The 56,903-nt window shown below is 67.6% G+C and carries 48 protein-coding genes and 2 tRNA genes (1 of these 50 only partly in view); 23 read left to right on the top strand and 27 right to left on the bottom strand.

The genetic code is table 11. The features are described from left to right. The 4 genes from EES48_RS12195 to hslU form a co-directional block, all read left to right on the top strand. Positions 1–226: the 3' end of an iron-sulfur cluster assembly scaffold protein gene (locus tag EES48_RS12195; protein WP_122467336.1), read on the top strand. The gene continues 233 nt to the left of window position 1, outside the view; the window shows 226 of its 459 coding nt (coding positions 234–459); the start codon falls outside the window, past its left edge; it ends in the stop codon at positions 224–226. Between the two features lie 73 nt (positions 227–299). Beyond that, positions 300–536 carry a membrane protein insertion efficiency factor YidD gene (yidD, locus tag EES48_RS12190; protein ID WP_122467333.1) on the top strand — a complete coding sequence of 79 codons (237 nt, stop codon included), beginning with the start codon at positions 300–302 and terminating at the stop codon, positions 534–536. Beyond that, positions 533–2,470 carry a threonine--tRNA ligase gene (gene thrS / locus EES48_RS12185; protein ID WP_122467328.1) on the top strand — a complete coding sequence of 646 codons (1,938 nt, stop codon included), beginning with the start codon at positions 533–535 and terminating at the stop codon, positions 2,468–2,470. The genes yidD and thrS overlap by 4 nt, the downstream gene beginning before the upstream one ends. A 345-nt stretch (positions 2,471–2,815) precedes the next feature. Continuing rightward, positions 2,816–4,117, top strand: a complete 1,302-nt coding sequence (hslU, locus tag EES48_RS12180; protein WP_122467324.1) for an ATP-dependent protease ATPase subunit HslU — start codon at positions 2,816–2,818, stop codon at positions 4,115–4,117. Positions 4,118–4,138: 21 nt separating this feature from the next. Here hslU and EES48_RS12175 read toward each other — a convergent pair whose 3' ends face one another. The 12 genes from EES48_RS12175 to coxB form a co-directional block, all read right to left on the bottom strand. Beyond that, entirely contained in the window at positions 4,139–6,289 is a 2,151-nt protein-coding gene (locus tag EES48_RS12175) for a transglycosylase domain-containing protein (RefSeq protein WP_240623345.1), read from the bottom strand. A gap of 174 nt (positions 6,290–6,463) precedes the next feature. Next, entirely contained in the window at positions 6,464–8,137 is a 1,674-nt protein-coding gene (locus EES48_RS12170; protein ID WP_240623344.1) for a putative bifunctional diguanylate cyclase/phosphodiesterase, read from the bottom strand. A 34-nt stretch (positions 8,138–8,171) separates the two neighbouring features. Then, positions 8,172–8,753 carry a GNAT family N-acetyltransferase gene (locus tag EES48_RS12165; protein WP_122467320.1) on the bottom strand — a complete coding sequence of 194 codons (582 nt, stop codon included), beginning with the start codon at positions 8,751–8,753 and terminating at the stop codon, positions 8,172–8,174. A gap of 44 nt (positions 8,754–8,797) precedes the next feature. Then, complete coding sequence (locus EES48_RS12160; RefSeq protein ID WP_162998150.1) at positions 8,798–10,060, bottom strand: M16 family metallopeptidase; 1,263 nt, start codon at positions 10,058–10,060, stop codon at positions 8,798–8,800. Then, positions 10,057–10,773: an SURF1 family protein gene (locus EES48_RS12155; RefSeq protein ID WP_122467316.1), complete on the bottom strand. Its 717-nt coding sequence runs from the start codon at positions 10,771–10,773 to the stop codon at positions 10,057–10,059. Before EES48_RS12155 ends, EES48_RS12160 begins: the two co-directional genes overlap by 4 nt. Continuing rightward, positions 10,760–11,170 carry a DUF983 domain-containing protein gene (locus EES48_RS12150; RefSeq protein ID WP_338067385.1) on the bottom strand — a complete coding sequence of 137 codons (411 nt, stop codon included), beginning with the start codon at positions 11,168–11,170 and terminating at the stop codon, positions 10,760–10,762. Before EES48_RS12150 ends, EES48_RS12155 begins: the two co-directional genes overlap by 14 nt. Beyond that, positions 11,128–12,030: a cytochrome c oxidase subunit 3 gene (locus EES48_RS12145; protein ID WP_122467311.1), complete on the bottom strand. Its 903-nt coding sequence runs from the start codon at positions 12,028–12,030 to the stop codon at positions 11,128–11,130. The genes EES48_RS12150 and EES48_RS12145 overlap by 43 nt, the downstream gene beginning before the upstream one ends. 48 nt (positions 12,031–12,078) lie before the next feature. Then, positions 12,079–12,651: a cytochrome c oxidase assembly protein gene (locus EES48_RS12140; protein WP_122467306.1), complete on the bottom strand. Its 573-nt coding sequence runs from the start codon at positions 12,649–12,651 to the stop codon at positions 12,079–12,081. Next, a complete protein-coding gene (locus tag EES48_RS12135; RefSeq protein ID WP_122467303.1) occupies positions 12,648–12,845 on the bottom strand; it encodes a hypothetical protein in 198 nt (65 codons plus the stop codon). Before EES48_RS12135 ends, EES48_RS12140 begins: the two co-directional genes overlap by 4 nt. After that, entirely contained in the window at positions 12,836–13,816 is a 981-nt protein-coding gene (locus EES48_RS12130) for a heme o synthase (protein WP_122467299.1), read from the bottom strand. The genes EES48_RS12135 and EES48_RS12130 overlap by 10 nt, the downstream gene beginning before the upstream one ends. Positions 13,817–13,948: 132 nt before the next feature. After that, on the bottom strand, positions 13,949–15,616 hold the full coding sequence (gene ctaD, locus EES48_RS12125; protein WP_122467295.1) for a cytochrome c oxidase subunit I: 1,668 nt from the start codon (positions 15,614–15,616) through the stop codon (positions 13,949–13,951). Positions 15,617–15,639: 23 nt separating this feature from the next. After that, positions 15,640–16,626, bottom strand: a complete 987-nt coding sequence (gene coxB, locus EES48_RS12120) for a cytochrome c oxidase subunit II (protein ID WP_240623343.1) — start codon at positions 16,624–16,626, stop codon at positions 15,640–15,642. A 273-nt stretch (positions 16,627–16,899) separates the two neighbouring features. Here coxB and EES48_RS12115 point away from each other — a divergent pair, with 273 nt between their 5' ends. Genes EES48_RS12115 through EES48_RS12105 form a run of 3 tightly spaced genes read left to right on the top strand, consistent with a single transcriptional unit; the run spans position 16,900 to position 18,616 of the window. Further along, positions 16,900–17,283: a PadR family transcriptional regulator gene (locus EES48_RS12115; protein ID WP_122467287.1), complete on the top strand. Its 384-nt coding sequence runs from the start codon at positions 16,900–16,902 to the stop codon at positions 17,281–17,283. Continuing rightward, a complete protein-coding gene (locus EES48_RS12110; RefSeq protein WP_122467282.1) occupies positions 17,280–17,870 on the top strand; it encodes a DUF1700 domain-containing protein in 591 nt (196 codons plus the stop codon). Before EES48_RS12115 ends, EES48_RS12110 begins: the two co-directional genes overlap by 4 nt. After that, positions 17,867–18,616 (top strand): head GIN domain-containing protein, encoded by a 750-nt coding sequence (locus EES48_RS12105; protein ID WP_122467277.1) that lies wholly within the window; start codon positions 17,867–17,869, stop codon positions 18,614–18,616. Before EES48_RS12110 ends, EES48_RS12105 begins: the two co-directional genes overlap by 4 nt. A gap of 24 nt (positions 18,617–18,640) precedes the next feature. On the opposite strand, the gene EES48_RS12100 is transcribed toward EES48_RS12105, so the two are convergent. The 3 genes from EES48_RS12100 to EES48_RS12090 form a co-directional block, all read right to left on the bottom strand. Further along, on the bottom strand, positions 18,641–20,176 hold the full coding sequence (locus tag EES48_RS12100) for an MFS transporter (RefSeq protein WP_122467274.1): 1,536 nt from the start codon (positions 20,174–20,176) through the stop codon (positions 18,641–18,643). Beyond that, positions 20,173–21,696 carry a tryptophan halogenase family protein gene (locus EES48_RS12095; protein WP_122467271.1) on the bottom strand — a complete coding sequence of 508 codons (1,524 nt, stop codon included), beginning with the start codon at positions 21,694–21,696 and terminating at the stop codon, positions 20,173–20,175. The genes EES48_RS12100 and EES48_RS12095 overlap by 4 nt, the downstream gene beginning before the upstream one ends. 82 nt (positions 21,697–21,778) lie before the next feature. Continuing rightward, positions 21,779–24,637, bottom strand: coding sequence for a TonB-dependent receptor (locus EES48_RS12090; protein WP_122467267.1), 2,859 nt, complete (start codon positions 24,635–24,637; stop codon positions 21,779–21,781). Between the two features lie 301 nt (positions 24,638–24,938). Here EES48_RS12090 and EES48_RS12085 point away from each other — a divergent pair, with 301 nt between their 5' ends. Then, a complete protein-coding gene (locus EES48_RS12085; RefSeq protein ID WP_205679456.1) occupies positions 24,939–26,795 on the top strand; it encodes an alpha-amylase family glycosyl hydrolase in 1,857 nt (618 codons plus the stop codon). Further along, positions 26,792–28,423: an alpha-amylase family glycosyl hydrolase gene (locus EES48_RS12080; protein ID WP_240623342.1), complete on the top strand. Its 1,632-nt coding sequence runs from the start codon at positions 26,792–26,794 to the stop codon at positions 28,421–28,423. The genes EES48_RS12085 and EES48_RS12080 overlap by 4 nt, the downstream gene beginning before the upstream one ends. A gap of 3 nt (positions 28,424–28,426) precedes the next feature. On the opposite strand, the gene EES48_RS12075 is transcribed toward EES48_RS12080, so the two are convergent. Further along, a complete protein-coding gene (locus tag EES48_RS12075; RefSeq protein WP_122467259.1) occupies positions 28,427–29,830 on the bottom strand; it encodes an FAD-binding oxidoreductase in 1,404 nt (467 codons plus the stop codon). A 46-nt stretch (positions 29,831–29,876) separates the two neighbouring features. Between EES48_RS12075 and EES48_RS12070 the strand changes: the two genes are divergently transcribed. Both EES48_RS12070 and EES48_RS12065 read left to right on the top strand, forming a co-directional pair. After that, positions 29,877–30,314 carry an NUDIX hydrolase gene (locus EES48_RS12070; protein WP_122467255.1) on the top strand — a complete coding sequence of 146 codons (438 nt, stop codon included), beginning with the start codon at positions 29,877–29,879 and terminating at the stop codon, positions 30,312–30,314. A gap of 36 nt (positions 30,315–30,350) precedes the next feature. Beyond that, positions 30,351–31,622: a cation:proton antiporter domain-containing protein gene (locus EES48_RS12065; protein WP_122467251.1), complete on the top strand. Its 1,272-nt coding sequence runs from the start codon at positions 30,351–30,353 to the stop codon at positions 31,620–31,622. Positions 31,623–31,685: 63 nt separating this feature from the next. Here EES48_RS12065 and EES48_RS12060 read toward each other — a convergent pair whose 3' ends face one another. Beyond that, on the bottom strand, positions 31,686–32,453 hold the full coding sequence (locus EES48_RS12060) for a PhoH family protein (protein ID WP_122467248.1): 768 nt from the start codon (positions 32,451–32,453) through the stop codon (positions 31,686–31,688). 297 nt (positions 32,454–32,750) lie between these two features. Here EES48_RS12060 and EES48_RS12055 point away from each other — a divergent pair, with 297 nt between their 5' ends. The 3 genes from EES48_RS12055 to EES48_RS12045 all read left to right on the top strand — a co-directional run bounded on the left by EES48_RS12055 (position 32,751) and on the right by EES48_RS12045 (position 35,129). Continuing rightward, on the top strand, positions 32,751–33,290 hold the full coding sequence (locus EES48_RS12055; protein ID WP_122467242.1) for a gamma carbonic anhydrase family protein: 540 nt from the start codon (positions 32,751–32,753) through the stop codon (positions 33,288–33,290). A 15-nt stretch (positions 33,291–33,305) separates the two neighbouring features. Next, positions 33,306–34,136, top strand: coding sequence for an energy transducer TonB (locus EES48_RS12050; RefSeq protein WP_122467237.1), 831 nt, complete (start codon positions 33,306–33,308; stop codon positions 34,134–34,136). 186 nt (positions 34,137–34,322) lie between these two features. After that, positions 34,323–35,129: a hypothetical protein gene (locus EES48_RS12045; protein ID WP_162998142.1), complete on the top strand. Its 807-nt coding sequence runs from the start codon at positions 34,323–34,325 to the stop codon at positions 35,127–35,129. A gap of 7 nt (positions 35,130–35,136) precedes the next feature. Here the strand turns inward: EES48_RS12045 and EES48_RS12040 are convergent, their stop codons facing one another. After that, the gene (locus EES48_RS12040; protein ID WP_122467229.1) at positions 35,137–36,177 is read right to left on the bottom strand and encodes an LLM class flavin-dependent oxidoreductase; all 1,041 of its coding nucleotides are present in this window, start codon (positions 36,175–36,177) and stop codon (positions 35,137–35,139) included. Beyond that, a complete protein-coding gene (locus EES48_RS12035; protein ID WP_122467611.1) occupies positions 36,174–37,121 on the bottom strand; it encodes an ATP-grasp domain-containing protein in 948 nt (315 codons plus the stop codon). The genes EES48_RS12040 and EES48_RS12035 overlap by 4 nt, the downstream gene beginning before the upstream one ends. Positions 37,122–37,280: 159 nt before the next feature. On the opposite strand from EES48_RS12035, the gene EES48_RS12030 reads away from it, so the two are divergent. Continuing rightward, positions 37,281–37,365 (top strand) — tRNA-Leu (locus EES48_RS12030). A gap of 5 nt (positions 37,366–37,370) precedes the next feature. On the opposite strand, the gene EES48_RS12025 is transcribed toward EES48_RS12030, so the two are convergent. Beyond that, positions 37,371–37,811 (bottom strand): MarR family winged helix-turn-helix transcriptional regulator, encoded by a 441-nt coding sequence (locus EES48_RS12025; RefSeq protein ID WP_122467226.1) that lies wholly within the window; start codon positions 37,809–37,811, stop codon positions 37,371–37,373. A 120-nt stretch (positions 37,812–37,931) separates the two neighbouring features. Between EES48_RS12025 and EES48_RS15320 the strand changes: the two genes are divergently transcribed. The 3 genes from EES48_RS15320 to EES48_RS12010 all read left to right on the top strand — a co-directional run bounded on the left by EES48_RS15320 (position 37,932) and on the right by EES48_RS12010 (position 40,193). After that, on the top strand, positions 37,932–38,651 hold the full coding sequence (locus EES48_RS15320) for a DUF1428 domain-containing protein (protein ID WP_122467223.1): 720 nt from the start codon (positions 37,932–37,934) through the stop codon (positions 38,649–38,651). 12 nt (positions 38,652–38,663) lie between these two features. After that, the gene (locus EES48_RS12015; RefSeq protein ID WP_122467220.1) at positions 38,664–39,458 is read left to right on the top strand and encodes a VOC family protein; all 795 of its coding nucleotides are present in this window, start codon (positions 38,664–38,666) and stop codon (positions 39,456–39,458) included. Between the two features lie 63 nt (positions 39,459–39,521). Next, positions 39,522–40,193, top strand: a complete 672-nt coding sequence (locus tag EES48_RS12010) for a DUF6445 family protein (RefSeq protein ID WP_122467216.1) — start codon at positions 39,522–39,524, stop codon at positions 40,191–40,193. 7 nt (positions 40,194–40,200) lie between these two features. Here the strand turns inward: EES48_RS12010 and EES48_RS12005 are convergent. Continuing rightward, a tRNA-Met gene (locus tag EES48_RS12005) sits at positions 40,201–40,277 on the bottom strand. A 176-nt stretch (positions 40,278–40,453) separates the two neighbouring features. Between EES48_RS12005 and EES48_RS12000 the strand changes: the two genes are divergently transcribed. The 5 genes from EES48_RS12000 to EES48_RS11980 all read left to right on the top strand — a co-directional run bounded on the left by EES48_RS12000 (position 40,454) and on the right by EES48_RS11980 (position 48,775). Continuing rightward, positions 40,454–41,692, top strand: a complete 1,239-nt coding sequence (locus tag EES48_RS12000) for a PQQ-dependent sugar dehydrogenase (protein WP_122467211.1) — start codon at positions 40,454–40,456, stop codon at positions 41,690–41,692. Positions 41,693–41,696: 4 nt separating this feature from the next. Continuing rightward, positions 41,697–42,077, top strand: coding sequence for a VOC family protein (locus tag EES48_RS11995; RefSeq protein WP_122467208.1), 381 nt, complete (start codon positions 41,697–41,699; stop codon positions 42,075–42,077). A 56-nt stretch (positions 42,078–42,133) separates the two neighbouring features. Next, entirely contained in the window at positions 42,134–45,046 is a 2,913-nt protein-coding gene (gene polA, locus EES48_RS11990; RefSeq protein ID WP_122467204.1) for a DNA polymerase I, read from the top strand. A gap of 172 nt (positions 45,047–45,218) precedes the next feature. Beyond that, positions 45,219–46,424: an acetyl-CoA C-acetyltransferase gene (locus tag EES48_RS11985; protein WP_122467202.1), complete on the top strand. Its 1,206-nt coding sequence runs from the start codon at positions 45,219–45,221 to the stop codon at positions 46,422–46,424. Between the two features lie 176 nt (positions 46,425–46,600). Continuing rightward, positions 46,601–48,775, top strand: coding sequence for a 3-hydroxyacyl-CoA dehydrogenase NAD-binding domain-containing protein (locus tag EES48_RS11980; protein ID WP_122467608.1), 2,175 nt, complete (start codon positions 46,601–46,603; stop codon positions 48,773–48,775). A gap of 63 nt (positions 48,776–48,838) precedes the next feature. Here the strand turns inward: EES48_RS11980 and EES48_RS11975 are convergent, their stop codons facing one another. From EES48_RS11975 to EES48_RS11950, 6 genes are all read right to left on the bottom strand, one after another. Beyond that, positions 48,839–49,171, bottom strand: a complete 333-nt coding sequence (locus tag EES48_RS11975; RefSeq protein WP_122467199.1) for a hypothetical protein — start codon at positions 49,169–49,171, stop codon at positions 48,839–48,841. Positions 49,172–49,302: 131 nt separating this feature from the next. After that, positions 49,303–52,716 (bottom strand): error-prone DNA polymerase, encoded by a 3,414-nt coding sequence (locus tag EES48_RS11970; RefSeq protein WP_240623341.1) that lies wholly within the window; start codon positions 52,714–52,716, stop codon positions 49,303–49,305. Continuing rightward, entirely contained in the window at positions 52,713–54,290 is a 1,578-nt protein-coding gene (locus EES48_RS11965) for a Y-family DNA polymerase (RefSeq protein WP_240623340.1), read from the bottom strand. The genes EES48_RS11970 and EES48_RS11965 overlap by 4 nt, the downstream gene beginning before the upstream one ends. Beyond that, positions 54,175–54,996 carry an ImuA family protein gene (locus EES48_RS11960; protein WP_122467197.1) on the bottom strand — a complete coding sequence of 274 codons (822 nt, stop codon included), beginning with the start codon at positions 54,994–54,996 and terminating at the stop codon, positions 54,175–54,177. The genes EES48_RS11965 and EES48_RS11960 overlap by 116 nt, the downstream gene beginning before the upstream one ends. Before the next feature lie 99 nt (positions 54,997–55,095). Next, positions 55,096–55,644, bottom strand: a complete 549-nt coding sequence (locus EES48_RS11955) for a CHAP domain-containing protein (protein WP_122467194.1) — start codon at positions 55,642–55,644, stop codon at positions 55,096–55,098. A 70-nt stretch (positions 55,645–55,714) separates the two neighbouring features. Then, positions 55,715–56,821 carry an acyltransferase family protein gene (locus EES48_RS11950; RefSeq protein WP_122467191.1) on the bottom strand — a complete coding sequence of 369 codons (1,107 nt, stop codon included), beginning with the start codon at positions 56,819–56,821 and terminating at the stop codon, positions 55,715–55,717. Between the last annotated feature and the right edge of the window lie 82 nt (positions 56,822–56,903).

The following is a 56,903-nucleotide window of genomic DNA, read 5'->3' as shown; positions in this document are numbered from 1 at the left end:
GGCCACGGTCGATGAGCTGGAACAGGCCCGCGACGCCATGGTCGCCATGCTGAAATCGGGCGGCGACGGGCCCGTCGGCCGGTTCGAGGGCCTGCGCGCCCTGAAACAGGTCGCCGACTATCCGGCCCGCCACGCCTCCACCCTGGTGGCTGTCGAGGCGACCATGGACGCCGTGCGCGAGGCTCAGAGGAAGACCAGCCGAACTCCCATCGCCGGCGCGGCCTGAGCGTCGCGGTTGCCCGGTCCCCACGCATGGGGGATAAGCGCCGCGACCTCCTCCTCCAACCGCCCCGGCCGTCATGTCTGCCTATGAACGCGGCGTTCGCCTGGTCCACCGGACCTACAAGCTGACCCTGTCGCCGTTCTTCGGTCAGTCGTGCCGCTTCCAGCCGACCTGTTCGGACTATGGACGCGACGCCCTGATCCAGCACGGCCCCGTCCGGGGCGGCTGGCTGGCCGCCCGCCGCTTTTGCAAATGCCACCCCTGGGGCGCCTCCGGATACGACCCGGTCCCGCCCGTGAAGACGAACCCATGATCGAACTGAAATTCCCCGACGGCGCCGTCCGTGAATATCCCCAAGGCTCCACGGCCCGCGACGTGGCCGCCTCCATCTCGCCGTCCCTGGCCAAGAAGGCCTTGCTGGCCGAGCTGAACGGCCAGCAGCGCGACATGGGTCGCGAGCTGGAGACCGGCGGCGACTTCCGCCTGATCATGCGCGACGATCCCGAGGCGCTCTACACCATCCGCCACGACTGCGCCCACGTCCTGGCCGAGGCGGTGCAGAACCTGTTCCCCGGAACCCAGGTCACCATCGGCCCGGCGATCGAGGACGGATTCTATTATGATTTCTTCCGCGAGGAGCCCTTCTCGACCGACGACTTCGCCGCCATCGAAAAGGAGATGGGCCGGCTGATCGACCGCGACTCCAAGTTCGAACGCGAGGTCTGGGACCGCGACGAGGCCATCAAATTCTTCGAGGCCAAGGGCGAGAAGTTCAAGGCCGAGCTGATCCGCGATCTGCCCGAGACCGAGACCATCACCCTGTACAAACAGGGCGACTGGATCGACCTGTGCCGGGGACCGCACTTCCCCTCCACGCGCCACGTCGGCAAGGCCTTCAAACTGACCAAGCTCGCCGGCGCCTATTGGCGAGGCGATTCCAAACGCGAACAGCTCCAGCGCATGTACGGCACCGCCTGGGCCACCAAGGAGGACCTCGACGCCTATCTGACCCGCATCGAGGAGGCCGAGAAGCGCGACCACAGGAAGCTGGGTCGCCAGATGGAGCTCTTCCACATGCAGGAAGAGGGCCGAGGCATGGTCTTCTGGCACCCCAAGGGCTGGGTGCTGTGGCAGGTGATCGAGGCCTATATGCGCCGCCGCCTGGACAAGGCCGGCTATGTCGAGGTCAAGACGCCCCAGGTGCTGGATCGCAAGTTCTGGGAGGCGTCCGGCCACTGGGACAAATACCGCCCCAACATGTTCGTCTGCGAGACGGTCGAGGGCGAGACGCTCAGCCTCAAGCCGATGAACTGCCCGGGTCACGTGCAGATTTTCGACCAGGGTCAGCGGTCCTATCGCGAGCTGCCGCTGCGCATGGCCGAGTTCGGCGCCTGCCACCGCTATGAACCGTCGGGCGCCCTGCACGGTCTGATGCGGGTGCGCGGCTTCACCCAGGACGACGCCCACATCTTCTGCCGTGAGGACCAGATCGTTTCTGAGACGGCCGACTTCATCGAGCTGGCTCACAGCGTCCACGCCGATCTGGGCATGCAGACCGCCTACATCAGCCTGGGCACCCGCCCGGAGGTCCGCGCCGGCACGGACGAATTCTGGGACAAGGCCGAGGCCCAGATGGCCGAGGCGGCCCGCGCCGCCGGGACCGAGCCAGTGGTCACCGAGGGCGACGGCGCCTTCTATGCGCCCAAGCTGGATTTCGTGGTCAAGGACGCCATCGGCCGCGAATGGACCTGCGGCACCATCCAGCTGGACTATGTCCTGCCGGAACGGCTGAACGCGGAATATGTCGGCGAGGACGGCGCCAAGCACCGCCCCGTGATGCTGCACCGGGCCATCCTGGGCAGTTTCGAGCGGTTCATCGGCATCATGATCGAGAACTACGCCGGGGCCTTTCCCCTGTGGCTGGCGCCGACCCAGGCGGTGGTGGCGACCATCACCTCCGACGCCGATCCGTACGCGGAGGAGGTCGCGGCCCGGTTCAAGGCCGCCGGCCTGCGCGTCGAGACCGATCTCCGGAACGAGAAGGTCGGCTACAAGGTGCGCGAACACTCGGTCGGCAAGGTGCCGGTCATCGCTGTGGTGGGCCGGAACGAGGCCGAGGCCGGTACGGTCGCCATCCGCCGCCTGGGCAGCCAGGCTCAGACGGTGGTGACGCTGGACGAAGCCATCCGCCTCCTGACCGACGAAGCGACCCCGCCGGACATCAAGCGGGATCGCGCGGCCGGCTAAGGCGCTCGCCCTACAGCCGGTGGGCGCGGCCCCAGAGATTCATCACAACGGCCACGACGGAAGGCCACAACGAACACGACGCGTGCGAAGCGCCGACATGCTGACCGTCGATCCTGAATGCTTATCAGCGCGTCGAGGAAGCTAAAGGCGGCGAACGCCGCCATACCTCCAAGGATCGACTTTGGACGCGATAGACCGACACATGTGCGGTCCCGTCGTGTTCGTTGTGATGAACCCGTTTTGGCAGCGAAGTCAGCTCGGACTGCAGCGTTTGCCCCGCCGTCTGGACCCGCCCCCTCGCCCGCCCCATATGCCGCCTCTCCCAAAGCGACTGACTGAGGCCCCGTGACCGACCTGTCCCCCCGCGAGATCGTATCCGAACTGGACCGCTTCATCGTCGGCCAGGACGACGCCAAGCGCGCCGTGGCCGTGGCCCTGCGCAATCGCTGGCGCAGGAAGCGTGCGCCCGAGGACATCCGCGACGAGATCACGCCCAAGAACATTTTGCTGATCGGCCCCACGGGCGTCGGCAAGACCGAGATCGCGCGGCGGCTGGCCCGGCTGGCCGGGGCGCCCTTCCTCAAGGTCGAGGCCACCAAGTTCACCGAGGTCGGCTATGTCGGCCGCGACGTGGATCAGATCATGCGCGATCTGGTCGAGGCCGCCATGCTGATGGTCCGCGACCAGCGCCGCGCCGGCGTCCGCGCCCAGGCCGAGAAGGCCGCCGAGGACCGCATTCTGGACGCCTTGGTCGGCCCCGGCGCACAGCCGGCTACGCGCGATTCCTTCCGCAAGAAGCTGCGCGCCGGCGAACTTGACGACAAGGAGCTCGAGATCGCCCTGGCAGACACCGCGTCGCCTCTGCAAGGGCTCGACATGCCGGGCCAGGGCGGCGTCGGCATGATCAATATCGGCGAACTGCTGGGCAAGATGGGCGGCGGCCGCACCAAGACGGTCAAGACCACGGTCAAGGCGGCGGTCGATCCCCTGATCGCAGAGGAATCCGACAAGCTGCTGGATCAGGACAGCCTGACCCGCGAGGCCGTCACCCTGGCCGAACAGGAAGGCATCGTCTTCCTGGACGAGATCGACAAGGTCGCCGCCCGGTCAGAGGCGCGCGGCGCCGACGTGTCGCGCGAGGGGGTGCAACGTGACCTGCTGCCCCTGATCGAGGGCACCACCGTCTCGACCAAATACGGGCCGGTGAAGACCGACCATGTGCTGTTCATCGCCTCGGGCGCCTTCCATGTGGCCAAGCCGTCGGACCTGCTGCCCGAGCTTCAGGGCCGCCTGCCGATCCGGGTCGAGCTGAAGGCCCTGACCCGCGACGACTTCCGCCGCATCCTGACTGAGCCCGAGGCCAATCTGATCCGTCAGAACCAGGCCCTGCTGGCCGCCGAGGAGGTGACGCTGGAGTTCAGCCCTGAAGCGGTCGATGCGATGGCCGATGCCGCCGTGGCCGCCAACTCGGCCGTCGAGAACATCGGCGCCCGCCGGCTGCAGACGGTGATGGAGAAGGTGCTGGAGGACATCAGCTTCCGCGCCTCGGACCTGACCGGCCAGACCGTCCGCTTCGACGCCGATCAGGTGCGCGAAAAGGTCGGCGACCTAGCCAAAAACGCTGACCTCAGCCGCTACATTCTCTGATCGAGCAACCGCCCCGGACCGTCAGTAGAATGACGGGTCCATCGCCGGCTGGCGCGCCGGCCCGGGACCGCCCGGAGGCGGTTCGTCGCGGTAGAAGTCGTCGGGGATTTCCTCGCGACGTGGCGGCGGGCCCCGATCCAGCGGCTGGGTCGGCACCGGTCCGCGAACCGCGGGCGCCCGCGGATCGCGCGGGTCGATGGGCGGCTGACCGCCATCGTCGATGATCGGCGGCAGGGGATCGGAGCCGCTGTCGCCCCACAGACTGTTCAGACCCGTTAGTGCGTCGCCGATGACGTCACGCTGCATCCAGCCCTCCGGCGCGGGCGGGCCATTGGGAATGTCCTGAACGTTCAGACGCGGCAGGGCCGCTTCCATGAAGCCCCGCCAGATGGCGGCCGGCGCGGTGCCGCCGGTGACATCTCGCATCGCGGAGTTGTCGTCCTTGCCGACCCAGACGGCGGTGACGAAGCCGCCGGTGTAGCCGACGAACCAGGCGTCCCTGTAGTCCGAGGTGGTGCCGGTCTTGCCTGCGATGTCGCGGCCGCCGATGGCCGCGCCCCGTCCGGTGCCGGAAGTGATCACCCCCCTCAGCATCTGGTTCAGATAATACAGCGGCGGATTCTGAATCACCTGCAGCTGGTCCCGCGCGGCGCGCTGATAGATCACCCGGCCCGCCTCGGTACGGATACGGCTGATGCCGTGCGCCTCAACGCGCTTGCCGCCATTCGCCAGGGCGTCATAGGCCTGGGCCATCTCCAGCGGCGACACCTCGACGGCGCCCAGCGCCATGGACGGCTGCAGCCCGATCTGGGATTCGATGCCCAGGCGCCGCGCGGCGCGGGCCACGCTGTCGCGCCCGACCTGGTCGGCCAGGGCGGCGGCGGTGGTGTTCAGTGACTGCGCCACCGCGTTGGCCAGGGTGGTCGGGCCGGTGTAGCGGCCGTTGTAGTTGCGTGGGGTCCAGCCGCCGATGGTGATCGGCTCGTCCACCACTGGCGTATCCGGGGTGTAGCCGGCCTCCAGCGCCGCCAGATAAACGAAGGGCTTGAAGGCAGAGCCGGCCTGACGCCGCGCGTCGACGGCGCGGTTGAACTGGCTGTCGGCATAAGACGCGCCGCCGATCATGGCCCGCACCCGGCCCTCGCCGTCCAGCGCCACCAGGGCGGCCTCCTCGACCCCCTTGCCGCCGTCGCGTTCGAGGATGCGGTGCACCGACCGCTCCGCGGCGGTCTGCAGCGTCAGGTCCAACGTGGTCTCGACGATCAAGTCCTCGGTCGGTTCGCCGACCAGGCCGCGGATCTCCTTGTCCAGCCAGTCCACGAAATACTGGGCGTGCTGGGTCGCCAGGGTGCGCGACACGCGGACCGGCTCGGTGACGGCCTGATTGCGCTGCTCGGCGGTGATGACGCCCGCCTCTTCCATCTCGTTCAGAACCACCGTGGCGCGGCCGGCGGCGCGCTCGCTTTCGGACACGGGCGAATAGCGGCTGGGCGCCTTGAGCAGCCCCGCCAGCAACGCCGCCTCGCCGACCGTCAGACGGCGCGCCGACTTGTCGAAATAGCGCTGGGACGCCGCCTCGATGCCATAGGCGCCGGCGCCGAAATAGACCCGGTTCAGATACAGGGCGAGAATCTCCTGCTTGGAGAACTTCAGCTCCAGCCAGACCGCCAGCATGATCTCCTGCACCTTGCGGCGCATGGTCTGGTCCGGCGTCAGGAACAGGTTCTTGGCCAGCTGCTGCGAGATGGTCGAACCGCCCTGCACCACCCGTCCGGCGCGCAGGTTGGCGCTCATCGCTCGCGCCATGCCGATCGGGTCGAAGCCGGGATGATAGTAGAACCGGCGGTCCTCGATGGCGATGAAGGCGGCCGGCACATAGTCGGGCAGGCTGTCCAGGTCGGCCGGCGGCGCCTGCTGCGAGCCGCGCACCGAGATCAGGGCGCCGTTCCTGTCCAGATAGGTGATCGAGGGCTGGCGATCGACCTCGTACAGCGCCGAGGTGTCGGGCAAGCCGCGCGCGAACACCGCCAGGAAGACCACCAGGAAGATGGCCAGCCAGACGCCCAGCACGGTTGACCAATACAGAAAGCGGCCGAACGGCGTGCGACCCTTCTTGCCGCCGCCCGACGGCGGCGTCTCCGCCCCGCCTCGCCCCGTTCCCGATCTCGCCATCGACGTCCTCTAAGCCTCAGCCGTTCCTAGACGACCGCGCCCCCGTACGGAATGCCCCGTGATGCAGCGCCCTTGCGCCTGAATGCCGCGTGACTTCCGATCCTCAGCGCCTAACGCCCATCTGCGGCCAAGCCGTGGCGCGCGCCTGACCGATTGGTCATGGTCTGAGGAAGGTCAGCCGGACCGCGCCCGGATCGGCGCCGCGCCGTCCGACAGGCTCTCGTCCAGATAGACCTCCGCCTCCTGGGCCGGCAGGGCGGGCGCATAGCCGAAGCCCTGGCCATAGTGACAGCTGGCCTCCAGCAGCAGCCGCGCCAGATTGGCGTTCTCCACCCCCTCGGCCACCACCTCCAGCGACAGGTCGCGGCCCAGGTTAACCACCGACTTGACGATCTTGGCCGACCCTTCGTCCTCCGCCATGGTCAGCACGAAGTAGCGGTCGATCTTGAGCGTATCGAACGGTAGCTTGGCCAGATAGGCCAGGGACGAAAAGCCGGTGCCGAAGTCGTCCAGGGCCAGCGACGCTCCGGCCTTTCGCAAAGCCGTCAGCACCTGCAGCGCCTTGTCCGGATTGCGCATGATGTCGCTTTCGGTGACCTCCAGCTTCAGGGCGCCCGGCGGCAGGCCGGTCTCCTGGCGGATGCGGCGCACGTCCTCGATCAGGCCGTCGCGCTCCAGCTCGTTGGTCGACAGATTGACGCTGCAGAACAGGGGTCCCGCCGCGGGATGGCGCTTCAGCCATTCCGCCAGCTGGTGCGCCGCGCGCGTCATCATGATCAGGCCCAGCTGGTTCATCAGGCCCATCTCGTCGGCCAGCCGGAGGAACTCGTCGGGCGCCACCAGTCCGCGACGCGGGTGGCGCCAGCGGGCTAGGGCCTCGAAGCCCGCCACCGCGCCGGTGTCCAGATTGACGATGGGCTGGAAGAAGGGCTCGATCTCACCGCGCACGAAGGCGTTTCTTAGGTCCGACTCCAGCGCCAGCCGCGACAGGCTGTCGGTTTCCAGCGCCTGACCATAGCTGGCCACCCCGCCGCGCCCCAGGCTCTTGGCCGAATCCAGCGCCAGCGCGGCGCGGCGCAGCAGTTCCGACGGATCGGGCGCGTCCGGCCCGCCCTCGGCCCGCACCGCGCCGATCGAGACGGTGGGATAGATGTCGAAGCCCGCCACCCTCAGCGGCTGTTCCAGCGCTTCGCGCAGCCGCTCGGCCACTGACAGACCCTCGGCCGCCGGCGCGAACACCGCGAACTCGTCCTCGCCGATGCGGGCCGGCGCGGCGTCGCCGGCGAAGGCGGCGGCCAGGCGCGATCCCAGGGCCGCCAGAACCAGATCGGCCCGTTCCAGCCCCAGGGCCTCGTTCAGCCGACGCAGCCGGTCCAGGTCGGCGACCACCAGATCCCAGTCGCCCGATGTCTCCAAGGCCTCGCCCAGCCGCGCCACAAAGGCTTTGCGGTGATACAGGCCGGTTAACCGGTCGCGGTCGGACGGCGCGAACTTTGCCTCCAGCGCCACCAGGCCCGCCGCCCGCGCCCCGTCCTCCAGCCACACGCCCCGCCACAGACAAGTCTCGGACCCGCGCATCCGCAGGCGCAGGGCGATCTCGGTCCCCTCCTCCTGCGGCTTCAGTATCTTTTCGGCCAGCGCCCGGTCCTGCGGCAGGGTCAGGGCGGTGAAGGCGGCGGCGGAACAGGCGGGGGCCAACGGGGCCAGCCCCAGAGGCTTGGTCGCGCCGGTAAACTGCATCTGATCCTCGGCCGGGCTCCACACCCACAGGGCCGCGTCCGACGCCGCCAGGGCTTCGATCGCAGTGGTCGCATCCCACGCCAGGCTTCTGGACGATCGCCCGTTCACAGCCTGACTGGACCTCCCGACGCGGCCGACGCCGTCAGCGCCGGGAGACCTCCTCCGCGAGAAGGCCGAACAGCAGATGGTCTGCCCAAACGCCGTTAATTTTGAGATAAGCCTTGGCCTCGCCCTCGCGACGAAACCCCGCCTTCTCCAGCACCCGCCGCGATCCGATATTGGCTGGGAGGCAGGCCGCCTCCAGCCGATGCAGTTTCAAGCCGCCGAACGAATGCTCGGCCAGCGCGCGGACCGCCGCCGTCGCATATCCCCGGCCGGTGTGGGTCTGGCCGATCCAGTAGCCGACGGTCCCGGTCTCGGCCACGCCGCGCCGGATGTTGGACAGGGTCACCCCGCCCACCAGACGACCGCCGGCGAAGATGAAGAAGGGATAGGCGTGGCCCAGTTCAATCTCGCGCTGGTAGGCGGTCAGGCGGCGGCGGAAGGCGGTCCGGGTCAGGTCGTCATGGGGCCACAGCGGCTCCCACGGCTGCAGATGGTCACGCGACGCCGCTCTCAGTTGGGACCATTCAGCGAAGTCCCCGGCGCGCGGATGGCGCAGACTGACGCCGGGCCCCTCAAGGACCGTCGTCGCCGTCTCGCCGATCCAGTCCATCAGAGCCATGACAGGAGGATAGCGCGACCGGCTCTGGCGCGCGACATCGAACGCTAGCCGAACAGCGCCTCATGGAATTTCCTCCCCGCTTTGCCCGCCGCGCGCGGGCCCAGCACGGCCGTGGCCGACCGCCCAGGAGCCAGGATGCGGCGGCCGACCGCGCGCACCTCGGACACCGTGACCGCCTCCAGCGCCGCGACCTGATCCTCGGTCGATCGCGGCGCGCCGTGGACTAGAACCTGGGCCGCCAGCCGCCCGGAGCGGGAGGTCAGGCTCTCGTCGGCCATCCACAGCGAGGCCTTTAGCACCGCCTTGGCGCGAGACAGTTCGGCCTCGCTCGGCCCCTTCTCGGCCAGGTCAGCGACCTCTCGCGCCGCCACCTCGGCGAGCCGCTCGGCGCGATCGGCGGCCGACCCGGCGTAGATACCCACCACCCCCGCGTCCTCGCCGGGCTCGGACCAGGCATCAATGGCGTAGGCGAGGCCCAGTCGCTCGCGCGCGCTCTGGAACAGCCGCGAGGCCATGCCGCCGCCCAGGATCTCGCCGAAAATCCTCAATGCCGGCTGATCGGCGTCGGTCCAGGCCACGCCGGGCAGCTGAAACACCAGATTGGCCTGTTCGATGCGGCGGCTCTCGACCGCGTGGCCACCGGTGAAGGTCATGGCCTCGGGCGCGTCGTCGGCGCCGGCCGGCTCGACCCCGAAGGCCGCCTCGCCTCGCTTCATCAGGTCGTCGGCATCGACGGCGCCGGAGACGACCACCACCATTCGCGACGGCTCGTAAAGCCGGCGACGCCATTCCGACAACGCTTCGGCGGCGATCGGCGCCAAGCTGGCTGTCGACCCCAGGATCGGCCGGCCGGCCGGCTGCCCGGCCCAGGCCATGGCCCCCGCCATGTCGAACACGTGGTCGTCGGGCGTGTCGAACGCCTCGGCGATCTCTTGGGCGATGACGTCCTTCTCGCGGGCGATCTCGACCGGGTCCATCATCGGCCGGAACATCAGGTCCGATACGACCTCCAGCGCCGTCGGCAGCGATCCCGCCAGGCCGCGCACCTCGAAGCTTGTGCGTTCGTGGCCGGTGGCGGCGTTGATCGAGCCGCCTTCGGCCTCGATGGCCTCGACGATGGCCTGGGCGTCGCGATCGCCCGCGCCCTTGAACACCATGTGCTCGAGGAAGTGCGACCAACCGGAGCGCGCCTCGTCCTCCCAGCGCGCGCCGCCGCGCACCGCCACGGTCAGGGCGAAGGTCCGCGCGCCGGGTGTCGGATCGGCGACGACGCGGACGCCGTTCGGCAGGGTTGCGATATGGGTCAGGAACCGCTCCGGCTCAGTCGACGGCGAAGCAGGGCGATGTAGAAGCCGAACAGGGCGATCGCTAGTCCGAACCACGTCAGGGCATAGCCGAGGTGATTGTTCGAATAGGCCGCCGGCGGAGCCGAGGGCCGCAGAGCCTGCCAGTCCGGATTGCTGGACGTGGTGGCGAACAGGATCGGCATATCCACCGGCAGCGCGGCCCCCAGCACCTCGGCCATGGCCAGGCGATCGCGGCCATAAAAGCGGTTTCCGCTGGGCGCCGGCGTGAACGGGCTGTTTCCGGGCGGAATCCGCATCTCGACCTCGACGCGCGTGATCTCGTTGGAGGGGCGCACCGGCGGCCGCGCCGAAATCGTATCCGCCACGAAGCCGCGATCGACCAGATAGAGGAACTCAAACCCGGGCGGCTGGCACAGCGAGATCAGCCGCACGCCTGCCTGACCATCCTGGATCGACTGCAATTCGACATAGGGCGCCGTGGCCAGGCCCGGGCAGTCGACGACCGCCTTGCGGAAATCGACCGGCCGCTGATGAAACACCTCGGCAAATGGGCGGGCCGGTTCGGCGGCGCGCGCCTCCGCCTGGGCGATCAGGGCGGTCTTCCAGCCCAGACGCTGCACCTGCCAGATCCCGAGCCCCAACAAGAGCGCCAGCGACAGTCCGCAGGCGGCCGTCAGGCCCAAGGGGAAGCGCCGCCGTTCAGAAGTCGTCATTGCGCACCTCTCGGGCGCGGTTACGGACCTCCAGCCCGATCATCAAACCCTTCGATGGACGCATCAGACCCAGGCAGACGGCGCCCGCCAGCGGAACCCACAGCGTCAGGTGCAGCCAAATTGGCGGCCGCCAGGCGATTTCGGCGAACAGGGCGAGGAAAGCGACCAGCCCCCCGCCGATCAGCATGATGAAGGTGGCCGCGCCGTCGCCGGTGTTGGCCGAGGCCAAATCGTAGCCGCATGTCTCGCAGCGGTCGCGGGGCTTCAGGAACCCCGCGAACAGAGCCCCCCGACCGCAGGCGGGGCAGCGCCCCCTCAGCCCCGCGATCAGGGGCGAGAGGTCAGACGCCTCGGTCAGCCGAAGACCACATAGACGAAGGCGAACAGGAACAGCCAAACCACATCCACGAAATGCCAGTACCAGGCCGCCGCCTCGAAGCCGAAGTGCTTCTGGGGGGTGAAGCCGCCGCGCAGCAGGCGGATCAGACAGACAGTCAGGAAGATGGTCCCGACCAGCACGTGGAAGCCATGGAAACCCGTCGCCATGAAGAAGATCGAGCCGTAGAGGCCCGAATTAATCGCGGCGTCGTTGAAGAACAGGTTTTCGTGCAGAATATGATAATATTCATAGGCTTGGATCGCCGTAAAGAAGGCGCCCAACGCGATGGTCAGGCCCAGGGCGATCTTGGCTTCCTTGCGGTTGCCGATCTGCAGGGCGTGGTGGGCCCAGGTCACGGTGCAGCCCGAAAGCAGCAGGGTGACGGTGTTCAGCAGCGGCAGCGACCACGGATCCAGCACCTCGATCCCCTGCGGCGGCCAGGTCGACCAGGCCGCGGCGGTGTCGGCCCAGGCGCTGACCTGAGGGATGGCCTCGCGCGCATGGTCGAAGATCGCCATCTCGAAGAAGATCCAGAAGAAGGCCGCGAAGAACATGATCTCAGAGGCGATGAACAGGATCATGCCGTAGCGCAGGCCGATCGAGACGACCGGCGTGTGATCGCCCGCCTTGCTCTCCTTGATGACGTCCGACCACCAGCCGAACATCGAGTAGAGCACGCCGGCGAAGCCGGCGAAGAACACCGCCTTCTGCCCGTCGCCCAGGATCGCGCCTAGTGGGGCGTCGGCCGGAGCCAGTCCCTTCATCCACACCACCGCGCCGATCATCATGATCGTGGTGGCGATGGAGGCCACCAGCGGCCAGGGGCTCGGGTCGACAAGGTGATAGTCGTGATGCGGAGCGGCGTGGGCGTCGGCCATGAAGCGGTCTCTGAATTCAGGCGTGAGTCTGGTGGGCTATAGCGTCCGCTATCCGGCGACGCCAGAGCCCGGAGCGTCGGAAACCGCCGCCTGATCGAACCCCTGGGTCGGATAGAAGGTGTAGCTGAGGGTGATTTCCTTGATGCCCCGGCCCTCGCGGTCGGTGGCCAGTTCGGGGGCCACGAAATACTGGACCGGGAACTTCTGGGTCTGACCAGGCTCGATCACCTGACCGTCGAAACAGAAGCACTGCAGCTTCTGGAAGTAGGGGCCCGCCTGGGTCGGCACGACATTGTAGGCGGCCGTGGCGTGGATCGGCTGGTCCGAGGTGTTGGTCACGTCAAAGAAGGCCATGCCGGTCTCGCCGATGCGCACCCGCTGGCTGACCTGTTCGGCGCGGAAGGTCATGGGCAGGTCGCGCACATTGGTGTCGAACCGGACCAGCACGGTCTCGTCCAGCACCTCGGTCGGCGCCGCCTCGGCGCGGCTGACCGTGCCGCCGAAGCCGGTGACGTCGCAGAACAGCTGGTACAGCGGCACCGCCGCGAAGGCCGCGCCGGTCATCAGCACCACCACCCCGCCACACAACAGGGCGATCAGGTTCTTGCGATCCGCCTTCACCGCTGGACTCCCGACGCGACGGGGGCGGTGAACTCGGCCTGTTCGGCGGCGCGCTGATCGGCGGCCGCCTCGATGTTGCGGCGCAGGTTCAGGACGGTGGTGACGAAGATCAGCACCATGAAGGCGACCAGGCCCAGGGCGATCGCCAGATTGCGGCGCTTGCGGGCGGCCATTTGTTCATCGGTCAGACGCATGAGGGGCACACCACCTGGGACGCCGGCAGCCGCTCGATCAACAGGGCGGCGAACAGCAGCATCAGATACAGGATCGAAAAGGCGAACAGATCGCGGGCCGGTTTGGCCTCGGCGCGGACATCATACAATGCGGCCTCTCGCCCCACGGCTTCGGCCTTGTCCGGCGCGTCGCCTGCCCGGCTGCGCCACAGCCGGAACGCCAGGGCCAGGAAGGCGAGGCCTCCCGCCACAGAAGCCGCCAGATAGATCAGCCCGCCCAAGCCAACGAAGGCGGGCAGGATCGCCACCGGCACGAACACCAGGCTGTAGAGCCAGATCTGCAGCCGGGTCGATTTCGCGCCGCGCGCCACCGGCATCATCGGGATGCCCGCCCGCGCGTAGTCTCCCGCGGAGTAGAGGGCCAGCGCCCAGCTGTGCGGCGGGGTCCACAGGAAGATAATCAGGAACAGAAGCCAGGCCTGCCAGGGCGCCGACCCGGTGGCGGCGGCCCAGCCGATCACTGGCGGCAGGGCGCCGGCCGCCCCGCCGATGACGATGTTCTGGGGCGTCCGTCGCTTCAGCAGCAGGGTGTAGAAGCCGGCATAATAGGCGATGGTCAGCGCCAGCAGACCCGCCGCCACCCAATTGACCGCCATGCCCAGCAGCATGACCGAGAACAGCGAAAGCACCGCGCCATAGGTCAGGGCGTCGTCGCGCCTCACGCGTCCCGCCGCCACCGGCCGTCCCCGCGTGCGCCGCATCAGGGCGTCGGTCTCGCCTTCGAGCGCCATGTTCAAGGCCCCCGCGGCGCCGGCGCCGACGGCGATGCACAAGACCGCGATGGCGGCCAGCAGGGGATCGATGTCGCCGCCCGCCGCCACCAGCCCGGTCACCGCCGTGAAGATCACCAGCGACATGACGCGCGGCTTCAGCAGCTGGAAATAGTCTTCCGGCTGGGCGGTCGAGACGACGGGAGCGGCGGGCGTGGGCATCGGCGGTGGTGTTACTCCTCTAGAGCGCCGGATGAAACGTCGAGGGCCCAGGCGATGACGCCTGAGCCCTCAATGTCCAGTGTGGTCTCGTGTCCAGCGCGTTCAGGACATCGTCGCGCGCCGGGGACGCGATCAGTGGTGATCCGCCTTGACCACCGGCAGCTCGTTGAACTGGTGGTGCGGCGGGGGCGAGCTGAGCGTCCACTCCAGTGTGGTCGCGCCCTCTCCCCAGGGATTGGCCACGCCCGGACGACGCCGGATGGCGGCCTCCAGCAGCATCAGCAGGAACACGCCCACGCCGACGATGGTGATGACGTAGCCCACCGTCGAAACATGGTTCCAGAGCGTATAGGCCTCCGGATAGTCCACGTAACGGCGCGGCATGCCCTGAAGACCGAGGAAGTGCTGCGGGAAGAACACCAGGTTCACCCCCACGAACATGATCCAGAAGTGGGTCGCGCCGAGGAACTCGTTGTATTTCACCCCGAACATCTTCTCGAACCAGTAGTAGAAGCCCGCAAAAATCGCGAAGACGGCGCCCAGCGACAGCACATAGTGGAAGTGCGCCACCACGTAATAGGTATCATGCAGGCTGTAATCCATGGCGGCGTTGGCCAGGACCACGCCGGTCACGCCGCCGACGGTGAACAGGAAGATGAAGCCGACGGCCCACAGCATGGGCGTCTTGAAGCTGATGGATCCGCCCCACATGGTGGCGATCCAGCTGAAGATCTTCACCCCCGTCGGCACCGCGATGATCATGGTCGCGGCCACGAAATAGGCGCGCAGATTGATCGGCATGCCCACGGTGTACATGTGGTGGGCCCACACGACGAAGCCGATGAAGCCGATGGCCACCATGGCGTAGGCCATGGCCAGATAGCCGAACACCGGCTTCTTGGAGAAGGTCGAGACGATGTGGCTGATGATGCCGAAGCCCGGCAGGATCAGGATGTAGACCTCGGGGTGACCGAAGAACCAGAACAGGTGCTGGAACATCACCGGATCGCCGCCGCCGGCGGGATTGAAGAAGCTGGTGCCGAAATTGCGGTCGGTCAGCAGCATGGTGATGGCGCCCGCCAGGACCGGCAGCGACAGCAGCAGCAGGAAGGCGGTGATCAGGACCGACCAGGCGAACAGCGGCATGCGGTGAAGGGTCATGCCCGGCGCGCGCATGTTGAAGATGGTCGTGATGAAGTTGACCGCGCCCAGGATCGACGATGCGCCCGCCACGTGCAGGGCGAAGATTGCCAGATCCATGGCCGGGCCGGTGTGACCCGTGGTCGAAAGGGGCGGATAGATGGTCCAGCCGCCGCCGAAGCCGCGCCCTGGGCCGCCGTCGACGAACATCGACAGGCACAGCAGAATCCAGGCGGCCACCAGCAGCCAGAACGAGACGTTGTTCATGCGCGGGAACGCCATGTCCGGCGCGCCGATCATGATCGGCACGAACCAGTTGCCGAAACCGCCGATCATGGCGGGCATGACCATGAAGAAGATCATGATCAGGGCGTGGGCCGTGACGGTGACGTTGTAACCGTGCTTGGAGGCCTCGACGATGCCGAGATACTGGATGATCGAGCCTTCACGGAAGATCTGGATGCCCGGCTCGGCCAGCTCCCAGCGGATCAGCCCCGACAGGGCGCCGCCTACGATCCCCGCCATGATGGCGAAGATCAGGTACAGCGTGCCGATGTCCTTGTGGTTGGTCGACAGGAACCAGCGGGTGAAGAAGCCCGGCTTGTGATCGTGCCCGTGGTCGTCGTGGTGACCGTGAGCGGTGGCGGTTGCGGTGGCCATATCGTGGTCTTCCGAATTCTTGCTCAGGCGGCCGGCGCGGTCGCAGTGGGGGCGGCGGCGCCCGGGGTCGGCTCGTCGCCGGCGGCGGGAGTCTCCGGAGAGGCGGGTCCGGCGGCGGGGGTCTCGGCGCCGGCGGCGTCGGCTTCGGCGGCGGCGGTGTTGGCCGCTTCCTGTGCCGCGGCCTCCTGGGCGGCGGCTTCAGCGGCCGCATCGGCGGCGGCGGTCATGGAGCCGCCCCGGCTGACCACCCAGGCTTCGAACTCGGCCTGGGTCACCACATTGATCTGGATCGGCATGAAGGCGTGATCGACGCCGCACAGTTCCGAACACTGGCCATAGAAGGTGCCGACACGGTCGGCGCGGAACCAGGTCTCGTTGACGCGACCCGGGATGGCGTCGGTCTTGATGCCGAAAGCCGGCAGGGCCACGGCGTGGATCACGTCGGCGGCGGTGACCAGCAGGCGCACGGTCTGGCCGACCGGCACCACCATCGGCTCGTCGGCGGCCAGACGATAGAGCTGCGGCGTCGTCTCGTTTTCCGGCAGCATGTTGGAAATGTATTCCGGCACGGCCTGGTCCGGATACTCGTAGGCCCAGTTCCACTGGTTGCCGGTGACCTTCACGGTCAGGTCCGGCTCGGGCATGTCATTGTACTGGAACAACAGCCGGAACGAGAAGATGGCGATGACCATCAGAATCAGCACCGGCACCACGGTCCAGATGACCTCGACCAGTGTGTTGTGGCTCCAGCGCGCGGGGGTGGGGTTACGCTTGGCGTTGTAGCGGAAGGCCACCCACAACAGCAGACCCAGCACAAACAGGCTGATCACCACGATGACCGGCAGCAGGATCACATTGTGGAAGAAGTGCGCGCTCTCCTTCAGCGGCGAGGCCGCCGGCTGGAGGCCAATGGCGCCCGGCGTCGGCTGACCCATCAACCCTTCCGAGGCCAGGGCGTGGCCCGCGGTGAACATCAGGCTCGTGGCCGCCAGCATGGTCGAGGCGACCATGGACCTGGCTCGCTTGCCCATCCCCATTCGAGAAATCCTCAATAGCCGTTTCCGGACAGCCTCTTGCGAAGCGGTCGCAACACCATGCGGCGGGCCATTTCGGCCCGCTTCGCGTCAGGGCGGTCCATATCGGCTCACTCCGCGCTTGCCAAGCACAAGCCAGCCTTTCGACCGCGTTCGGAGGTCGCATCCTTAAAGTTTTGTCATGTCACGCAAGCTACCTTGCGTGAACAGCTAGTGGGCGATACACCAGTCCTTATCCACGGAGGGCCCATGCCCGAGATCATTGAAACTCAACTGAAGAAGGGCGTCCTGAGCCTGTGCGTGCTGGCCTTGCTGGCCCGCGGCGACAGCTACGCCTACGAGATCGCCAGTCGTCTGGCCGAGGGCGTCGATATGGGGGAAGGCACCATCTATCCCCTGATGCGTCGGCTCCAGTCCGATGGGCTGGTCGAGACCTATCTGGTCGAATCGTCGGCCGGACCGTCGCGCAAATACTATCGGCTGACCCAGGCCGGTCGTGACAGCCTGGCGCGCCAGAGCGCCGACTGGACCGCTTTCGCCCGCGCCGTCGACGCCATCGTCGATGCGCCCCTCCCCGATCCCGCGACCGCCGATGCAGCGGCGGCCGCCCCGCAACACGAGGCCCGCTCATGACCCGCGTCGATTTTCTCGCCCGTCTCAAGTCGGGTCTGGCCGGCATGCCGATCGGCGCCCAGGCCGAGATCCTCAACGACTACGAACGCCATTTCGACGACGGCAAGGCCGCTGGCCGCACCGAAGCCGAGGTCTCGGCCGCGCTAGGCGACCCCGACCGCCTGGCGCGTGAACTGCGGGCCGAACAGGGACTGAAGCGCTGGGAAGACCAGCGCAATCCGTCCAGCGCGGCCGCGGCCATCTTCGCCTTGGTCGGCCTCGGCGCCCTGGACATCATCATCCTGCTGCCCCTGCTGACCGCCGTGGTCAGCGCCCTGGCCGGCCTGTTCGTCGGCGCCATCGGGGTGTTCATCGCCGGCGGCGGCGTGCTCGCCATCGGGCCCTTCACTGACCCGCCGGGCGGGCCGTTCGCAGCCGTCCTGCTGGGGCTCGGCATGATGGGCGGCGCGGTCTTCGGGGCCGCCATCCTGACCATCCTGTCGATCTGGCTGGTCAACGGCCTGGTCTGGTTCGCCCGTCTTCATTATCGCCTGCTCAAGCCGGCGCTCGATCAGCACACCACCCCCGCCCAAGGAGCCCGCCCATGATCCGCACCCTCGCCATCATCGCCGGCGCCGGCCTGGCGCTGTCCATCGTCGGCATCGGCGGCGCGGCCGCCCTGGGCGGCGCCGACATCCGCGCCGGCCACTGGAACGGGTCCGCCTGGAACTGGGACATGGACGGCGGCTGGGACCACTGGGACGAGGACCGTCGTGTGCCGGCCGGCCCCCAGGCCCAGCGCACCCTGGACTGGACGGGCGGCGATCGGCTGACCGTCGACATCCCGGGTTCCGTCGTCTTCGTGCAGGGCGCGCCCGCCTCGGTCGTGGCCGAGGGGCGCCAGGATGTGCTGGACAGCCTGACCCTGACCGACGGTCGCCTGGCCTTCGCCGAGGAAAACAGCTGGCGCAGTCTGGACGACGATGATCTGCGCATCACCGTCACCGCGCCTGACGTGTCACGCTTCGAGCTGCGCGGCTCGGGCGACCTGTCGATCCGCGGCTACGACCAGCCGGCGCTGGCGGTCTCGGTCGCCGGCTCAGGGGACGTCGACGCCGCCGGCCGCACTGACCGGGTCGAAGCCAATGTCTCGGGCTCCGGCGAGCTGGACCTGGAATATCTCCAGGCCGGCGACGCCCAGGCCTCGGTGGCCGGATCGGGCGACATAGACCTGACCGCCACGGGCACGGTGTCGGCCGCCGTCTCGGGGTCGGGGGACGTTGTCCTGCACGGCCGTCCGGCCACCATGACCAGCCAGGTGGCGGGCTCGGGTGACATCCGCGTGGTCGACTGAGCCGTCAAGCAGGGGTGCGGGGGGTCAGACCTCCCGCACCCTCAGGGCCATGCCCGCGGCGATCAGGAAGCTGACCCCGCCGATCGCCAGGGCCCAGATGGCCTGGCCGTTGAAGACGCTACGCAGGATCAGGCCCAGGATGGTCGCCGCCACCAGCTGGGGCACGACGATGAAAATGTTGAAGATTCCCATATAGACGCCCATCTTGCGACCCGGCACCGCGCCCGAGAGGATGGCGTAGGGCATCGACAGGATCGATGCCCAGGCGATGCCCACCCCGATCATCGGCAGCCACAGCAGGCCGGGATCGCGGATCAGGAACACCCCGACCAAGCCCAGCGCGCCGATGGCCAGGTTCAACGCGTGGGCGCCGCGCCGCCCGATGCGACGGGCGACCAGAGGGATGCCAAAGGCCGCCAGCGCCGCCACCCCGTTGTAGATGCCGAACAGCACCCCGACCCAATCGGCGCCCTGGTTGTAAATCGCCGATGACGGATCGGTCGCGCCGTAGTGGACGGCGGTCACGGCCGGGGTGGCGTATATCCACATCGAGAACAGGGCGAACCAGCTGAAGAACTGAACCACCGCCAGGTCGCGCATGGTGACCGGCATGCGGAACACGTCGTGGGTGATCTCGCTGAGGCCGTTCTCCCGGCCGGCCTGCTGCATCTGGCCGACGACGATCTGGAGCACCCCGAAGCCGGCGACGAAGCCGAACAGGATGTAGAGCTCCTTTTCGATGTCCAGCGCCGCGACCACGGCCACGCCGACCAGGCCCGCCAGGATCCACAGGGCGCCGCCCTTGAGATAGGCCGAGGGGCTGCGCGCGGGGGCCAGACGCTCGTCGTCGCCGGTGGCCGTGGCGCGGTGAGCTTCGAACGCCTCGACCTCCTCGGGGCTGTATTCCTTGGTGCTGACGACGGTCCAGAGGACCGCGCCCAGCATCCCCGCGGCGCCGACGTAGTAGGCGATCTTGACCGCGTCGGTGACCCCACCGCCGTCGACCGCCCCGGCCATGCCGAACCAGTTCGACAGCATCCAGGGCAGGCACGACGCGAAGACCGCGCCCAGGCCGATGAAGAAGGTCTGCATGGCGTAGCCCGAGGTGCGCTGCTCGTCGGGCAGATTGTCGCCGACGAAGGCGCGGAACGGCTCCATGGTCACATTGATGGCCGCGTCCATGATCCAAAGCATGGCCGCCGCGAACCACAGGGTGGGCGAGTTGGGCATGGCCACAAGCGCCACCGAGGCGAAGATCGCGCCGAACAGGAAGTAGGGCCGCCGCCGGCCCAGCCGCCCCCAGGTCCGGTCCGAGAAATAGCCGACCACCGGCTGGACCAGCAGGCCGGTCAGGGGCGCCGCGATCCATAGGATGGCCAGTTGGTCGACCTCGGCGCCCAGGGTCTGGAAGATGCGGCTGGTGTTGGCGCTCTGAAGCCCAAAGGCGATCTGGATGCCGAAGAAGCCGACGCACATGTTCCAGATGGCCAGGCCCGACAGGCGCGGTCTGAGACGGCGTGCGGGCGCGGCGGTGGCGGCTTCGGGCGAGACGCTGGTCATGCGGGAACTCTCGGCTGGGGCTGGGCGGCCCGGCGGCGGTCGGCGAGGAACTGGCCGTGGTCGGGAAGGCGGGCGACGCCCAGATCAACCAGGGCGCGGATGTCGGCGAGAAAGCGGTCGCGCTTGTCGGGCGCGACCTGGTCAGCGAGAGCGTGGCGACCCTCCGGCATCACCCCCTGCCCCACCAGCACCTGCAGCCAGCTGGGCGGCTTGAACAGGTCGGCCGCTTCGTTGGGCAGGCTGGCGTTGGCGCGCCAGACGGCCAGCTTGCGCGCCAGGCCTGGCGGCTGGGGCAGGTCGCGGCAATGCCGCCAGAAAGGCGTGTCGTCACGTTCCGTGGCGCGATAGTGCAGCACCAGGAAGTCGCGCACCGCCTCGAATTCGGCGTCCATCTCTCGGTTGAACGTCTCGGCCAGACCGGGTGCCATGTTTGTGTTGGGGAACAGTCGGATCAGCTTCTCCAGTCCCGCCTGCACCAGATGGATCGAGGTCGATTCCAGCGGCTCCATGAAGCCGGAAGCCAGGCCCAGGGCGACAACGTTCTTCACCCACATCCGCCGCCGCTTGCCGGTTGTGAAGCGCAGGGTGCGTGGCTCGGCCAGGGCCTCGCCGTCGAGGCTGGACATCAGCCGCGCGGCCGCCTCGTCGTCGGAGATGAAGCGGCTGGAATAGACATAGCCGTTGCCGGTGCGGTGCTGCAGCGGGATGCGCCACTGCCAGCCGCTCTCTCGGGCGGTCGAGCGGGTGTAGGGGGTCAGAGGGCTGACGCTGGCGCACGGCACGGCCACGGCCCGGTCGGCTGGCAGCCACTCGGTCCAGTCGTCGTAACCGGCCTTCAGCGCTCCCTCGATCAGCAGGCCGCGAAAGCCCGAGCAGTCGATGAAGAGGTCGCCCTCGACCAACTCGCCGCGATCCAGCCGCACGCCGGCCACACCGTCATCGGGGGCGCCCTGAAGCACCTCGACCACCTGACCCTCGGCCCGGCGCACACCCCGCGCCTCGCACCAGCCGCGCAGGAATTTCGCATAAAGGCCGGCATCGAAATGATAGGCCCAAACCAAGGGCCCCATGCGGCCGGTGTCGGTCCTCTCGGGTCGGTCGAACCGGTCCAGCCGCGCGGCCTGGGCATTGAGCGAATGCTCCCACAGGTCCGAGGCATCGCCCGCCTCCTGCGCCCTCAGCCAGTACTGGTGAAAGCTCAGCCCGCCGACGGGCAGGCCGACTTCGCCGAAGGCGTGCAGATAGCGATGACCCATCCGCGTCCAGTCGACAAATTCGATGCCAAGTTTGATCGAGCCCTCGGTGGCGGCGAGGAATTCATCCTCGTCCAGGCCCAGAAGCGTGTTGAACAGGCGGATGTCCGGAATGGTCGCCTCGCCCACCCCGACCGTGCCGATAGCCTCGGATTCTACCAGGGTGACGTCCAGCAGATCGCCGAACACCCGCTTCATGGCCGCGGCCGCCATCCATCCGGCGGAGCCTCCGCCGACGACGACCAGTTTGCGGATGGGAGGCGTCATGGGCACGTCGCCGAAAAGCGGCGCTCAGGCAGCGCCGAGGCCCTGGCGGATGATCCGTCAGGGCCTCGATACGCCACAGGCATCAGAAGCGGTAGTTGACGCCGAACAGGAAGGTGCGGCCGTAGCGCTGATAGTCGATGGCGCGACGCGGGTCGGTGGCCTCGAGGGTGGTAAAGGGCTCGTCGGTCAGGTTGTTGCCCTGGACCAGGAAGGACAGACCTTCCAGCGGTCCGGACTGGAACTCGTAGCCCAGCTGCGCATCGATCAGCGATTCCTCGCCCACGTTGCGGAAAGCACGACCGTTGGCGAAGCCCGCCACCTCGCCCAGGAATTCCGAGCGATAGCGGTTCGAAACGCGGGCCTGGAACCCGTACCGCTCATAGTAGAGCGTCACGTTCGAGACCTTCTCCGACAGACCCTCGATGGGTCGCGACGGATTGCCGGGCTCGGGCTGGATGTCGGACGAGGTGTCCGAATAGCTGGCGACCAGCCCGAAGCCTTCCAGAGGCGAGAAGAATTGACCGAACGGAATGGAGGCCGCGACCTCGATGCCCTGGATCGTGCCGCCCTCGCCGTTCTGCGGTGAGCTGTAGAGACCGAGGAACGAGGCCGGCACTTCCGGCGGGGCCGGCTGGCCGGGCTCCGGCGGGAGCGGATCGGGGTAGGGGAAGCCGGTGAAGTCGAAGGTGACGTTCTGGTTGAAAATGTAGGTCCGCAGGTCCTTGTAAAAGGCCGCCACAGACACGTAAGCCCCCGGGCCGAAATAGTGCTCGTACGAGATATCGAACACGTCGGCTTCCCAAGGCCGAAGCGAGGGATTTCCTCCGTTGCCGCCGAAGTAGGCCGCGTTGATGTCCGTCGAATTGCGATTGGTCTCGTTGTAGAAAAAGTTCTGGCTGCCGCGGAGTTGATCCATGCGGGGCCGCGCCTGAACGCGGGCCGCAGCGAAACGCAGGATGTCGTTGTCGCCGAACTGGAAGATCAGATTGGCGCTGGGAAGGAAGTCGATGTAGTCGGCGCCGTCCTCGATGGCGACCAACTCGGGGGTCGCTGCGGATGTGGCGAAGCCCGACCCCCGCTGCTCGACGGAATTGATCTGGAAGCCGACATTGCCGAGCAGCCGGGCCCAGCCGAGTTCCTGCTCCAGATTGGCCTGCCAGTAGAGGCTGTTGATGTCCTCGGTGACCACCCAGTTCTTGGACAGCACGTCGAAGGCCGGGTTGCGCTGCGCCTCCAGCACGCCTGAATCCAGCACGCACGCCGTGTCGTAGCTGATCATCTGGATGTTGAGGAACTCGATGTTGGTCGGGTCCAGCAAACAGGCGGCGGGGATGGCGACGTCGTCCAGGCCGCCCGCGACCTGCAGGAAGAACTCGTCGGCCACATAGGATTTCTCGCGGCTCGAGAGATTGGCCCCGAATTCCACCGACGAGATGGGACCAGCGTCGATATAGCCTTCGAGCGTCAGGCGCACCGCGTTCAGGTCGTCCTCGGTGGTCGGTGAGTTCAGATACCCAGCCTGATTGCGCGTGCCGCCCCAACCCTTGGGGTCGGTCAGCCGCATGGTCGTCGGGTCGGTGTAGTCTCTGCTGAGGTCGAAGGTGGCGACCCCATTGTCGTCAATCGTATAGGTCACGTCCGTGTTGCCGCCCGCCGCTCCGCGCCCGGTGCCGGAGTAGGATTCGACGACCTGATCGGTGCGATCCACGCTGGAATGGCTGAAGTCGGCGATCAGGGCCCAGTTGTCGGTCAACTGGAATCGCAGATTGGCGCCCAGGGCCAGGGTGTCGGCGTCACGGGTATTCAGGTCATTGCGGACCACCGGATCGACGTTGGTGAAGGTGGCCTGGGTGACCAAGCCGTCCTCGACGACGGCGCCGGGCTCAAGTCGTTCGTTGACGCCGTTGCCGGCGCCCCACCACAGCGGGATTTCGATACCGCGCAGAATCTGGGTGTTCTCGAACTGGGAGTAGAAGGCGTCGAACGTGGCGCTGAATCGCTCGTTCGGATCCCACTGGACCACACCGACATAGCCGTCGCGATCGACCAGACCTGATTGAGCATAGGGCTTGGCGCCGCCGAGGATCGGCACGCCGATTACATCTTCATAGCCCGGCTGCGGGTTGCCGGCCCCGTCGCATGTGAAGGGCGTCGAGCCGTCGAAGTTCAGCGTGCGGCAGTCTGCCGCCGGATAGCCCCACGAGTTGTAGCGCTCGTTCTGATAGGGCGATTCCATGTGGGCATAGCCCAGAACCACGCCCAGGGTGTTGTCGAAGAACTGATCGACATAGGACACGGAGTAGCGCTGACCAGTGTCCTCGGCGCCTGAATTCAGGCTCTCGAGGTCGTTGAACTCGTAGCGATAGTTCACCGCCAGGGCCTGACGGCCATACTCGAGCGGACGAATGGTGCGAAGATCCACCGTGCCCGCAAGCCCCTGGCCGACCAGCATGGCGTCGGGAGTCTTGTAGACCACCACCGACCCCAGCAGCTCCGACGGGAACTGGTCGAACTCGACACCGCGGTTGTCGCCTGTGGTGACCTGCTCGCGGCCGTTCAGCAGTGCGGTGGTGAAGTCGGGCCCGAGACCGCGGATCGAGATCACCTGAGCCCGGCCATCGAGGCGCTGGGCGGTGATGCCGGGAAGGCGGGCGATGGATTCCGTGATCGACTGATCGGGCAGCTTACCGATGTCCTCGGCAGTGATCACTTCGACGATAGAGGTCTCGTTGCGCTTCTGGTTGACCGCGCTCGCGATCGACGCGCGAATGCCGGTGACCACGATTTCTTCCAGCTCGGTGGCCTGCGCGTCCTCATCCTCGCCGACCGGCGGCTGCGCGGCCGCCTGGGCATGGACGATACCACCCAGCGACAAGGTCAGAGCCAAAACCCCAGCGCCGGTCATCAGGCGCACGCGTGCGGACTTGGAACGGTCGATCATCTCATCCTCCCTGCCGGCGCCCGCGATTCTGTTGCAGCGGGTCGAAACTCGGCGTTCGCAAAGATTGCGCAAAAAGACGGCAATCTGGCAAGCCTGAAAAAGCCTTCAGAAGGGAAACCTTTTTCACACATCAAATAACCGGAAATTATCATTCATTTTCAGCGGTGCAGTTTACGAAACCGTGTCCTTATCGTGACAGAAAGCGCCTTGACAGGTGGCCGTGTCGTTGCAAACATTTGCATTGCCCCGTGAGGCAATGAAGACGAACGCGCCACTCAAGGCCGCGCCCAGGAGGAAAACGATGTCATCCAAGCGCCGTCTGGCCGCGCTGCTTATGGCCGCCAGTTGCCTGACCGCAGCATCGGCAGCAGCCCAGCCTGCCGACTCAATGTTCGCCGGCCCCTCCGCAGCCCTCGGCGACCCAACAGAGTTCCGGGCCCGGCCTGCCTCGGACGAGGTTATCTATTTCGTCCTGCCTGACCGGTTCGAAAACGCCGACCCCTCAAATGACCGCGGCGGACTGGAAGGGGATCGCCTGACAACCGGCTTCGATCCGACCCACAAGGGGTTCTTCCATGGCGGGGACTTAAGCGGACTGATCGCGCAACTGGACTATATCCAAGGCCTCGGCGCGACGGCCATCTGGCTCGGCCCAATCTATCAGAACAAGCCGGTGCAGGGGTCTCCGGGCAACGAGTCCGCGGGCTACCACGGCTACTGGATCACCGATTTCACCCGGGTCGACGCCCACTTTGGTGAGAACGCCGACATGAAGGCCTTCGTCGACGCCGCCCACGCGCGGGGTATGAAGGTGTATCTGGACATCATCACCAACCACACCGCCGACGTGATCAAGCATCGGGAATGCCCGGATTCCAGCTGCACCTATCGGTCGCGAGCCGACTATCCCTACAGCCGCCAAGGCGGTGTGGACAACGCGCCGATCAATGAGGGCTTCCTGGGCGACCACATCCAGACGGCGGAGAATTTCGCCCGCCTGACGCGATCCGACTACGCCTACACGCCGTTCGTCCCCGACGGCGAGGAAGGGGTGAAGACCCCGGCCTGGCTGAACGATCCGATCTACTACCACAACCGGGGCAATTTCGGCGTGCCGGGCGAGATCAGCCAGCATGGCGACTTCGTCGGGCTGGACGACCTTTTCACCGAACATCCGCGCGTGGTCGAGGGGATGATCGAGATCTTCGGCGGCTGGATCGATCAGTTCGGCATCGACGGCTTCCGCATCGACACCGCCCGGCACGTGAATCCGGAATTCTGGCAGGCCTTCGTTCCGGCCATGCTGGAGCGGGCCGAGGCGCGCGGCATCCCCAATTTCCACATCTTCGGCGAGGTCTATAACCCCGATCCGGCCTATCTGGCTCGGTTCAGTCACGTCGACGGCTTCCCCGCCCTTTTGGACTTCGCCTTCCAGAGCGTGGCCACCGACGTGATCGCGCGCGGCAAGGGGACCGACGCCCTGGCCGCCCTCTATGAGGCCGACGCCATCTACAAGGGCGGTGAAGAGGCCGCGCTGGGCCTGCCGACCTTCCTCGGCAACCACGACATGGGGCGTTTCGCCATGTTCGTGAAACAGGCCAATCCGGAGACTTCGGACGAGGAGATCATCCGGCGCGTCATCCTGGGCCACGCCCTGATGATGTTCGGCCGCGGTTCGCCCACCATCTACTACGGGGACGAGCAAGGTTTTGTGGGCCTGGAGGGCGACCAGGCGGCGCGCCAGAACATGTTCGCAAGCCAGGTCGAGAGCTACAACGCCGAGACCCTGGTGGGCACGACGGCCACCACGGCCGAGCGCAACTTCGATACCGGCCACCCCCTCTATGCCGCCATCGCCGAGATGGCCCGCGTTCGCGCCGCCGAGCCCGCCCTGCGTCAGGGGCTTCAGGTCACCCGCGCCTCGGGCGCCGAGGCCGGCCTGTTCGCCTTCTCGCGCCGTCTCGACGGCCGTGAAGTTCTGGTCGCCATGAACACCTCCGGCGAGGCGATCAGCGAGAATGTGTGGGTTGACGCCACATCGCTGGACTGGACCTCGCTTTCGGGGCAATGCGCCCCCCAGGCCTCGGCCCCCGGCAGCGTCCGCGTCGACCTGGCCCCCTACAGCTATGTCGTTTGCGTCTCGGAGGCCGCCGCTTGACCGCCCAGCCCGCTCCCGCGTCCCTGGCCCGGCCCGTGACCGCGTCCGACCCCGACTGGTGGCGCGGCGCGGTGATCTACCAGGTCTATCCGCGCAGTTTCGCCGACTCCGACGGCGACGGCGTCGGCGACCTGAACGGCGTCACCGAGCGGCTCGACCACATCGCCTCCCTGGGAGTCGAGGGCGTATGGCTGTCGCCCTTCTTCACCTCTCCGATGAAAGACTTCGGCTACGATGTCGCCGACTACCGCGACGTCGATCCGATCTTCGGCACGCTTGCGGACTTCGACCGGCTGGTCGAACACGCCCACGACCTGGGCCTGAAGGTGATCATTGACCTGGTGTTCTGCCACACCTCGGATCAGCACGCCTGGTTCCAGTCCAGCCGCGAGGATCACGCAGGCACACATGCCGACTGGTACGTCTGGGCCGACGCCAAACCCGAGGGCTCGCCGCCGTCGAACTGGCAGTCGGTGTTCGGGGGACCTGCCTGGACCTGGGATGCGCGGCGCGGCCAGTATTATCTGCACAACTTCCTGCCCGAGCAGCCCCAGCTGAACGTGGCCAATCCGGACCTGCAGGAGGCGCTGCTCGACACGGTGGATTTCTGGCTGGATCGGGGGGTCGACGGCTTCCGCTTCGACGCCATCAATTTCGCCATGCATGACCCGGCCTTGACCGACAATCCGCCGGATCCGACGCCCGGCAAGCGCACCCGGCCCTTTGATTTCCAGCTACATCTGCACAACCAGAGCCAGCCCGAGATCCCGGATTTCCTCAGCCGCATCCGCCAGCGCACCGACGCGCGTGGCGGTCGCTTCCTGGTAGCCGAGGTCGGCGGCGGCCAGGCCGAGAGCGAGATGAAGCTCTACACCGCCGGGCCCGACCGGCTGAACAGCGCCTATGGCTTCCTCTACCTCTACGCCGACCGCCTGACGCCGGAGAATCTGGCCGAGCACGCCCGCATGTGGCCGGGTGAAGAGGGCGAGGGATGGCCGTCCTGGACCTTTTCCAACCACGATGCGCCGCGCGCTGTGTCGCGTTGGGCGCCCGAGGCCGATCGCAAGGCCTTCGCCGAGATGGCCCTGATCCTGCTGATGTGCCTGCGCGGCAATGTCTTCCTCTATCAGGGCGAAGAGTTGGGCCTGCCCCAGGCCGAGGTGCCGTTCGAGCGACTGGTCGATCCCGAAGCCATCATGAACTGGCCCGAGACCCTGGGCCGCGACGGGGCCCGCACGCCGATCCCCTGGACGGCGTCGTCGCCGCACGCCGGCTTCTCGCCGGTCGAACCGTGGCTGCCGGTCGATCCGCGCCACGTTCCCTTGGCCGTGGATCGCCAGGAGGCCGACCCGGACGCCACCCTGCACGTCGCCCGCCGCGCTGTGGCTCTGCGTCACCGACTGGAGGCGCTGCGCACCGGTGACCTGATCCTGATCGAGACGGCGGCGCCGGTCGTGGCGTTCACGCGCGGCGACGGAGACGCGGCGGTGCTATGCGCCTTCAACCTGTCGGGCGAGGCGGCGGACTGGTCGCCGCCGTCGGGCTGGCGGGTCGAGGAGGCGGTGAACGGCGGCGATCTGTCGGGATCGCTCAAGGCTTATGCCGCGCTGGTGGCGGTCCGGGCCTGAGACTCAGAACAGCACGCGCGGGTTCATGATCCGCTGGGGGTCGAGCGCGTCGCGCACGGCGCGCATGGCGGCGATCTGGACCGGATCCTTGTAGCGTCGCGCCTCCTCGGTCTTGAGCCGACCAAGGCCATGCTCGGCCGAGATCGAACCGTCCAGGGCGTGGACCAGATCATGGGCGATCCGCGCGCCCTCCTCTCGCCGCTCCGCGAAGGCGGCCGGATCGCCGTCGGCCGGCGGCACGACGTTGTAGTGCAGATTGCCGTCTCCCAGATGGCCGAAGGTGACCAGCCGAATGCCCGGATGGGCTGCTCTCAACGCCGCGTCGGCGCGAGCGACGAACTCGGCCAGGGCCGAGAGCGGCAGCGAGACATCGTGTTTCCAGCCCCCACCCGCCGCCTTCTGGGCCGCCGACATGTCTTCGCGCAGTCGCCACATCGCCTGGGCCTGGGCGGCGTTCTGGGCCACCGCCGCGTCCTGGATCAGGCCCGCTTCCAGGGCGGATTCCAGCAGGCGTTCAAGCGCCCGCTCGGCCAAGCCCGCCTCACCGGAGACCAGCTCGATCAGCACCCGCCAAGGCGTGGGGATCTCCAGCGGATCGCGCGTGTCCGGGATATGGGCCAGCACCAGATCCAGTCCGGGTCGCCCCATCAGTTCGAACGCCTCCACGCCGCCGCCGGTCTCGGCCTTAGCGCGGCCTAGCAGCATCAGGGCGTCCTCTATCGAGGCCACGGCGACCATCGCCGTGGCGCGCGAACGCATGACCGGAAACAACTTCAGCGCCGCCGCCGTAACGACGCCCAGCGTGCCCTCCGCCCCGATCAGCAATTGTTTCAGGTCGTAGCCGGTGTTGTCCTTTCTCAGCCGCTTAAGGCCGTGGAAGATCTCGCCATTGGGCAGCACCGCTTCCAGCCCCAGCACCAGGTCGCGCGCCACACCGTAACGCAGCACCGCCGTGCCTCCGGCGTTGGTCGAGATCACCCCACCGATCGTGGCCGTGCCTTCGGCGGCAAGACTGAGCGGGAACATCCGCTCGCTATCGGCCGCCGCTTGCTGTGCTTCCAGCAGTGTCACCCCGGCCTCGACCACCATGACGTCCTCCAGCGGCCAGACCTGGCGAACCTGGCGCATGCGCGACAGCGACAACAGCACCTCGCCCTGCGGAATCTGGCCGCCGACCAGGCCGGTGTTGCCGCCTTGGGGCGTGATGGCCACGCCGTGCGTGGCGCAGACCCGGACCGCGCGCGCCACCGCCTCGACCGTGTCGGGTAGCAGCAACAGCGGCGTCTCGCCCCGCCACTGGCCGCGCCATTCGGTCAGGCGCGGCGCAATGATCTCCGGGTCGTCGCTCCAGCCGCCCGGACCCAGGGCGGACTTCAGTTCGTCGATGGCGGCAGGGGAGGCGCTCATGTCCAAACCCTGTAGAACGGAAGGCGCTTCGCCAAGGGAATATTGCATGACGGCTTCATCGCCCGGTCTCCCCATTCCCGCCGTCGGCATCGTCTGTCTGCGCAATGGATCGGGCGGCGTCGAGGTGTTGCTGATCCGGCGCGGGCGCGAGCCGCGGCTTGGCGAATGGTCCCTGCCCGGCGGGCGGATCGAGCCAGGCGAACGGGCGGCCGAGGCGGCGCTGCGCGAACTCGCCGAGGAAACCGGTGTCGAGGCGCGGCTGACCGGCCTGATCGACGTTGTCGATGGCCTGTTTCCCGGCGTCCACTACGTGCTGATCGACTATGCGGCGGCGTGGATCGCGGGCGAGCCCGTGGCCGGCGACGACGCGGCCGAGGCGCGGTTCTGGCCACTGAATGAGGGCTTGGCCGCGGTGGACTGGTCAGAAAGTCGCCGCGTAATCATCGCCGCCGCCTTGAGATTCGCGCCTTCAGCCGCCACATGAACGGCCAAGCCTGACAATCGAAACGACGGAGACCCGATGCCGCACGCCGACAGCCTGATCATGACCCTCGTCGGCGGTTTCGTGCTGGCCTTCGTGTTCGGCATGCTGGCCAATCGGCTGAAACTCTCGCCCCTGGTCGGTTATCTGGTGGCCGGGATTGTCGTGGGTCCCTTCACGCCCGGCTATGTCGCCGACACCGAGCTGGCGCCGCAGCTGGCCGAAATCGGGGTGATCCTGCTGATGTTCGGGGTCGGGCTGCACTTCTCACCCAAGGACCTGATGCAGGTGCGCAAGGTCGCCGTGCCCGGCGCGCTGGCCCAGATCGCGGCGGCGACGGCGATGGGCTGGCTGCTGGGCCGCTTTCTTCTGGGTCTGAACGACACCGAGGCCCTGCTGCTGGGCTTCTCCCTTTCGGTCGCCTCGACCGTGGTGCTGATCCGGGCGCTGGAGGAGCGCCGTCAGGTCAAGGGTGAGATCGGTCGCGTCGCCGTCGGCTGGCTGATCGTCGAAGACCTGGTCATCGTCATCGCCCTGGTTATGCTGCCGCTGATCGTCGTGCCGGCGGGCCAGACCCAGGACTTGGGGACCCTCGGCGTCAATATCGGCGTCACCCTGGTCAAGGTGGCGGTGTTCGTCGGTCTGATGCTGGTGGTCGGGGGCAAGGTGCTGCCGTGGCTGCTGGTCCGGATCGCCCACACCAAGTCGCGCGAGCTGTTCACCCTGGGGGTGCTGGCAATCGCTCTGGGCATCGCCTGGCTGGCCTATGCGGTGTTCGGCGCCTCCTTCGCCCTCGGCGCATTCGTCGCCGGCCTGGTTCTGAACGGCACGCCGCTCGGCCACAACGCGGCGGAACGGTCCCTACCGTTGCGCGACGCCTTCGCGGTGCTGTTCTTCGTCTCGGTCGGCATGCTGTTCGACCCCACCATCCTGTGGCGCGAGCCCCTGGCTGTCCTGGGCGTGCTGTTCATCGTCGTGGTCGGCAAGACCCTGGCCGCCCTGGCCATCACCACCGTCTTCAAGCTGGATCGCAAGACCAGCCTGACCGTCGGCGCCTCGCTCGCCCAGATCGGCGAGTTCTCCTTCATCCTGGCGGCGCTGTCGATGTACCTCGGCGCCATGAGCCGCGAGACGCACGACCTGATCCTGGCGGCGGCGCTGCTGTCGATCACCGTCAATCCGTTCGTGTTCAAGCTGATCGACCGAATGGGCGCGGCGCCCGACGCGGGCCGTATCGCCCGAGCCGAGGCGGCCGAGCCGGTCGAGATCGCCCGTCCCGACCCGGTCAAGACCATCCCCGAACCGCGCTGAATCCAGAAGGCAAAGGGCCGGCTCTGCGGAGCCGGCCCTCTCAGTTCGATCGCGGGGTGTGCGTCAGAGCACCCCGATCATCGAGGCGACCAGCGGGTGCCGGACGATATCGCGCTCCGCCAGACGGATCACCGAGATGTCCGGCACCTGCTCCAGTCGCTCGGCGATGTCCGACAGGCCCGAGATGCCCGGCAGAAGATCGGACTGCTGCGGGTCGCCCGTGACCACCATGGTCGAGTGCCAGCCCAGCCGGGTCAGCAGCATCTTGAGCTGGACATAGGTGCAGTTCTGGGCCTCGTCGACCACGATGAAGGCGTTGTTCAGGGTGCGCCCGCGCATGTAGCCGACCGGAGCGATCTCGATCAGCCCCTCGGCCATCAGCGCCTTGACCCGCTTCATCGACAGCCGGTCCGACAGGGCGTCGTAGAGCGGGCGCAGATAGGGCGCCAGCTTGTCTTCCATGTCGCCGGGCAGATAGCCGATGGATTCGCCGGCCTCGACCGCCGGACGGCTCAGCACGATGCGGCCGATCTTGCCGGCCTCCAGCGCCTCGACCGCCTTGGCGACGGCCAGATAGGTCTTGCCGGTGCCGGCCGGCCCGAGGGCCAGGACCATGTTATGCGTGTCGATCGCCTGCATCAGCTCGGCCTGACCCTCCGACTTGGGCTTCAGCGTCTTGAGATAGGCCTGATCCCGGTCATCGTTGGACGGATGGGGCGACCAGCCGCCGCGATCGACCGGAAGCCGCCGTACCTTGGCGTCGTCAGAAAACTGGTGAGTGTCGAAGACGCCTTCGCGCATCTGACGTTTCACGGCGGCTCGCTTGGTCATGGAATCAGCCTTTCGGGCATGAAAAAAGGCGAGCCCGACGGGGACTCGCCTCGAACGACGGCGGTGGGGGAGGAGGACGAGACGGCGCGTGCGGCCTCGGACGCGGTGGGCGGTGACCCTGGCGGCGGATTGATCCGCCGATACGCCGAACGCAGCAAGGAAGCCCCCTCGCTTGAGCGTCACCGGACCGGTCGATCCGGCGGAAGATGCGGTCGTGGCCGAGACCCCGAATCGCCCGACCATTCGAGACTATCGTGGTTTACGATCGCTTAAAGCCCTCATCACGGAGACGTCGTCATGGCCGTCTATGATCTCGCCGAGAAGCGCCCTGCCCTTGATGCCGACAGCTGGGCTGCACCGGGCGCCGTGGTCCTGGGCGACGTGACGCTCAAGGCCGGGGCCAGCGTCTGGTACGGCGCGGTGCTGCGCGGCGACAACGATCCGATCGTGATCGGCCGCAACACCAACATCCAGGACGGCGCGGTCTGTCACACCGATCTGGGCGAGCCGCTGATCGTGGGCGATAACGTCACCGTCGGCCATCAGGCCATGCTGCACGGCTGCACCATTGGGGAGAACAGTCTGATCGGCATCGGCGCCATCGTGCTGGGCCGGGCGATGATAGGTCGCAACTGCCTGATCGGCGCCGGCGCGCTGATCCCCGAGGGCAAGGTGATCCCCGATGGAAGTCTGGTCATGGGCCAGCCCGGCCGGGTGGTCCGCGAACTGACGCCCGAGCAGATCGCCCACATCGGCGCCTCGGCCCTGCACTACGTCGAGAACTGGCGGCGGCATGCGCGCGATCTGGCGGAGCGTCACCAGTCCCAAGACTCATGATAGCGTGTTCGGGCCATGCTCAATGGATTCAGACGCGAAGACGTCATTGGAAAGTTGTCGATGAAGGGAGCCGGCGCCTCGGTGTGGATCGGCGTCCTCGCTTGCTGCTCGCATGCGACAGCTCAGCCTGCGGAGACTGTAGATCCAGTAGACTGGGATCTGATCCAGCAGCACGGGGACACCGCAGCCGTCGTCGTGTTCGACAATGATCTCGCTGTGCTGGCGCGATGCAGCGCCGGCGTCTTCGACCTGACGCTCAACGGCTTGCCGGAAGATCGCGGTGAGAACGGGCTCCGATCTCTGCGTGTCGAACTCGATGGCGCGGAGGAAGGTTTTGAACTCTGGCACACCAGTGCCGACGGCAAGGCAGCTTTTTCTAGGACACCAGCCAGACTGGCTCGCAGACTGCGCGAAGGTGGCGAACTGACCATCATCGTGCCCGCGACGGACGGCGCACCCGCACGTCGCTACTTGCTGCCTCTGTCCGCTTCGCCCGAGGCCGTGGATCGCGCCTTGTTGGCCTGCGGCAAACCCGCAATCGATCCGCGCGATGCGTTGGTTGACGACTCGGCCAGCGACCGATCGCCTCCCGTTTGGAGGGTGACGCCGCGCCTCAATTATCCGGAGCCTGCCCTCCGAGCGGGCGCGGCCCAAGGGGCCGTTACGCTCAGTTGCCTTGCTATGCCTGATGGGCGCCTTCGTGACTGCGTTGTTGAGAGCGAATTTCCACCAGGGGTCGGATTTGGCGCGGAGTCGCTGCGCGCCGCGCGTCGCGCTCGTGTCGCCACATCGCCCGATGCCTCACCGCGCATGATGATCTTTTCGACCGGCTTCAGGGTTGATTAGCGAGCTGGCGCCCAACAAATCGCCCTTTCGCGCCGATGCCCTGCTGGCGTGTTCGCGGTGCTTTGCACCTGAAGTGAGCCCGGGCGCATCGCGCACGGCATGAACCGCGTCCGCACCGCCCCACCTCGGACTCGCGACGCAACTCCATTGCTGATAGGTCTCCCTTCGAGCAACCCGAGGATGCGCATGTCGAAAACGTTCCTTACCGTCCTGTTGTCCGCGACACTGATGACAAGCGGCCCGCTCGCCGCCCAAGATGCAGACGACTGGGACTTCGGTCGGGCTCCGGATCAGGACGCCACGATCGCGGCCGTCACTTTCGATACCATGGGCGTGGCGGTGCGTTGCATGGGCGACAGCTTGAGCGTGCTGTTGAGCGGCATGCCCGCCGGGTCGGGCGAGCGTCCCATTCGGGTCGCGATCGGCGACGGACCTGAGCAGGAAGGGATGTGGGTATCGGCACGCGATAGCGGCACCCTCTTCGCGGTGTGGCCGCGCGGCTATGCCACGGACTTGGCCAGGGGCGGGCAACTTCGCATCTCCGTGCCTGACGGCAGCACCTCAGTTCGCTATGCGGTCGATTTGCCTCGGTCGGAAGCAGCCATCGCGCAAGTGTTTCAAGCTTGCGGTCAAAGCCTGGACCAAGGGTCCGATCGCTCTCCCAGCGGCGTCAGCATGGCGGGTTTGAACTGGCTCAACCCACCTGAGATCAATTTTCCGGGTCAGAGCCGTTATGAGGGCGGCATCGCCGCCCTCATCTGCACCACCCGCTCGGACGGTCGACTGGAAGACTGTTCCATTGAAAGCGAATTCCCGGCCGCCAGCGGCTTTGGCCGAGCGTCCGCTCGTGGTGCGCATCGGACGGGGCGCGTTGAGGCCGTCGACGGCGGCGATGCCGATATCGGCGGACGTCGCATCGCGTTTCTCACACGATTTTCCACCAATTTCACGCCGCGATCGGATTTGCCGACGCGTATCCCGGGTCGAAACTAGCGCACGCTTATCTGCGGATTATCTGCGCGGCGAACCGCTCCATCTCCTCCTCCTGCGGCGACATCTGCAGCAGGAGTAGGTCGAGGCCGACCGCCTCGAATTCCTGGATTCGTTCGCGGATCGCCTCGGGCGTCCCCACGAAGCCGGGGCGCAGGCCCCGGTTGGAGACGGAGTATTCCCGAACCTTCAGTTCACGCTCCAGCTCGGTCCCCGACAGCCACTGGTCGAAATTGGCGAAGCCCGGCGGCGGCGTCCCCTCGGCCAGGCCGGGGATGGTGGTGATCCGCTCCAGCTCGCGCTCGGCTTCGGCGGTGGCGTCGCGCACGATGGCGTAGCCGGCCATGCCGAACTGCATCGGCGGCAGGCCGAAGGACTCGCGGCGGGCCTTCATGTCGGCGATCTTTGGGGCGATCACCTCCGGCGTGTCGCCGTGCATGACATAGGCGTCGCAGTATCGCGCGATCAGGGTCTTGGCCGCCTCGGACTCGCCGCCGGCATAGATGACCGGCCGAGGGCGGCCCGCCGACGACAGCGGCTTGGGCTCCACGATGGCGTCCTTCAGCGTATAGTAGCGCCCCTCGAAATCGGTGCGCGGGCGCGTCCACAGGCTGTCCAGAACCTGCAGCCATTCCGTGGTTCGGGCGTAGCGATCGTCGTGCTGGTCGAACTGCAGGCCATAGCTCTCGGCTTCCTTGGCCCACCACGACGAGACGACGTTCAGGGCGAGACGACCGCCGGAGATGCGGTCGATATTGGCCGACTGTTTGGCGAACAGGGCCGGCTGGTGAAAGTTCGGCCGCACCGCCACCATCAGCTCGATTGTGCGGGTTACCGCCGCCAGGGCCCCGGCGCTGGACCAGGCGTCCAGCGCCGGGGCCTCCACGCCCTTGATGTCGTTCAGATTGAGCTCGGCGACCAGGGTCAGGTCCCAGCCGATCTCCTCGGAGCGCCGCACCAGCCGCGACAGGTTCTCCCACGAAGCCTCGCGCTCGTCGTCGACATTGCGCAGCCAGCCGCCGAACACCGGAGCCCAATATCCATATCTCACGCCGCCGCTCCCTGGCTCTTGGTCCTGTCGATCTCCTCCACCAGCCAGTCGACCAGCGCCTCGTGCGGGTCGAAACCCAGCACGCTCAGCGGATCGGCCACGAAGTTGGACAGGCCGTTGATGTCGTAGATGCGCGCCGAGCCGTCCCGGTCGTCGATCAGATATTCGACGCTGCCGATCTCCACCTCGGCGGCCTGGACCAGCCGCTCCACCTGATCGACGATGTCAGCGGGCGGCTCGAACCGCGTCATCGTCAGGGCGGCGGCTCCGGGCCGCGCCAGGCAGGCGTCGGCGGGGCACAGGTCGAAGGTCTCGCCGGGGCTCTCGACCTTGAGGGCGTAGAGGAAGCGGCCTTGCAGGGTCTCGACGCGGATGATTTCGCCGTCGCGTCGCGGCGCGTATTCCTGGACCAGGCTGACGCCGTTGACCCCGACCGGCGCCGAGCCCATCCGCGCCGCCGCGCCGATCGCCTCCAGATCGTCATAGCGCACGATGCCCGAGCCGGAGCCGCCGATGTCCGCCTTGACCAGAACCGGAAAGCGCAAGCCCTCGGCGGCGCGCACCAGATTGGCCTGGCGGTGAACCACCCGCGTCTCGGGTCCCTGCAGCCCCAGCCGGGCGATCAGGCTGAGCTGGCGCGCCTTGGAGCTGTCGATCGACAGCGCCGAGGCGTTGATGACCCGCGCCCCCAGACCCTGCCAGTGGTCGAACAAGGCCTGGGCGAAAAAGATCGGATGCTCGGGGTCGCGCAGAAAGCTGGACATGGCCACTCGGCTCAGCACCACCGGCGCCGGCGGCGGCGAGGCGGCCGGATCCCAGGTCAGCTCGGCCAGCGGCAGGCGTTGATAGGCCACACCCCGGCGGTCCAACGCCTGAAACAGCGGCTCGAACCAGGTGGGGTGTTCATAGACGACGGCGAGATCGATCGCGGCGGGGGAGGCCATGATGGCCACATGCGTAACAGCATGATGAAACGCAAGGGGTGTCGCGATACCTCTCGATCACCCTGCGTTTCCCGAGCCTCCCTCCGCGCCGGGAAGCATCGCCGCGGCGTGGTTGAATTGCGCCGGGTCGCGGGATAGGAGCGGATCGCTCACGCCTGTGCGGGTGTGGTGGAATTGGTAGACGCGCCGGACTCAAAATCCGGTTCCGCAAGGAGTGTCGGTTCGAGCCCGACCACCCGCACCAGCCTCTTATCCAAGGCTGACCAGACCAACCCTCAGCGCTTCCGAACCGCCGTCTCCGAGCAGTCCGTCCAGATCGGCGTGTTCGCGGCGCCAGACGGGCACGGCGGCAGCCAGGGCGCGCTCTCCCTTTTCGGTCAGAACCAGAAGCCGCCCGCGGCGGTCGCGCGGATCAGTCTCGGTCCGGACCAGGCCGTCGCGTTCGAGCGGCTTGAGCGCCGCGGTCAGAGTGGTGCGGTCCATGGCCAGCAGAGAGGCCACCGCGCTCATCCGAGGCGGTTCCGGCCGGTTCAGCGACATCAACAGAGAAAACTGGCCATTCGTCAGGCCGAAGGGTTTCAGGGCTTCGTCGAAGCGACGCGCCAACGCCCGCGCCGCTCGCTGCACGTGCAGACACAGGCAGGTGTCGCGGACCTCCAGCGTCGTTTCGAAAGGAACCGTCTTGACCACATGACCATTATGTTGATATCAACCCTTATAGTCAAGGTCGAGAGCCTGAGATCCGGGAGACGACCTGCTCTCCCCCAGAAGGAACGCTCTACGTCGGGCGACCGAACCAAGGAGACCGCCATGTCCTACATCGAAGGCTTCGTCACCGCCGTCCCCGCCGCCAACAAGGACGCCTATATCAAGCACGCCACCGACGCCTTGCCGGTCTTCAAGGAGTTCGGCGTGACGCGTATGGTCGAGACCTGGGGCGACGACGTTCCGGACGGCAAGCTCACCGACTTCAAGGGTGCCGTCCAGGCCAGGGACGACGAGGTGGTGGTCTTCTCCTGGTTCGAATACCCCGACCGCGCCGCGCGCGCCGCCGCCAACGAGAAGATCATGGCCGATCCGCGCATGGAGGCGATGAGCAGGGACATGCCGTTCGATGGCAAGCGCATGATCTACGGCGGCTTCGACAGCATCGTCGATGATGGCGCGTCCGAGGGAGCCGGCTATGCCGACGGCTATCTGGTCGCGGTGCCCCAGAAGAACCGCGAGGCCTATCGCGAGATGGCGTCCAAGGCATCGGCGGTGTTTCGCGAATACGGCGCCCTTCGCGTGGTCGAGGCCTGGGGCGACGATGTGCCGGACGGCAAGATCACCGACTATCGGCGCGCGGTGAAGGCCGAGGACGGCGAGGCGGTCGTCTATTCCTTCGTCGAGTGGCCGTCCAAGGCCGTTCGGGACAAGGCCTGGACCAAGATCATGGACGACGAGCGGATGAAGCCCGACCCCGACAACATGCCCTTCGACGGCAAACGCATGATCTATGGCGGCTTCTCGCCGATCGTGGACGGCTGAGGAGACGGGACGATGACCAAACCGCACCCTTCCGGTCAGTCCGGCGCCTTCATCTGGTACGAGCTGATGGTCCGCGACCCTGATCGGGCCCAGGCCTTCTATGGCGAAGTGCTGGGGTGGAAGGCCCGCACCTTCGGCTCTGACGATCAGGGCGACTACCGGCTGTTCACGGCCGGCGACGGCGTAGAGGTGGCCGGTCTGATGGCCCTGCCCGAGGACAACGACTGCCAGGCGGGCGAGCCCGGATGGGTCGGTTACATCGGTGTCGACGATCCGGACGCCATGGTCGACGCCATCGTCGCCGACGGCGGCCAGCGGTTCGTGCCGCCGACGGACATCCCGGGCGTCGGTCGGTTTGCCGTGGTCGCCGATCCGCAGGGCGCGGTGTTCACCATCATGCGCGGCGCCTCTGAAGAGGCCAGCCGGGCCTGGTCTGCCGACCGTGCCGGGCACTGTCGGTGGAACGAACTGGCCACCTCAGATCCGAAAGCCGCCGAGGACTTCTATGCCCGGCATTTCGGCTGGACCAAGGGAGAAGCCATGCCGATGGGCGAGCTGGGCGACTATCAGATGCTGGATCGCGGCGAGCAGAGCTTCGGCGCCGTTATGCGCCACATGCCCGGCGACCGACCCAACTGGCTGTTCTACTTCGGGGTGGAAGATATCGACGCCGCCCTGAATCGGGTGACGTCCGCCGGCGGCGCCGTGCTGCATGGGCCCCAGGAGATCCCGGGAGGGGAGTTCATCGTGGCGGCCCAGGATCCCGAAGGAGCGCGTTTCGCCGTGGTCGGCCCGCGCGGGAGCTGACGATGACGCCGGATGCGCCGGACGCTAGTCTGACGCTCCCCGTCGTCGCCGAGAGCCCCGACCATGCCGAGCATCCGCGTCGAGAAGATTGGCGACGAGGCTGAACCCGTCGTTGTCATCGAGGACTTCCATCCTGACCCTGACGGCCTGATCCGCGAGGCCGAACGCTCGGTGCTGACGCCGCGCGGCGAATACTATCCCGGCGTCCGGGCCCCGGTCCCGCCAGACTATTTTCAGGTCGTTGGTCCGATCTTGGCGCAGGTTGCGGCCGAGGTGTTCGGGGCGCGCGAGCGCATGTCGGTGACCCGGGGTCTGTGGTCGCTCGCCGATTCCGCGCCCGAGACGCTCAGCCTCGGCCAGCGCATCCCCCACGTCGATGGCGTGGAGCCGGGCTTGATCGCGGTGGTCCACTATCTGTCGCAGCGCGATCATGGAGGCACGGCCTTCTACAGGCACCGATCGACGGGGTTTGAAACGATCGACCAGGCCCGACGCGACGTCTATTTCGACGCCCTTACACAGGACTTTGATCGGTTGGGAGAGCCGGAACCCGCCTATATCGCCGGAGATACGCCCCTGTTTAAACGGACAGCGCGCTTCGACCCTGTCTTCAATCGCGCCATCGTCTATCGGAGCCGGCTGCTGCATTGCGCCGAGATCAGCAACACCGCGCCGCCGCCGCGCGACGTGCGCGAAGGTCGCCTGACCGTGGCCAGTTTTCTGACCGCGCGATGATGGAGAATGGTGGCTGGGGGCGGGCTTGAACCGCCGACCTGTGGGTTATGAATCCACCGCTCTAACCAGCTGAGCTACCCAGCCCCGGCAGCCGGCGTTCGAGGGCCGGCGCGAGAGAGCGAGGCCTATATCGCCCACGCCCCCGCTATTCAAGCGGCGCGTGCAAATGGAGAGGCGGAGGCGATCGGTCGCAGGAACGGTTGCCGTGAGCCGTCATTCTTGGTTCGCTGGATTTCCATACCTTCGCAAGGACACCGACCATGCGCCGCACGCTCCGCCGCCCCGCCCTCTTCGCCGCCTCCGCCGCCGCCCTCGCGCTGGTGGCCTGCGGAGCCAACGGTCAGGACGCCACGCAGGCGACTGCCGCGGGAGAACCGCTGGAAACGCGCCCCGCCAATGCTCCGGACCAGCGGCCCGCCTTCGAGGGACAGACCCGCGCGCCGGGCGTGGTGTCCGACGTCGAGGTTAGCCACACGGTGGTCGCCTCGGGCCTGGAGCACCCATGGGGCCTGGCCCAACTGCCGGACGGAAACTGGCTGGTCACTGAACGGCCGGGCCGCATGCGGGTGATATCGGCCAGCGGTCAGGTCGGCGAGCCGATCCAGGGCGTCCCGGCCGTGGTCGCGCGCGGCCAGGGCGGCCTGCTGGATGTGGCGCTCAGCCCCGGCTTCGCCCAGGATCGCCTGGTCTACTGGTCCTTCTCCGAACAGCGCGAGGGCGGCAACGCCACCTCGGTGGCGCGCGGCCGGCTCTCGGACGACATGAGCCGGCTGGAAAATGTCGAGGTCGTGTTCCGGGCCACGCCCGACTACGACGGCGACAAGCATTTCGGCTCGGCCCTGGCGTTCGATCCCGGCGGGCGGCTGTTCATCACCCTGGGCGATCGTTCGGACGCCCCGATGCGCCCCCAGGCCCAGGACCTGGGCTCTCACATGGGCAAGGTGATCCGCATCAATGCCGATGGCTCGGCGCCGGCCGACAACCCCTTCGTCGGTCAGGACGGCGCCCTGCCGGAAATCTGGTCGCTGGGTCATCGCAACGTCCAGGGCGCGGCCATGCGCGGCGATCAGCTGTGGACCATCGAGCACGGCACCCGCGGCGGCGACGAGCTGAACCTGACCGAGGCCGGCCAGAACTACGGCTGGCCGATCATCGCCTATGGCATCGAATATCGCGGCGGCCAGATCAACGAGGGCATCACCGCCCGCGAAGGTCTGGAGCAACCGGAGTACTACTGGGATCCCGTGATCGGGCCCGGCGGGATGGTGTTCTACGACGGCGCGATGTTCCCCGGCTGGCGCGGGAACGCCCTCGCCTCGGGACTGCGGGACAAGCAACTGGTGCGTCTGGTCATGGACGGCGACCGGGTGGTCGGCGAGGAGCGGCTGCTGACCGATCTGGGCGAGCGAATTCGAGACGTCGCGGTGGCGTCCGACGGCTCGGTCTGGGTCATCACCGACGAGGACGACGGCAAGCTGGTGCGCGTCACTCCGGGCTGACGCCATGATCGACCATCTGGGCCTCGACGTTTCGGATCTGGACCGGTCGCAACGGTTCTACGAAGCGGCGCTTGCCCCGCTTGGTTTCGCCGTGGTCGCGGAGGTGACGAATGAAGGCGGCGGTCGGGTGGTCATGTTCGGCATCGGCGGCGTGCCGGAGTTCGTCATCGCCGAGGACCGCGCGCCGGGCGTGGGCGCTCATGTGGCCTTTCGCGCCGAGGACCGAAAGCAGGTCGACGCCTTTCATGCCGCCGCCCTCGCGGCCGGAGGGCGCGACAACGGGGCGCCCGGTCTCAGGTCCCAGTATGGCGCGGATTACTACGCAGCCTTCGTCCTCGACCCGGACGGGATGAATATCGAGGCGGTCTGCCATCAGGCGGATTGAGCGAACCACGACGGAGCCCCGATGACGGCGCGCTCGCCTGCGCCTATGTTTGCGCCATGTCCGATGTCGCCGAACCCGCCGCCGCTGAAACGCCCGCTGAGGATCGCCCCCTGACCCAGGACGGGCCGGCCCTGCGGCTGTGGATGATCGACGCCTCGGCCTATATCTTCCGGGCCTATCACGCCCTGCCGCCCCTGACGCGCAAGTCCGACGGCCTGCCGGTCGGCGCGGTCCAGGGCTACTGCAACATGCTGTGGAAACTGATCCGCGACATGAAGGGCGAGGACGGCCCCACCCATCTGGTGGCCATCTTTGACCATTCGGAGAGGACGTTCCGCAACGACCTGTACGACCAGTACAAGGCCCACCGCCCGCCGCCGCCCGAGGACCTGATCCCGCAGTTTCCGCTGGTGCGCGAGGCGACGGCGGCGTTCGGCGTCCATTGCGTCGAACTGCCCGGCTACGAGGCCGACGACCTGATCGCCACCTATGCCTGCAAGGCACGCGACATGGGCGGCGAGGCCGTCATTGTGTCGTCCGACAAGGACCTGATGCAGCTGATCGGCGGCGGCGTGGTCATGTGGGATCCGATGAAGGACCGCGTCCTGGGCGAGGACGCGGTGATGGAGAAATTCGGCGTCACCCCGGACAAGATGGTCGATCTCCAGGCCCTGATCGGCGACAGCGTCGACAATGTGCCCGGCGCTCCCGGCATCGGCCCCAAGACGGCGGCCCAGTTGCTGGGCGAGTATGGCGACCTCGACACGCTACTGGCCCGCGCCGGGGAGATCAAACAGCCCAAGCGGCGCGAGACCCTGATCGGGTTCGCCGATCAGATCCGGCTGAGCCGCGAACTGGTGCGCCTGACCTGTGACGCCCCGGCGCCCGAGCCGATCGACGATTTCGCCGTGCGCGATCCCGATCCGGCGGTTCTGGCCGCCTTCCTCGACACGATGGAGTTTCGCTCGCTGAGGCACCGCGTCGGCGACGGCAAGGCGCCGCAGAAGGAGGGCTCGGCCTTCGCCCGCGCGCCCTCGGCTCCGGTCCTGACCACCCGGTATGCGCCCAAGGAGGCCGCGCCGGTCGAGGCGCAGACCTTCGACACCGACGCCTATGTCTGTCTTCAGACGCTGGAGGAGCTGGACGCCTGGATCGCCCGGGCGCGCGAGGCGGGGGTCATTGGGTTCGACACCGAGACCGACGCCCTGTCGTCCAGCCACGCGGGCCTCTGCGGCGTATCGCTGGCGCTGGGGCCGAATGACGCCTGTTACATTCCCCTGACCCATGAGAACGCGCCGCTCGAAGGGTCGGGCGGGCTGGACTTCGGCGGCGAGGCGGACACGCGCCCGCCCCTGACCCAGATCGACAAGCCGACCGCCCTGGCTAGGCTGAAGACGCTGCTGGAGGACCCGGCGGTCCTCAAGGTCGGCCAGAACATCAAATACGACATCGCCGTCATGGCCCGCCGCGGCGTCCGCGTGGCGCCGATCGACGACACCATGCTGATCTCCTACGTGCTGGACGGCGCCGAGCACGGCCACGGCATGGACGAACTGGCGCGGCTGCACCTGGGTCACGAGCCGATCGCCTTCAAGTCCGTGGCCGGGACCGGCAAGAACCAGAAGAGTTTCAAACACGTCGAGCTGAAACCGGCGACCTGCTACGCCGCAGAGGACGCCGACGTGACCCTGCGGCTGTGGCGCATCCTGAAACCACGCCTCGCCGCCGAGCGACTGACCACCGTCTATGAGACGCTGGAGCGTGGCATGCCTGCGGTGCTGGCCGACATGGAGCTGGCCGGCATTCGGGTCGATCCCGACCGGCTGAAGTCCCTGTCCTCGACCTTCGGGCGCCGCATGGCCGAGCTGGAGGAAGATGCGCATCGGCTGGCGGGTCGGCCCTTCAATGTCGGCTCGCCCCGCCAGATCGGCGACATCCTGTTCGGCGAGATGGGCCTGCGGGGCGGCAAGAAGACCGCGTCCGGCCAATGGGGCACGGTGGCCAGCGTGCTGGAGGAGCTGGCGCTGACCCATGAGCTGCCGCGCGCCATCCTGGACTGGCGCCAACTGTCCAAGCTGAAGGGCACCTATACCGACGCGCTGATCGAGGCGATGGATGACAACACCAACCGCGTCCACACCTCCTACCAGCTGGCCGCCGCCTCGACCGGACGGCTGGCGTCGTCGGACCCCAATCTGCAGAACATCCCGATCCGCACCGAGACGGGCCGCCAGATCCGCCAGGCCTTCGTGGCCGCGCCGGGCCATGTGCTGATCTCGGCCGACTACAGCCAGATCGAACTTCGCCTGCTGGCCCACATCGGCGACATCCCGGAGCTGAAGCGCGCCTTTCAGGCCGGGATCGACATCCACACGGCCACGGCGTCCGAGATGTTCGGCGTGCCGGTCGAGAGCATGGACCCGGAGACGCGGCGCCGCGCCAAGGCCATCAATTTCGGCATCGTCTACGGCATCTCGGCCTTTGGTCTGTCCAACCAGCTGGGCATCGATCAGGGCGAGGCCGGGGCCTATATCAAGACCTATTTCGAACGCTTCCCCGGCATCCGCGCCTATATGGACGCGACGCGAAAGGCGGTGCGCGAGTCAGGCGTGGTCTGGACCCTGTTCGGCCGCCGCATCCCCATCCCCGCCATCCATTCCAAGTCGGGCGCCGAGCGGCAGTTCGGCGAGCGGGCCGCGATCAACGCGCCGATCCAGGGCGCCGCGGCCGACATCATCCGCCGCGCCATGATCCGCATGCCGGGCGCCTTGGCCAAGGCCGGCCTCAAGACCCGCATGCTGCTTCAGGTCCACGACGAACTGGTGTTCGAGGCCCCGGAGGCGGAAGGCGAGGCCGCCATGACCGTAATCCGGCGGGTGATGGAGCAGGCGCCTCTGCCGGCCGTCGATCTGAGCGTGCCCCTGGTGGTCGAGGCCAAGGCCGCCGGCAACTGGGACGAGGCGCACTGATCCAGGCGGTCCCCGGGATCGTTACTTGACGTTGACGTAAACGTAGGGTTTCTGACGAGCCAGTTTCGTTTCCGCACTTTCCGCTCCTTTCGCCAGCCGCGATAGAGTCCATGGTCCTCAAGCAGCGAGCCGCCGCGCGGCGAGCGATAGGGCCCAGCAAGGATGAGTTCTCATGGCCGACGCCTATATCTTCGACGCCGTTCGCACGCCGCGCGGCAAGGGCAAGAAGGACGGCTCGCTGCACGAGATCACGGCCCTGAGTCTCGCCTCCCAAGTGCTGGAGGCGTTGCGCGAGCGCAATGAGCTCGACACCTCCAAGGTCGACGACGTCATCCTGGGCTGCGTCGCCCCGATCGGCGAGCAGGGCGCCGACATCGCCCGCACCGCCGTGCTTAACGCCGGCTGGAGCCAGCAGACGGCGGGCGTCCAGATCAACCGCTTCTGCGCTTCGGGCCTCGAGGCCGTGAATATGGCGGCGGCCAAGGTGAAGGCCGGCGAGGCCGACTTCGCCGTCGGCGGAGGGGTCGAGTCCATGAGCCGGGTGCCGATGGGTTCGGACGGCGGCGCCTGGCCGGTCGATCCGTCCTCGGCCTTTCCGACCTATTTCGTGCCCCAGGGCGTCTCGGCCGACATGATCGCCACCAAATGGGGCTTTTCCCGCGACGACGTCGACGCCTATTCGGTCGAGAGCCACAAGCGCGCCGCCCGCTCGTGGGAAGAAGGCCGGTTCAAGAACTCGGTGGTGCCGGTGAAGAACCAGCTGGGCCTGGTTCAGCTGGACCGCGACGAGACTGTGCGCCCCAACACCGACATGCAGACCCTGGGCGGGCTGAACCCCTCCTTCGCCATGATGGGCGAGATGGCCTTCGATGCGGTGATCAACCAGCGCTACCCCGAGGTCGAGCGGGTCAATCACGTCCATACCCCGGGCAATTCCTCGGGCATCGTCGACGGCGCGGCCGGTGTGCTGATCGGCACGCTGGAGGCCGGCAAGGCGCTGGGCCTCAAGCCCCGCGCGCGGATCAAGGGAGCAGCCTCGATCGGCTCGGAACCGTCGATCATGCTGACCGGCCCGGAGTTTGTGGCCAACAAGCTGCTCGGCAAGCTGGGCATGGCCAAGTCCGACATCGACCTGTGGGAGCTGAACGAGGCCTTCGCCGCCGTCGTCCTGCGCTTCATGCAGGCCTTGGACATCCCCCATGACCAGATCAACGTCTGCGGCGGGGCCATCGCCATGGGCCATCCCCTGGGCGCCACCGGGGCCATGATCACCGGCGTGGTGCTGGACGAGCTTGAGCGCTCGAACAAGGAAACCGCCCTGATCACCCTGTGCATCGGCGGCGGCATGGGCACCGCCACCGTCATCGAACGCGTCTGATTTTCGTCGAGCGCGGCAGCGCTCAAAGGGGTTCGTCACGACGGTCACAACGAGGTCACGACGATCACAACGCGCGCCGCTACCGTCGTGCTCTCCGTGCCCCCGTCGTGTTCGTTGTGATGAACCAACTGCGGTCAGCCCGGCGCTGACGTTCTAGAATGAAGGGCCTTCGGCCGATGGAAAACTTCAAGATCGACGTCGACGCCGACGGCATTGCGCTCATCACCTTCGACGTGCCGAGGCGGTCGATGAACACTCTGACCTCCGGCGTCATGAAGGAGATTCCCGAATGGGTCGAACGGGTGAAGACCGACGACGCCATCAAGGGCGCGGTCCTGACCTCGGGCAAGGCTTCGGGCTTCTGCGCCGGCGCGGACCTGGGCGACATGGCCTCGGGCATGCTGGGCGGGTCGGACCTGCAAGCGGCCTATGACGCGGGCTGGCGGCTGAACGGCGCCCTGCGAGCCCTCGAGACCTGCGGCAAGCCGATCGCCGCCGCCATCAACGGCCTGGCCCTGGGCGGCGGGCTCGAACTGACCCTCGCCTGCCACTACCGGGTGACCGAGAACGACAACAAGATCCAGCTGGGCCTGCCCGAGATCAAGGTCGGCCTGTTCCCCGGCGGCGGCGGCACCCAGCGCCTGACCCGTCTGATCGGCGTGCAGGCGGCCATGATGGCCATGAGCGAGGGCAAGTCCTTCCGCCCCAACGACGCCAAAAGCGCCGGGATCGTCCATGACGTCGTGGAGAAGGGTCAGTCGGTCGAGGCCGCCAAGGCCTGGGTCAAGGGCGGCGGCAAGGCCGTCCAGCCGTGGGACGAGAAGAGCTTCAAACTGCCCGGCGGCGGCCCCTATCACCCGGCCGGCATCCAGAACTTTCTGGTCGGCAACGCCATGATCAGGAAGCAGAGCTGGGGCAACTATCCCGCCGTCACCAATCTGATGAAGGCCGTCTATGAAGGCGTGCAGGTGCCGATGGACGCCGCTTTGCGCATCGAGACGCGCTATTTCATCAAGACCCTGATGACGCCGCAGGCCCAGGGAATGATCCGGTCGCTGTTCCTGTCGAAACAGGAGCTGGACAAGGGCGCCGTCCGGCCGGCCGATCAGCCCAAGTCCGACCCCAAGAAGGTCGCGGTCCTCGGCGCCGGCATGATGGGCGCCGGCATCGCCTATGTGCAGGCCATGGCCGGCATCGAGACCATCCTGATCGACCGCGACCAGGCCGCCGCCGACAAGGGCAAGGCCCATGTCGAGGAGCTGCTGAAGAAGCGCCTGTCGCGCGGGCAGCTGACCCAAGAGAAGTTTGACGCCCTGCTCGGCTCCATCACCGCCACCACCGACTACGACCTGATCAAGGGCTCGGACCTGGTCATCGAGGCGGTGTTCGAGAACCGCGAGCTCAAGGCCGAGGTGACCAGGCGCGCCGAGGCCATGCTCGAGCCCGGCGCCGTATTCGGCTCCAATACCTCCACCCTGCCGATCACCGGCCTGGCCGAGGCCAGCGCCCGGCCCGAGGACTTCATCGGCATCCACTTCTTCTCGCCCGTCGACAAGATGATGCTGGTCGAGATCATCCGAGGCGAAAGGACCGGCCCGGCGGCTCTGGCCAAGGCGCTGGATTACGTCATGAAGATCCGGAAGACGCCGATCGTCGTCGAGGACGGCCGCGGCTTCTACACCTCGCGCTGCTTCGCGACCTATGTCGCCGAGGGCCTGGCCATGCTGGAGGAGGGCTACGCCCCGGCCTTGATCGACAACATCGGCCGCATGACCGGCATGCCGCGCGGTCCGCTGGAGATGCACGACGACGTGGCTCTGGATCTTTCGCTGAAGGTGGCGAAGCAGACGCAGGCCGATCTCGGCGACGCCTATCAGCCGCTGCCGGGATCCGAGATCGTCCGCAAGATGGTCGAGGACCTGGGCCGCTATGGCCGCAAGAACGGCAAAGGCTTCTACGACTACGACCAGAAGCCGAAAAAACTCTGGTCCGGCCTGGGCGACCTGGCCCCCGTCACCATCGACGACTCGACACCCGAACTTGTCGAGGATCAGAAGCGCCGGCTGCTGTACCGCCAGGCCATCGAGGTGGCGCGGTGCTGGGAGGAAGGCGTCATCGACGACCCGCGCGAGGCGGATGTCGGGGCCATCCTGGCCTGGGGCTTCGCGCCCTGGACCGGCGGCCCGATTACCATGATCGACCAGATCGGCGTGGCGAAATTCGTCGAACAGGCCGACGCCTACGCCGCCAAGTACGGCGAGCGCTTCACCCCGCCGCAGCTGCTGCGCAACATGGCGGCCAAGAGCGAGACCTTCTACGGCAACTTCGCCGGACAGAAGCAGGCGGCCTGACGCTCTAGACAAGAACGGCGGCTCCGAGGAGCCGCCGTTTTCACGTCGAAATCCTGGACGGAATCAGCTGCTGAATTCGTGGACCGTGCCGTCGAGCTCGCACATGTTCACGCGCTCGATGTAGGTGTCGCCGTCGTCGAATTCGTAGGCGAAGTCATACATGCAGCCTTCGAGCCCATCGTCGATGGTGATCTCGACGGTGTCCCCGGTGCCGATCACCCCGGTCAGGATGTCGTCGCTCCAATCGTCGTCCGAGGATTGGCCATAATAGATCGCGGTGATGACATACTCGCTGTTGTTCTCGATCGAGAACGACAGCGACTCGGTCTGGGCCGAAGCCGAGCCGGAGACGGCCAAGGCGGCGAGCGCGCCGATGGCGAGGGTTCGAAATTTCATTGCGATGTTTTCCCCCGACGCGCCCAATGCGCGCCGAAGTGTCTAGAGGTGGCACGAAATTTCGCGTTAGGGAACAGGGATATGTGTTGAATACGATGTCGACAGTCTCGGTGTAGAGACAGCCACCACGCTCAGTGAAAATCCCTCGAGCCCGGCAGGATGCGGACATCGCGTGGGTGTCGATGGCCGGGTCGGAAGGAGCCGTGGGGACCGTAGGATTCGTCAGCGCGCGACAGCTGGATTTCCGCGACATGGTCCTCGGACAGTCGCGCCAGTTCGTCGGACCTATCGAACACTCGGCGGACCATGACGTGGACAACGCCCTCGACGCTCTTCTCCACGACGCCTTCGACCTCCATCAGCCGCGCGCTCATCACCTCGCGGCGGAATTCCTCGAAGGTCCGAGCCCACAGGACGACATTGGTGATGCCGGTCTCGTCCTCCAGGGTCACGAAGATGGCGTTGCCCTTGCCAGGCCTCTGACGCACCAGGACAACGCCGGCGACGCGCACGAGCGAGCCGCTCCGCCGGGCTTCCGCCGCCTGACAGCTCATCACCCGCTCCGCGTCGAAAACGGGTCTGAGGATCTGCATGGGGTGGGCCTTCAGCGACAGGCGCGTGGTCTGGTAGTCGGCCGCGACATGTTCGCCCAGCGGCATGGTCGGCAGGCGGGCGTCGGGCTCGGAGCCGAGTTCGCGCGCCCCTCGCTCGCGCGCCTCGGCGGCGGCGAACAGCGGCAGGGGATCGTCGTCGGGCAGTCGCCGGACCGCCCACAGCGCCTCGCGCCGATCCAGTCCCAGAGAGCGGAAGGCGTCAGCGTCCGCCAGTTTGCGCATCGCCGCCGCCGGCAGGCGCGCCCGCCGCGCCAGGCTCTCGACATCGATGAAAGCGCCCGCCTCCCGCGCCGCCGCCAGATCATCGGCCCAGGCTTCACGAAACCCGTCGATCTGGCGCAGGCCCAGCCGCAGGGCCGGCTCGCCGCCGGTCGGTTCCAGGCGGTTGTCCCAGGTGCTGTACGACACATCGATCGGGCGGATTTCGACCCCGCCGATCTCGTTCGCCTCGCGCACGATCTGGGCCGGGGCGTAGAAGCCCATCGGCTGGCTGTTCAGCAGGGCGCAGGCGAAGGCGGCTGGGTGGTGTCGCTTGATCCACGAGGAGACATAGACCAGCAGGGCGAAGGAGGCGGCGTGGCTCTCCGGGAAGCCGTAGGAGCCGAAGCCCTTGATCTGCTCGAAGCATCTCTGAGCGAAGGCGGCGTCGTAGCCGCGCGCGATCATGCGGCCGACGAAGCGCGTCTCATAGGTGTGCAGGGTGCCGTCACCGCGAAAAGTGCCCATGGCCTTGCGCAGGCCGTTGGCCTCGGCGTCGTTGAACTGGGCCGCCACCATCGCCACCCGCATGGCCTGCTCCTGAAATAGCGGTACGCCCAGGGTCTTCTCCAGCACCCGCCGCAGTTCGTCCGGCGGGCCATGCTGGGGCGAAGGGCCGGACAGGTCGACCTCCTCCAGGCCGTTGCGACGCCGCAGATAGGGATGGACCATGTCGCCCTGGATCGGGCCGGGCCGGACGATGGCCACCTGGATGACCAGGTCATAGAGCCGGCGGGGCTTGAGGCGCGGCAGCATGTTGATCTGGGCGCGGCTCTCAACCTGGAAGACGCCGATCGACTGGCCCCGACACAACATGTCGTAAACTTGCGGGTCGTCCTGCGGGATGGTGTGCAGCGCCTGATCGACACCCTGATGCTCGCGGATCAGATCGAACGCCTTGCGGATGCAGGTCAGCATGCCCAGCGCCAAGACATCGACCTTCATCAGGCGCAGGTCGTCGATGTCGTCCTTGTCCCATTCGATGAAGGTGCGGTCGGGCATGGCGGCGTTGTGGATGGGGACCATCTCGTCCAGCCGGTCCTGGGTCAGGACGAAGCCGCCGACGTGCTGGCTGAGATGACGGGGAAAGTTGAGCAGGCGCGAGGCCATCGCGACGGCGCGGGCGATCGTCGGATTGGCGGCGTCCAGACCGGCCTGGGACACGTGTTTCTCGCCGATCTCGGAGCCCCAGCTTCCCCAATGGCTGCCGGCCAGGCGCGCGGTGACATCCTCGCTCAGGCCCAGCGCCTTGCCGGCCTCGCGGATGGCGCTGCGCGGGCGGAAATGGATGACGGTCGAGGCGATGCCGGCGCGGTGGCGGCCATAGCGCTCATAGATGTGCTGGATGATCTCCTCGCGCCGCTCGTGCTCGAAATCGACGTCGATGTCGGGCGGCTCGTCGCGGTCCTCGGACAGAAAGCGCTCGAACAGCAGTTCGGACTCGGCCGGATCGACCGAGGTGATGCCCAGCACGTAACAGACCGCTGAATTGGCGGCTGAACCCCGCCCCTGGCACAGGATGCGCTTGTCCTTGGCCACGCGGACGATGTCGTAGATGGTCAGGAAATAGGGGGAGATGTCCTTGCGGCCGATGAAGGCGAGCTCCTTGCGCAGCAACGCGCCCAGCTTGGCGGGGACATCGCCTCCATAGCGTTCGTTAGCGTGTTTCCAGGTCAGCTCCTCCAGCCACGACTGGGGTTGGCGCCCGGGTGGAATGGGCTCCTCCGGATACTGATAGGCGAGGTCCGACAGGTCGAAGATCACACGCGCCAGCAGGTCGGTCGTCTCCACCACCGCCTCGGGCGCGTCGCGGAACAGGCGCCGCATCTCGCCGACGGGTTTCAGGTGGCGTTCGGCGTTGGCCAGCAGCCGGCGGCCGGCGGCCTGGATGGTTGTCCCTTCGCGGATGCAGCTCAACACGTCCTGCAGGTCGCGCTGGTCTGGGTCGTGATAGAGGGCGTCGTTCGTGGCCAGCAGCGGAACCCCGACGCGCTCGGCCATTGCCTTCAGCCGGGCCAGCCGACGCCGATCGTCGCCGCGCCTCAGCATGGCGGCGCCCAGCCAGACCGCGCCGGGCGCCCCCTCGGCCACCCGGGCCAGCACCGCCTCGAAACCGGTCAGCCGATCCGGCGGCATGACGATCAGCAGCATGTCCTCGGGCGCGGCCAAGAGGTCTCGCAGGCCGATCTCGCATTCGCCCTTCTTCGCCCGGCGATTGCCGAGGGTCAGTAGCCGGGTCAGCCGACCCCAGCCGGCGCGGGTCTCCGGATAGGCCAGGATGTCCGGCGTCCCGTCGTTGAAGACCAGCCGCGCGCCCAGGATCAGCCGAAAATCCCGGGCCCGGCGTTTGACCTCCTCGGAGAGGGCCGGATCGATGGTGTGGTCCTCCTCGACCGCCACCTCTCCGGGGCCGGAGCCTTCTCGTCTCAGGTCGGGCGGCAAGAGGCCGTGTTCGCGCAGGGCCTTCAGCGCGCTCCAGGCCCGGACTACTCCGGCCACGGTGTTGCGGTCGGCCAGCCCCATGCCGGCATGGCCGCGCAGGATCGCCGTCGCCACCATCTGCTTGGGCGAGGAGGCTCCGCGCAGGAAGGAAAAGTTGCTGGTCACCGCCAACTCGGCATAGGAGTCCGGCGGGTCGATCAGCTCCTGGAGTTCAGGTGGCCGCCCGGTCACGGGAACAGCCCGTGGATAAACCAGCGCGGCCCCTCCGCATCGCCGTACTGGCCCTGGCGGAACAGCCAGAAGCGGCGGCCCTCGCGGTCCTCGACGCGGTAATAGTCGCGGGTGCGCTGGGTTCGACTGCGCCACCATTCGCCGGCGATCCGCTCGGGCCCCTCTGCTCGGGCCACGTCATGCACCACCCGCCGCCAGCGAAAGCGGAAGGGATGGCCGTCGGGCGCCTCGGCCACGGCTTCGACCGGTTGGGGCGGGACGAACAGCTGCAGGGGGCGCGACGGCGGGTCGTCGGGCGCGGGCTGGGGCCAGGCGACGCCCTCCCCCGCCTCTTCGGCGCCGACCAGAACGGCCGCCCGTTCCGGCAGGTGCGAGCCTTGCGACCGGAACCGCAGCACCGCCGCCTCGCCCAGCCGCGCCGTCAGCCGGTCGATCAGAGGGGCCAGATCGGGGGTCTCGGGGTCGAGAAGACCGGCGCCGCCCGCCTGTAGCCGGGCCTGACGTTCGATCAGCGGCGCGATCAGGGGCACCGCGAGGCGCAGTTGATCAAAGCCGAACCCGGGGTCTAGCGGGGCCGGCAGGGCCGCCAGTTTCTCGCGAAACAGTCTCAGCACCGCCGCCGCGTCGCGGGTCGGGCGGCCGGTGCGGACCGTGACCCGGCGCACCTGGCCGTCGACCCGCCAGAAGCCGGCTTGAAAGGCGCGCCCACCCTGACCGTTGCGCTCCAGCCAGACGGTGGTTTCGGCCAGCAGATCGCCCAGCACCCGCTCGATATCGGCCGTCTCGGTGATCGGCTCGACCAGCCGTCGGTCGTGGACACAGGGGGGCGGCGGGCGGTGCGGTGTGATGCGGATGTCGGCCTCGCTCAGAATCCGGGCCAGCCTCTGGGGAAAATCCGCCCCAAAGCGGGCGGCCAGGGGCGCGCGCGGCCGGTCGTCCAGATCGCCGATCCGTTTCAGCCCGGCCCGCTTCAGGGCGGTGGCGTCGCGCGGATCGAGCTCCAGCGCCTCGACCGACAGGGCCCGCACCGCCGCACGCGCCTCGGCGCGACCGAACCGGCCGCCATTGCCGAAACGGGCCAGCGCCCGCGCCGCCTGAGACGTGGGGGCCAGGGCCAGCCGCGTGGTCAGGCCCAGGGCGTCGGCCCGGACCGCAACTTGTTTCATCAGCCCCGCCTCGCCCCCGAACAGGTGGGCGCAGCCGGTGACGTCCAGCATCAGGCCATGCGGCGCGTCGCGCGCGATCATCGGGGTGAAGCGGCCGAAATCCTCCAGCAGTCGGGTCAAAAAGGCGTCGTCCTCGCCCGGCTGATGAGGCCAGGCCTCCAGGGTCGGAACCCGCGCCTGGGCGTCGGCGAGGGCCAGGCCGGGTTCGAGGCCGGCCCTCTGGGCCGTGACGTCGGCGGCGGTGATCCTGAGCGCGCCCCGGTCCTTGTCGACCAGCACCAGCGGCCGACCGTCAGCCGGCGCGGCGCAGGCCCTCCCCAGGCGCGGATGCGTGGCCCGCTCGGTCGGCAGGACGGGAAACCAGACCGCCAGATAGCGGCGGCGGGGCGATGAACGACCGTTGCTCACGGTCCCACTCCATGATCCAGGTTCGGGGGGCGACGCCGCCCCGGTGACGAATGAGGGCCGCCTCGACGGCCGGATGACCGGGCGCTCCGGCCTCAAGCGGCGCGCTAGAGGCCGCCCGAACGCGCCAGCGAGTTTCGGCCGCGCCGGGCGTGGGATCCGCCCCGGCCCGCACCAGCATCAGGGTCCGCCCCGCCGTCCGGGCCGCCATCGCCAGGCGGCGGCTGGCGGTCAGGGAAAAGACTTTCGACTCGCCCCAGGCCCCCAGCACCACCGCCCCCACCGCCGGGCTGGCCAGAGCCTCCTCGCCCACGCCCAGCAGGGCGGCGGCGTCGCGCACCTCGACCAGCAGCACCCGCTCGGGATCCAGGCCCAGCTCGGCCAGACCAGGGCCGTAAGGACGGCCGATCTCGCGCCGCGATCCCTCGTCCAGCCCCCAGATCAGCGGTCGTCGCTCCCCCGTCGCCTGGGCCGCGCGCCAGGCCAGGCCCAGGGCGAAGCCCAGGGCTGCGGGCGCGTCACCCCCCGCCCCGGCATAGAGATCATGCAGGGACGCCGCGCCCAGCCCGCCGCCCAGGTGGTCGTCCAGAGACGCCAGACCCGTGGCGAACCGGCCCCCCCCGACATCGTGTCCCGACGTCGCGGCAAGCGCCGGCGCCAGCGCGCGCAGCGCCTCGAGCTGATCAGAGGATGCCAGTTTGTTCCGCATTTGTTCTCATACGCCGCCTGTCGCGACGAAGAGTCAAGCGCGACCGCGCGGCCCTCGGATGAAAGGCCGGCGCGGCGGGATTTCAGACAGTTGGGACTCTCAGCGGGCTCCGCCGGCGACGGCCGAACCACCGCCCTGAGCCAGGCGCAGGGCGCCTTCACCGACCTGCTGGCCAGCCTCGGCCGCGTTCTTGTAGACGAAGCCATAGGTCGGATAGACGCTGGTGCCCAGGTCGCGGATGGGGCTGTACCAGACCTTGACCTGGCTCCAGTCGCCGGACCCGGAGACATCGACCACGGTGACGTTTTCCTCGACCTTGCCGCGGCTGCCGCCCCAGTTGGCGTGGGTGACGCGGATCACCCGGTCGGTCAGGATGTCGGAGACGACGGCGACGTGGCCCCGGCTCATCCGACCCGAGGGCTGGAACACCAGAACCGAGCCCTGTTCAGGCGCGTCGCCGGTGCGGAACTTGTCGACCGCCTGCCGCCACCAGGTCCAGGCGTCGCCGAAGATCTGGATGCCCGACAGCATGCGGGCGAAGGTCACGCACTGCCAGTACGGGTCGTCGGCTCTGGCGGTCTGAGGGGCGGCGACGATGGACAAACCAAGTGTCGCCGCAACCAATGCGGCCGTGAGCCGTTTCATCATTACGCCGTTCCCCGACTACAAACGCGTGGGCTAAGGCGTACACCATGATTCCGAGGTGTTGAAGAGCCGTTTACACGGACTGTTGCGCGATGTTTCCCGGCTGCGATCGCAACGCCCGGCGGCTTTCCATTCCCCGCATCCACCGACGGGCCGGGCGTTCGACCAGATGATGGGCCACCATGGCCACCGGCACGATGGCCGCGACCAGCGCGCTCCACACAAGAATGTGAAGTCGTCCGTCAACGCCGAACCCCATCCTCTCGGCCAAATTCACCGCCACCAGCTGCCAGGGAATGGCGACCATATAGACGGCGTAGCTGACCTCACCGAGATAGACGGCGGGCCTGGACTCCATAACGCCGGCGCGGCCGTCGTCGAGGCTGGCCAGGGCCAGGATCAGCGGGGCGAACAGGGCGACGATGATCCCGTCCCACAGCCCGCCGAGCGCCGCCAGCGCGATGCACCCGGTCAGGAGCAAGGCTGCCGCGCCGGAACGCGGCATCGGTCCCCGGCGGTGAATCAGATAGGCGAAACAACCCAGCAGGAAGCAGGGCACGATCCTGAGCGCGCCCCACTGGAAGGTGGCGGCGGTCAGGGCGAAACCGGCCACCGCCTCGAACACCGCATAGGTGGCCATCAGCGCCAGGGTCGCGGCGCCCAGCGCCAGGCGCGGCCGCCCGGCGACGCGCATGGCCACGGCCGCGAAGGCGGGAAAGGACAGATAGGCGAACCACTCCGCCGACACCGACCATGACGGATGGTTGAAGGCGGCCGAGGGGCTGAAGCCCCAGGCATGGGTCATGGTCAGATGCGCCGGCAGGGCCATCCAGTCGATCAGACCGCCCGCGACGTCCATGCCGGCGAAGGCGGCCGCGAGCCCCAGGGCGATGACCCCGAACAGTGTGGCCAGATGCAGCGGCCAGACCCGCGCCAACCGCGCCCACAGAAAGGATCCATAGCGGAACCGTCCCTCCTCGGCCGCCGCCAGATAGACGTGGCACAGGATGAAGCCCGACAGCACGAAGAACAGCTCGACCCCCAGATAGCCCTTCTGCACCAGGCCCGAGGTCCAGCTCGTGTCCAGGTTCGGCCACCAGGCGTAGAACACCACCCAAAGGGCGGCGAGGAATCGCATGGAGGTCAGGGGCTTCAGATGGGCGGGGGCGGGCGGATTCATGTGTTCGGCCTTCTGCTCGCGCCCCGCATAACCCCGTCGTGCTTTCGGGGCCGTAAAGGGACGCGCAGAAAAACGAGCAAGG

This window comes from Brevundimonas lutea (assembly GCF_003704105.1).
GTDB classification, from domain to species: domain Bacteria; phylum Pseudomonadota; class Alphaproteobacteria; order Caulobacterales; family Caulobacteraceae; genus Brevundimonas; species Brevundimonas lutea.
This window is presented reverse-complemented; position numbering and strand designations above follow the sequence as displayed.

What these genes read in the sequence shown, in the direction of transcription:
- yidD (WP_122467333.1), top strand. Translation starts at nt 300, where the DNA reads ATGTCTGCCTATGAACGCGGCGTTCGCCTGGTCCACCGGACCTACAAG.
- thrS (WP_122467328.1), top strand. Translation starts at nt 533, where the DNA reads ATGATCGAACTGAAATTCCCCGACGGCGCCGTCCGTGAATATCCCCAA.
- EES48_RS12175 (WP_240623345.1), bottom strand. Translation starts at nt 6,289, where the DNA reads ATGGCGAGATCGGGAACGGGGCGAGGCGGGGCGGAGACGCCGCCGTCG.
- EES48_RS12165 (WP_122467320.1), bottom strand. Translation starts at nt 8,753, where the DNA reads ATGGCTCTGATGGACTGGATCGGCGAGACGGCGACGACGGTCCTTGAG.
- EES48_RS12155 (WP_122467316.1), bottom strand. Translation starts at nt 10,773, where the DNA reads ATGACGACTTCTGAACGGCGGCGCTTCCCCTTGGGCCTGACGGCCGCC.
- EES48_RS12145 (WP_122467311.1), bottom strand. Translation starts at nt 12,030, where the DNA reads ATGGCCGACGCCCACGCCGCTCCGCATCACGACTATCACCTTGTCGAC.
- EES48_RS12135 (WP_122467303.1), bottom strand. Translation starts at nt 12,845, where the DNA reads ATGCGTCTGACCGATGAACAAATGGCCGCCCGCAAGCGCCGCAATCTG.
- EES48_RS12130 (WP_122467299.1), bottom strand. Translation starts at nt 13,816, where the DNA reads ATGCCCACGCCCGCCGCTCCCGTCGTCTCGACCGCCCAGCCGGAAGAC.
- ctaD (WP_122467295.1), bottom strand. Translation starts at nt 15,616, where the DNA reads ATGGCCACCGCAACCGCCACCGCTCACGGTCACCACGACGACCACGGG.
- coxB (WP_240623343.1), bottom strand. Translation starts at nt 16,626, where the DNA reads ATGGTCGCCTCGACCATGCTGGCGGCCACGAGCCTGATGTTCACCGCG.
- EES48_RS12115 (WP_122467287.1), top strand. Translation starts at nt 16,900, where the DNA reads ATGCCCGAGATCATTGAAACTCAACTGAAGAAGGGCGTCCTGAGCCTG.
- EES48_RS12110 (WP_122467282.1), top strand. Translation starts at nt 17,280, where the DNA reads ATGACCCGCGTCGATTTTCTCGCCCGTCTCAAGTCGGGTCTGGCCGGC.
- EES48_RS12105 (WP_122467277.1), top strand. Translation starts at nt 17,867, where the DNA reads ATGATCCGCACCCTCGCCATCATCGCCGGCGCCGGCCTGGCGCTGTCC.
- EES48_RS12100 (WP_122467274.1), bottom strand. Translation starts at nt 20,176, where the DNA reads ATGACCAGCGTCTCGCCCGAAGCCGCCACCGCCGCGCCCGCACGCCGT.
- EES48_RS12095 (WP_122467271.1), bottom strand. Translation starts at nt 21,696, where the DNA reads ATGACGCCTCCCATCCGCAAACTGGTCGTCGTCGGCGGAGGCTCCGCC.
- EES48_RS12090 (WP_122467267.1), bottom strand. Translation starts at nt 24,637, where the DNA reads ATGATCGACCGTTCCAAGTCCGCACGCGTGCGCCTGATGACCGGCGCT.
- EES48_RS12085 (WP_205679456.1), top strand. Translation starts at nt 24,939, where the DNA reads ATGTCATCCAAGCGCCGTCTGGCCGCGCTGCTTATGGCCGCCAGTTGC.
- EES48_RS12075 (WP_122467259.1), bottom strand. Translation starts at nt 29,830, where the DNA reads ATGAGCGCCTCCCCTGCCGCCATCGACGAACTGAAGTCCGCCCTGGGT.
- EES48_RS12070 (WP_122467255.1), top strand. Translation starts at nt 29,877, where the DNA reads ATGACGGCTTCATCGCCCGGTCTCCCCATTCCCGCCGTCGGCATCGTC.
- EES48_RS12065 (WP_122467251.1), top strand. Translation starts at nt 30,351, where the DNA reads ATGCCGCACGCCGACAGCCTGATCATGACCCTCGTCGGCGGTTTCGTG.
- EES48_RS12060 (WP_122467248.1), bottom strand. Translation starts at nt 32,453, where the DNA reads ATGACCAAGCGAGCCGCCGTGAAACGTCAGATGCGCGAAGGCGTCTTC.
- EES48_RS12055 (WP_122467242.1), top strand. Translation starts at nt 32,751, where the DNA reads ATGGCCGTCTATGATCTCGCCGAGAAGCGCCCTGCCCTTGATGCCGAC.
- EES48_RS12050 (WP_122467237.1), top strand. Translation starts at nt 33,306, where the DNA reads ATGCTCAATGGATTCAGACGCGAAGACGTCATTGGAAAGTTGTCGATG.
- EES48_RS12045 (WP_162998142.1), top strand. Translation starts at nt 34,323, where the DNA reads ATGTCGAAAACGTTCCTTACCGTCCTGTTGTCCGCGACACTGATGACA.
- EES48_RS12035 (WP_122467611.1), bottom strand. Translation starts at nt 37,121, where the DNA reads ATGGCCTCCCCCGCCGCGATCGATCTCGCCGTCGTCTATGAACACCCC.
- EES48_RS15320 (WP_122467223.1), top strand. Translation starts at nt 37,932, where the DNA reads ATGTCCTACATCGAAGGCTTCGTCACCGCCGTCCCCGCCGCCAACAAG.
- EES48_RS12015 (WP_122467220.1), top strand. Translation starts at nt 38,664, where the DNA reads ATGACCAAACCGCACCCTTCCGGTCAGTCCGGCGCCTTCATCTGGTAC.
- EES48_RS12010 (WP_122467216.1), top strand. Translation starts at nt 39,522, where the DNA reads ATGCCGAGCATCCGCGTCGAGAAGATTGGCGACGAGGCTGAACCCGTC.
- EES48_RS12000 (WP_122467211.1), top strand. Translation starts at nt 40,454, where the DNA reads ATGCGCCGCACGCTCCGCCGCCCCGCCCTCTTCGCCGCCTCCGCCGCC.
- EES48_RS11995 (WP_122467208.1), top strand. Translation starts at nt 41,697, where the DNA reads ATGATCGACCATCTGGGCCTCGACGTTTCGGATCTGGACCGGTCGCAA.
- polA (WP_122467204.1), top strand. Translation starts at nt 42,134, where the DNA reads ATGTCCGATGTCGCCGAACCCGCCGCCGCTGAAACGCCCGCTGAGGAT.
- EES48_RS11985 (WP_122467202.1), top strand. Translation starts at nt 45,219, where the DNA reads ATGGCCGACGCCTATATCTTCGACGCCGTTCGCACGCCGCGCGGCAAG.
- EES48_RS11980 (WP_122467608.1), top strand. Translation starts at nt 46,601, where the DNA reads ATGGAAAACTTCAAGATCGACGTCGACGCCGACGGCATTGCGCTCATC.
- EES48_RS11975 (WP_122467199.1), bottom strand. Translation starts at nt 49,171, where the DNA reads ATGAAATTTCGAACCCTCGCCATCGGCGCGCTCGCCGCCTTGGCCGTC.
- EES48_RS11960 (WP_122467197.1), bottom strand. Translation starts at nt 54,996, where the DNA reads ATGCGGAACAAACTGGCATCCTCTGATCAGCTCGAGGCGCTGCGCGCG.
- EES48_RS11955 (WP_122467194.1), bottom strand. Translation starts at nt 55,644, where the DNA reads ATGATGAAACGGCTCACGGCCGCATTGGTTGCGGCGACACTTGGTTTG.
- EES48_RS11950 (WP_122467191.1), bottom strand. Translation starts at nt 56,821, where the DNA reads ATGAATCCGCCCGCCCCCGCCCATCTGAAGCCCCTGACCTCCATGCGA.